Below are 55,417 nucleotides of genomic sequence, written 5' to 3'. Positions count from 1 at the left end.
GCTCCGAGGAGAGCAGCCCGGCCTCCTTGAGCTTCTTCAGGTGGTGCGAGACGGTCGGCTGGGAGACGCCGACATCGGAGATGTCGCAGACGCAGGCCTCTTGGCCCTCGTGCGAGGCGACGGCCGAGAAGAGCCGCAGCCGGACCGGGTCGCCGAGCGCCTTGAACATGGCGGCGCCGCGCTCGGCCTCTTCCGCGGTCAGCGGCCGCTCGTTCAGCGGCGGGCAGCAGGCCTCGGTCCCGTGCTCCCGCAGCGGCAGCATCTCCGCATTCGACATGGCCCTATGTTGACACATGTCGAACCAGCGCTGCCGAGGCGATGGCCGCGCCGAGATGTCCGGCGCGGGAGGCCGTCGTCGCACACCGACCGGACCGGCGGGGACGGAATTCACGCGACCGCGCGGAACCTCCGCACTTCCTTGATTAGACTTCTGTCTATGTTGACGGCTATCGAATCAATGGGCATGCTGGAGGGAGAGAGATCGACAAGCGTCCAACGGGTGAGGGGTATCACCGTGAACGTCACCGCAACCGACCAGCTGCCCGTCGTGGTCGTCGGAGCCGGGCCCATCGGCCTGGCCGCCGCCGCCCACCTCCTCGACAGAGGACTGACGCCGCTGGTCCTGGAGGCCGGCCCCCGCGCGGGCGCCGCCGTGCTGGAGTGGTCCCCTGTGCGGCTCTTCTCGGCCTGGGGAGAGGTCGTCGACCCGGTCGCCGAGAAGCTGCTGGCCCCGACCGGGTGGGTGAAGCCCGACGCGGCCGCGTACCCCACCGGCGGGGACTGGGCCGCGGACTACCTCCAGCCGCTCGCGGACGTCCTCGGCGACAGGGTCGTCCTCGGCGCCCGGGTCACCGGCGTCTCCCGCACCGGCCGGGACCGTACCGTGGACGCCGACCGCGAGCGCCGGCCCTTCACCGTCCACGTCCGGTACGGGGACGGGCGCGAGGAGCGCGTCGCGGCGCGGGCCGTGATCGACGCCTCCGGCACCTGGTCCACCCCGGGCCCCGCCGGCGGGGACGGTCTCCCCGCGCTCGGCGAGGGGGCGGCGGCCGAGCGGATCACCTACCGCCTCCCCGACCTCTCGGACCCCGCCGTCCGGTCGCGTTACGCGAACAGGCGCACCGCGGTCATCGGCTCCGGCGCCTCCGCCTTCACCGCCCTCGCCTCCCTCGCCGGCCTGGCCCGGGACGAACCGGCGACGAAAGCGTTCTGGCTCCTGCGCCGGGGCCTGTCCGGGGCAGCCTTCGGGGGCGGCGCCGCCGACCAGCTCCCGGCCCGCGGCGCCCTCGGCCTCGCCGCCAAGGCCGCGGTCGACGCCGGGCACGCGGACGCCGTCACCGGATTCTGTGCGGCCGCCGTCGAGCGCGACGGCGAGCGGCTGGTCCTGGTCGCCGACGACGGCCGACGGCTCGACCCCGTGGACGAGGTCATCGTCCTCACCGGCTTCCGTCCCGACCTGTCGTTCCTCGGCGAGCTGCGGCTGCGTCTCGACGAGCGGCTCCAGGCCCCCGTCGCGCTGGCGCCGCTCATCGACCCGAACCAGCACTCCTGCGGCACGGTCTACCCGCACGGCGCGGGAGAGCTCTCCCACCCCGAGCCGGACGTCTACCTGGTCGGCATGAAGTCCTACGGCCGAGCCCCGTCCTTCCTCGCCCTCACCGGATACGAACAGGTCCGTTCGGTCGTCGCCGCGATCGCCGGTGACCGGGAGGCCGCCGAGCGGGTCGAACTGGTTCTTCCCGAGACGGGGGTCTGCGGGGGCCCGGGCCTCTTCGACCAGCCCTCCGGGGCTCCGGCCGCCGGCACCGGCCGCGCGGCCGCACCCGCCGACGCCCTTCCCGCGCCCGGCTGCTGCTGAACCGGGCCTGGCCGCTGTCCCCAGCAGGAGGAACACGAGGCCCCGCCTCCGGCCCGCCCCGCGCGGCCCCGGTCCGGCGGCGTCCGCAGCCTTCTGCCCAGTGCTGTTCGGAGCGCGACCGGCCAAGAGCCGCGACGGTTACGCCGACTTCACCGTCGAGGAGCCGCCGCTGAGGCCCGAGGCCACGACCGACCACCACGCGCGCGGGGCCGCGACCGGAACGGGGGACCGGTCGCGGCCCCGCACCGCCTCTGGGCGCGCATCCGCCGCCTCGGCACACCTCAGGCCAGATCCGTGCGGCCGAACCACGAAGGGACTTCCGGGACTTCGGCGTCCCATGCCGGCCCCGGCCCGGGCGTCGGCCGCGGTGCGGGGCGCTCGGGGGCCGGCGGCGGAGGCTTCGGGGCCGCCTGCGGCTCCGGAGCGGACGGGTCCTCCCCGACCGGTCGCGGGGGCTTCGGGGCCGCCTGCGGTTCCGGAGCGGGCTCGGGCGCGGGGGCGGCGCTGTCGGCGAGCTGCTCGACCGCAGTGAACCGGCAGTGGAAGCTCTGCCAGGCCCCGTCCAGGACCAGCAGGAACCCGTCCCGCTCCCGGTAGAGCCGACGGCGCTTGGGACTGCTGGGGTGGATCGGCCGGAAGCCCTCGGCGATCTTCCGCAGAGCTGTCAGCGCCTCCTCGCGCGTGCCGGCCACATGGGTCAGCACTTCGGCCGACCACACCCGGCGCTGGCCCCCGTAGCCGAGATTCTGCTCCACGAGCAACCCCCACCTGGGCATGATCCCCCTTCTTCGCGCCGCCCCGCCGCGAGCGCCCCTGGCCGTCGTACCATTGTTCCCGATCACGTACGCGTCCCCACACACCGCCCCGTGCACCGCCGTCGAGCCGGAGGTCCCGCGGATGAACGACGCCTCTCCCGACCGCCCCGACCCCGGGCTCTTCGGCCCCCGGTCGGTCACCTGGCAGCTGCACGGCGACCCGATGATGTGGATCGCCGGCGTCCGGGCCCTCTACCTCCAGGCCCTCCACCCGCGCGCCGTGCGGGGCGTCCTGCAGAACTCCGACTTCCGACGCGACGCCTGGGGCCGGCTGATGCGCACGGCCTCCTTCGTCGGCACCATCACCTACGGCGCCAGCGACGCGGCCGAACAGGCCGGCGCCCGGGTCCGCAGGATTCACCGGGCCCTGAAAGCCACCGACCCGGGGACCGGGGAGACCTACGGCATCGACGAGCCGGAGCTGCTGCTCTGGGTGCACTGCGCCGAGGTCGACTCCTACCTCCAGGTCCAGCGACGCTCCGGTTACCCCCTCACCGACGCCCAGGCCGACCGGTACGTCGACGAACACCGCACCGGCGCCCGCCTCGTCGGCCTAGATCCGGCCCGGGTCCCGGCCACCACCGCCTCACTCGCCGCCTACTTCGAACGGGTACGCCCGCAGCTCGCCGCGGGGCCCGGGGCCGTCGCCGTCGACGACTTCCTCCGCGACCCCCCGGTGCACCCCCTGCTCCTCCCGGCGCGCGCCCTGCTGTGGCGGCGGGTGGCGGCGCTCGCCTACCAGTCCCTGCCCCCGTACGCCCATGAGCTGTACGGCAGGCCCGCCCCGCCGGCCGCCACCGTCGACCGGCGGTTGCGGTGCACCGGAACTCTCCTGCGCGCAGTCCCGGCCCGGCTGCGCTGGCAGCTGCCGCCCCGCCACATTCTGCGGGCGACGGCCCGGCTGGGGCCCGGCAGCCGACCCGCCGCGTACAGACTCCCCGGACAGGCAGCCATACTGGACGGGCCGGGGAGGGCGCAGCGGTAGCAGCGGGAGCGACGGGGGCGAGAAGCGGGAGATGGCGGACACCAGGCTGATCCAGAGCCGGTACCGGCTGCTCGAACAGATCGGGCGCGGCGGCATGGGCGAGGTGTGGCGGGCCCGCGACGAGTCGCTCGGCCGCCAGGTCGCCGTGAAGTGCCTCAAGCCCCTGGGCCCCCAGCACGACGGGGCGTTCACCCGCGTCCTGCGTGAACGCTTCCGCCGCGAGGCCCGGGTGGCCGCCTCCCTCCAGCACCGGGGCGTCACCGTCGTCCACGACTTCGGCGAGCACGAGGGCGTGCTGTACCTCGTCATGGAGCTGCTCGACGGGCACAACCTGAGCCAGCTCCTGGAGGAGAACGCCCAGCATCCGCTGCCCGTCGACCACGTCGTGGACATCGCGGAGCAGGTCGCCGACGCCCTCGGCTACACCCACCGGCAGGGCGTCGTCCACCGCGACCTCAAACCCGCCAACATCATGCGGCTGAGCGACGGGACGGTGAAGATCTGCGACTTCGGCATAGCGCGCCTCGGTCACGACATCTCCATGACCTCCCGCCTCACCACCACCGGCCTCGCCATGGGCACCCCGCACTACATGTCGCCCGAGCAGATCAGCGGCAAGGAGGTCGACCACCGCAGCGACCTCTACTCGCTGGGCTGCGTGCTCTACGAGATCGCCACCGGCGTACCGCCGTTCGACCAGGAGGACGCCTGGGCCGTACTCGTCGGACACCGCGACACCGAGCCGACGCCGCCGCGCTCCCACCGCGCCGAGCTGCCCGGCTTCTTCGACCGCGTCGTCCTCGACCTGCTCGCCAAGGCCCCGGAGGAGCGGCCCGCCGACGCGGGCGACCTGCGCCGCCGCATCGTCCTCGGCCGCACCGGCGAACAGCCCGTCCCCGGGCCGCCGGCGCTCCCGCACGCCGGGCCGGGCCTGCTCCCGGCCCGGCGGGAGGCCGCGCTGCCCCTGTGGACCCGCTCCATGACCGCCGGGCACCGGGCGACCGGCTCCGTACGGCACGCCGTGGAACAAGACGACCCCGCCGCCGGTCTGACGGGCCGGTGGACCACCGCGACCGCCACCTCCCCGGCCCCGCACTCCGACTCCTTCGTCTCCCTGCCGACCGGGCCGCCCGCACCCGATCTCCTCGCCGCGCTCGCCGGCCGTCACAGCGCCGGCATCGACCTCGGCCGCCTCGGCCGCTGGGAGGAGGCGGGCGAGGTGCACCGCGCGGTCGCCGCCCAGCGCGAGAGCGTCCTGGGCCCGGACCACCCCGACACCCTCGCCAGCCGCTACGAGGTCGGCTTCGCCCTCAGCCGTACGGGCCGGGCCGACGAGGCCCTGCGCGAGTTCGTCCGGGTCGCCGAAGGCCGCGAACGCGCCCTGGGCGCCGACCACCCGCAGACGCTCGCCGCACGTCAGGAGACCGCCTACACCCTGGGCCAGCTCGGCCGGCACGCCGAGGCCCACCAGGCGTACGAGAGTGTCCTCGCCGCCCGCCGACGCGCCATGGGCCCCGACCACCCCGAGACCCTGCGGTGCCGGCACAACCTGGCGTTCAACCTCAGCCGGCTCGGACGCACGGAGGAGTCCTGGCGAGTGGCCCACGAGGTCGCGGAGAGCCGGGCCCGGCTGCTCGGCCGCATGCATCCCGACACCCTCGCCACCCGCTACGAGGTGGCGTACACCCTGGGCCGGCTGGGCCGCTGGGCGGAGGCGTTGGAGACCTACCAGGATGTGGCGCGCGCCCGCGCCGTCGCCCTGGGGGCCGACCACCCCGACACCTTCGCCGCCCGCTACGAGGCCGGCATCAGCCTCGGCAGGCTCGGGCGCGACGCGGAGGCCCTGGAGCTGTACCGCTCGCTGGTCGCCGACCGCACCCGCAGCAGCGGGGCGTTCGACCCCGAGACGCTCCGCGCCCGCCACGGCCTCGGCGTCAACCTCGGGCGGACGGGCCGCTGGGAGGAGGCGCTGGCGGAGGCGCGCGAGGTGTGCGCGATCCGGGCGCGCACCCTGGGGCCCGACCACCCCGACACCGTGATCAGCTGCCGCGAGATCGCCGTCGGGCTCGGCTGGCTCGGCCGGTGGGGCGAGGCGCTCGTCGCCTACCGGCAGGTCGCCGCGGCGCGCAGCCGGGTGCTGGGCCCCGGCCATCCGCAGACCCTGGCCGCCCGCAACGACGAGGCGCACTGCCTGGAGCGGCTCGGCCGGTCCGACGAGGCCGCCGAGCTGCACCGTGCCGTCGCCGCCCACCGCGCGCACAACGCGGCCCTGCCGTCCTGACCCGTCCGGGACCTCTGGCCGGGGCGGTCGACGGTGTGCTACGAAGGCGCATGCCCGTACCCCAGTCGCCCTCCCGGGGCCGCTACGACGCCGTGATCGTGGGCGGCGGCCACAACGGCCTGGTCGCCGCCGCCTACCTCGCCCGCGCCGGACAGTCCGTCCTCGTCCTGGAACGTCTCGGCGCCACCGGGGGAGCGGCCGTCTCGACCCGCCCCTTCGCCGGAGTCGACGCCCGGCTCTCGCGCTACTCCTATCTGGTCTCCCTGTTGCCGGACAAGATCGTCCGCGACCTCGATCTCGCCTTCGCCGTACGCAAGCGGAACGTCTCCTCCTACACCCCGGCCGTGCGCGGCGGGTGCCCCACCGGGCTGCTCGTCGCGGGGCAGAGCACCCGGGAGTCCTTCGCCGCGCTCACCGGCGGCGAGCGGGAGTACGCGGCCTGGCAGCGCTTCTACGGCATGACCCGCAGGGTCGCGGAGCGGGTCTTCCCCACACTCACAGAGCCGCTCCCCGGACGGGACGCGCTGCGCGAGCGGATCGACGACGCCGACGCCTGGCGGAGGCTGTTCGAGGAGCCGCTCGGGGTGGCCGTCGAGGAGAGCTTCACCGACGACCTCGTGCGCGGTGTCGTCCTCACCGACGCCCTGATCGGCACGTTCGCCGACGCCCACGACCCCTCGCTGCTCCAGAACCGTTGCTTCCTCTACCACGTGATCGGCGGCGGGACGGGGGACTGGGACGTCCCCGTCGGCGGCATGGGCGCACTCACCGACGCGCTCGCCGCGGCCGCCCGCGCGGCGGGCGCCGAGATCCGCGTGCGGCACGAAGCCACCCGGATCGCGGCCGACGGCGGCGGCTGCGAGGTCACGGTCCGCACACCGGACGCCGAACACGTCGTCGGCGCCCGCCGGGTGCTGGTCAACGCCTCGCCCCAGGCCCTGGCGGCCCTGCTCGGCCAGACGCCGCCCGCACCCGCCGAAGGGGCGCAGCTCAAGGTGAACATGGTGCTCACCCGGTTGCCGAGGCTCCGCGACCGCTCGGTCGACCCGCGGCAGGCGTTCGCCGGGACGTTCCACATCGCCGAGGGATACGAGCAGCTCGCCGACGCCTACCGGGACGCGTCGGCCGGACGGCTGCCCGCCGTTCCGCCGTCCGAGATCTACTGCCACTCGCTGACCGACCCCTCGATCCTCGGCCCCGGGCTCGCCGCCCGCGGCTACCAGACCCTCACCCTGTTCGGCCTGCACACCCCGGCCCGGCTGTTCGCCGCCGACAACGACGCCGCCCGCGCCGCCCTGCTGAAGGCGACCCTCGCCGAGCTGGACGCCCACCTGGAGGAGCCGGTCGCCGACTGCCTGGCACGCGACGAGAACGGCGCTCCCTGCGTCGAGGCCCGGACCCCGCTCGACCTCGAACGCGACCTGCGGCTGCCGGGCGGCCACATCTTCCACCGCGACCTCTCCTTCCCGTACGCGCAGGAGGGCGCTGGGCGGTGGGGCGTGGAGACCGAGCACGAGGGCGTCCTGCTCTGTGGGGCGGGCGCGGTGCGCGGTGGCGGGGTCAGCGGGGTCCCCGGCCACAACGCGGCGATGGCCGCGCTGGGCCGGTGACGTGAGGGCGCCCGGCCCTGGCCGCCGGGCGCCCCGGGGGCTCCCGGCCCGCCGGGGCGGTTCAGTCGGCCGACCGGGCCCAGCCCGCCGCCTCGATCCGTGCGGCGTCGCGGGGCCGCTCCGCGTCGAAGACCGTACGGCCGCCGTCCCTGACCCGCAGCCCGTCCACGTAGGCGCCGCGTCCCACGTACCGCCGGTCGGTGGTGTAGCGCCACCGGAGCCGGAGGGAACGGCCGCGCCAGTACGAGAGGTCCGCCTCCAGCCGGTGCCAGACACGCCCCGACCACCCGGAGACCGAGCCCGCCGGATGAGGTAGCCCCGGGCCGCGGCCGGCGCCCGCGCGCACGGTGGTGAACGGCACGGGCTGCCAGTCCGGGGCCGCGGAGGACGCCTCTGAGGCCTCCAGGACGAGATGGTCGGCGGACGGTTCGATGTCCCACCACAGCGCGCAGTCCAGCCCGGCCCCCGCGGAGCGCAGACGCAGGGCGGGCAGGGTCAGGGTGGCGGTGGACGCGCTCGCCATCCCGGAGAACCAGGCCGCGCGTCCTCGCTCCGGCCGGACGGGGACCGCTCGGGCCAGCTGGTCGGCGGCCGCCACCCGGGGCGCACTGCCCGAGCGCCAACTGCGTACCGGATGCACGGAGTTGCCGAGCACGATCAGGAAGGTGTCCGTCGACGGGTCGAGGACCAGGCTGGTGCCGGTGAAACCGGTGTGGCCCGCGCTGCGGGGCGTGGCCATCGCGCCCATGTACCAGTGCTGGTAGAGCTCGAAGCCCAGGCCGTGCTCGTCCCCGGGGAAGGCGGTGTTGGCATCGGTGAAGAGCAGCTCGACGGCGTCCTGCGACAGGATGCGGGCATCGCCGTAGACCCCGCCGTTGAGCAGGGTCCGGGCGAGGACCGCCAGGTCCCAGGCGCAGGAGAACACCCCGGCGTGACCCGCCACCCCGCCCAGGCTGTAGGCGTTCTCGTCGTGCACCTCGCCCCAGACGAGTCCGCGCTCCAGCCCGGACCAGGGGAGCCGGGCGTCCTCGGTCGCCGCGATCTTCGGCTTCCAGGACGCGGGCGGGTTGTAGCGGGTGCGGCGCATGCCGAGCGGACCGGTGATCTCGTCGTGGAGCAGGACGTCAAGGGGGCGGCCGGTGACGTGCTCCAGCAGCAGTTGCAGCGAGATCAGGTTGAGGTCGGAGTAGCGGTAGGCGGTGCCCGGAGGGCTTACCGGGACCTCCTCCCAGAGCATGCGGAGCTTCCCCTCGCGGGTCGGCTCCGTGTAGAGCGCAATCCACGCCCGGAACCCCGAGGTGTGGGTCAGCAGCTGCCGCACCGTGACGTCCTGCTTGCCGCCGCCCGCGAACTGGGGGAGGTACGAGGCCACCGCCGCCTCCAGCCCCAGCGCTCCCCGCTCGATCTGCTGGACCGCCAGCAAGGAGGTGAACAGCTTGGAGACGGAGGCCAGGTCGAAGACGGTGTCCTCGGCCATGGCGATCTGCCGTTCCGCAGGGAACTCCACCCCGCTGTCCGTCGTCTCGTCGTACGCGGCGTAGCGCACCGACTTGCCGATGGCCCGGTGCAGCGCCACCGTGCCGCCGCGCCCCGCGAGCAGCACCGCGCCCGCGTACCACGGGTGGTCGGGGGAGTCGGCGAGGTAGCCTTCGGCCTCCCGTACGAGCTGGTCGAGCGGCCCCTGGAGCAGCCCGGCGCGCTCGGCGCTGCCGCGCCGCAGCATGGGCCGGCGGCCTTCTGATCCCATGTCCGCTCCCGTGTCGGCCGCGCCCGCCGCCCCCCGGGCGGCTGCCCCGGCCCGCGGAACCGGCGCCAGCGCGAGGGCGCCGCCCAGTGCCAGTATCCCGCCGCCCAGCGTCCGCCTGCCGATGCCGCTCCGGGCCAAGGGCGCGCTCCCTGCCGCGTCGGTGCTCCGCGACGGACCACCGCCCCCTGCCGCACCCTGGGCCGTGTGGGTGTGCCGACCGCTCGCCGCACGCCCGGCGCCCTGCGAACCATCCCCGGTCATCCGCGTCTCCTTCCCGCGCCGGGCGCCCGGCGACCGGACCGCGCCCGCCCGCCGAGGCCCGTGCGAAAGCACCTTCCGACATCTCGCCGAGCAGGGAGAACTCCTGCCGCCGCAGAGATTACTGTCAGCCCGCTCCTTCCGTACGCCCTCCGGCGCGTCAATAACCTGACGTCGCGTCAGAACCGTCCGCCCGCCTGCCCGGGCGCTGCGGAGCCCTGCCGCCCGGAACGACGGAACCGCGCCAGGAGCCGGACTCGGGGCGCGTCCCTCGGCCGCGCCCCGCCCCCGAAGGTGACGCGGCCACCGCCGGGGACGACGGCTCCGGCGGACCTTGACCCCGGCGTCCCGGCCACGCAGGATCGCGGCATGACAGGTGTACGCAGCAGCACAGTCGACGGCGTCCTGGCCCGCAGCGCACGGCGCACGCCCGAACGCACCGCCCTGCGGTACGCCGACCGTTCCTGGACCTACCGCTCACTGGACGCCGCCGTCTCCACGGCCGCCGCCGTCCTCACCGAAGAGCACGGCCTCGCCCCCGGCGACCGGGTGGCCGCCTACGCGCACAACTCCGACGTCTACCTGATCGCCTTCCTCGCCTGCGCGCGTGCCGGGCTCGTCCATGTGCCGGTCAATCAGAACCTCACCGGCGACGACCTGTCCTATCTGCTGGACCAGTCCGGCTCCGCCCTCGTCCTGACCGACCCGGACCTGGCCGGGCGGCTCCCCGGCGGACGCCCGGCGCGCCCCCTGCGCGACGCGGCCGGCTCCCTGCTGGCCGCTCTCGCAACCCGGCGTACGTTCACCGCCCGCCGCCCGCCCGGCTCCGCCGACCTGGTGCAACTGCTGTACACCTCCGGCACCACCGCCCTGCCCAAGGGTGCGATGATGACGCACGGGGCCCTGGTCCACGAGTACGTCAGCGCGATCACCGCGCTCGGCCTGGCCGCCGACGACCGGCCCGTGCACTCCCTGCCGCTCTACCACTCCGCCCAGATGCACGTGTTCCTGCTGCCCTACCTGGCGGTCGGCGCGGAGAACGTCATCCTGGACGCCCCGGACGCCGACCGGATCTTCGACCTCGTCGAAGCGGGCCTGGCCGACAGCCTGTTCGCGCCGCCCACCGTCTGGATCGGCCTCGCCAACCACCCCGACTTCGCCGCCCGTGACCTCACGGGCCTGCGCAAGGCGTTCTACGGGGCCTCGGTCATGCCCGTACCCGTCCTGGAGCGGCTGCGTGCACGCCTGCCCCGGCTGGCCTTCCACAACTGCTTCGGACAGAGCGAGATCGGCCCCCTGGCCACCGTCCTCGGGCCGGACGAGCACGAGGGCCGCATGGAGTCCTGCGGCCGGCCGGTCCTCTTCGTGGAGGCACGCGTCGTCGGCGAGGACGGCCAGGAGGTCCCCGACGGGACCCCGGGCGAGGTCGTCTACCGGTCACCGCAACTGTGCTCCGGATACTGGGACAAGCCCGAGGAGACGGCAGAGGCGTTCCGCGACGGCTGGTTCCACTCCGGAGACCTGGCAGTCCGGGACGGCGAGGGCTTTCTCACCGTCGTCGACCGGGTCAAGGACGTCATCAACTCCGGCGGCGTCCTCATCGCCTCCCGCCAGGTCGAGGACGCCCTCTACACCCACCCCGCCGTCGCCGAGGCCGCCGTCATCGGACTGCCGGACGAGCGCTGGGTCGAAGCCGTCACCGCCGTCGTCGTGCTGCGCGGCGAGGCCGACGAAACCGAGCTCATCGCCCACGCCCGGCAGCGACTGCCCGCCTTCAAGGCGCCCAAGCGCATCGTGTTCGCCCACGCACTCCCGCGCAACGCCAGCGGGAAGATCCTCAAGCGGCAGCTGCGGGACGAGCTGGCCTGAGCCGCTGCCCGGGGCGCGGCCGTGCACCGGGGGGTCACGGTGTGCCGGGCTCCCGCAGATCCACGATCCGCCGGATCTTGCCCACCGAGCGCTCCAGTGACTCCGGGTCCACGATCTCGACGCCGGCCGACACCCCGACCCCGTCCTTCACCGCCGCCGCGATCGCCCGGGCCGCCGCCTCCCGCTCGCCCGCCGTCGCACCCGCCCGTGCCTCCGCGCGCACCGTCAGCGCGTCCAGCCGCCCCTGCCGGGTCAGCCGCAGCTGGAAGTGCGGGGCGACGGCGGGGGTACGCAGCACGATCTCCTCGATCTGCGTGGGGAAGAGATTCACCCCGCGCAGGATCACCATGTCGTCGGTGCGCCCGGTCACCTTCTCCATCCGGCGAAAGGGCCGGGCCGTCCCCGGCAGCAGCCGCGTCAGGTCCCGGGTGCGGTAGCGGATCACCGGCATCGCCTCCTTCGTCAGCGAGGTGAACACCAGCTCGCCCTCCTCGCCGTCCGGCAGCACCTCACCGGTGAGCGGGTCCACGACCTCCGGATAGAAGTGGTCCTCCCAGATGTGCAGCCCGTCCTTCGTCTCCACGCACTCCTGCGCCACCCCGGGGCCCATCACCTCGGAGAGCCCGTAGATGTCGACCGCGTCGATGGCGAACCGGTCCTCGATCTCCCGGCGCATCGCCTCGGTCCACGGCTCCGCGCCGAAGATCCCGGTCTTCAGGGACGTCGAGCGCGGGTCGACGCCCTGCCGCTCGAACTCGTCCAGCAGCGTCAGCATGTAGGAGGGGGTGATCATGATGATCTCGGGCCGGAAGTCCTGGATGAGCCGCACCTGGCGCGACGTCATGCCGCCGGAGGCCGGAACGACCGTGCAGCCGAGCCGCTCCGCCCCGTAATGCGCTCCCAGCCCCCCGGTGAACAACCCGTACCCGTACGCCACGTGGACCGTGTGGCCGGGGCGGCCGCCCGCCGCCCGGATCGAGCGGGCCACCACGTCGGCCCAGGTGCGCAGATCCCGCTCGGTGTAGCCGACGACGGTCGGCCGGCCGGTCGTGCCGCTGGAGGCGTGGAGGCGCCGCACGTCGGTCCGCGGCACGGCGAACATCCCGAAGGGGTAGTTGCTCCGCAGGTCCGCCTTGGCCGTGAACGGGAAGCGTGCGAGATCGGCGAGCGTACGGCAGTCCTCGGGCCGTGCCCCCGCGCGGTCGAACGCCTTCCGGTAGAAGGGCACGTTGTCGTAGGCGTGGTGCAGCGTAGCCCTCAGCCGCTCCTGTTGCAGAGCCTTGAGCTCGCCCTGGCCGAGCCGTTCCGCCGCGTCCAGCATGGCCGTCATGAGACCCCTCTCCCTCTCCGGGACACCGGCGACCGATCATTCGGTCGATTTGCCTGGGGGCAGTAAGTCAGGAGCCCGGGGGCGCGGGCAAGAGGGGCGTACGTTTCGCGGCGGATCAGCCCGGGGCGAAGTCGGGTGCGGGCGAGCCCCCGTTCCTGGTCTGATGGCTGGTATGCCGACCTTCTCCGCGTACGACTCCACACCGCTCGCCTACCACGTGCTCGGGCACGGCGAGCCGCTGATCTGCCTGCCCGGCGGGCCGGTACGGGCGAGCTTCTACCTCGGTGACCTCGGGGGGCTCGCCGCCCACCGCCGGCTGGTCCTGCTCGACCTGCGCGGAAGCGGCGACTCCGCCGTGCCCCAGGACCCGGCGACCTACCGCTGCGACCGGCTCGTCGACGACGTGGAGGCGCTGCGCGAGCACCTCGGCCTGGACCGGATCGACCTGCTGGCGCACTCCGCCGGCGCGAACCTGGCCCAGCTCTACGCCACCCGGCATCCGGAGCGGCTGCGCTCCCTGAGCCTCATCACGCCCGGAGCCCGGGCCGCGGGCATCGAGGTGACCGAGCGTGATCTGCGCGAGGCCGCCGAGCTGCGGCGCGACGAGCCCTGGTACCCCGAGGCGCGCGCCGCGCAGGAGGCCCTGCTGGCCGGAGGGCCGTTCGCCGAGCTGTGGCCCGCCGTCAGGCCGCTCACGTACGGCCGCTGGGACGACGCCGCCCGCGCGCACGCCGCCGCTTCCGCGGAGCAGACGAACCAGCGGGCGCGCGACCGCCACGACGAGGACGGCGTGTACGACCCCGCCGCCACCGTCGCCGCCCTGCGCGAGCTGGCCGTGCCGGTGCTCGTCCTCGCCGGTGAGTACGACGGCCACCCGAGCCCCGACCGCGCCGCGGAGCTGGCCGCGCTCTTCCCGCACGCCGAGTTCGTGGTCCAGCGGGGGGCGGGGCACTTCCCGTGGCTGGACGACCCGGGCGCCTTCTCCCGTGCGGTGGAGGCATTCCTGGCCCCGGACGTCCGCAGCGTGCAGGCGGGCGGCGTCCGGCTCGCGTACCGGGAGTGGGGAGACCCCTCGGCCCCGCCCGTCGTCCTGCTGCACGGCCGGACCGGCTCCGGCGCCGGCTGGGCACGGATCGCGCGGGACCTGGCCGCCGACCACCGCGTGTACGCCCTCGACTTCCGGGGCCACGGACTGAGCGACTGGCCGGGCCGCTACTCCTTCGAGCTGTTCCGCGACGACCTCCACGCCTTCCTGGAGGCCCGCAATCTGGCCGGCGCGACCGTCGTCGGGCACTCCATGGGCGGGGTGGCCGCCTATCTCCTCGCCCAGCGCGAGCCGGGCCTCATCGGGCGGCTGGTCATCGAGGACGCCCCGCCCCCCGTCCCGCTCGATCCGCCCCGTCCGCCCGCCGTCCGCCCGCAGGACGAGCCGCCCTACGACTGGGCCGTCGTCCCGGACACCGACGCCCAGCTCAACGCCCCCGACCCGGCGGCCCGGGAACGGCTGACCCGGATCACGGCGCCCACCCTCGTGATCGGCGGCGGCCCGAGCAGCCACATCGACCAGGACCAGATCGCGGCCATGGCCGCGGCCATACCGGGCGCCGAGCTGGTGACCATCGACGGCGGCCATCTGCTCCACACCACCCGCCCGGACGCCTTCCTCGCCGCGCTTCGCGCGTTCGGCCTGCGGTGACCCCACTCGACGGGCGAGGGGGCGCCTCCGCACGGCGCAGCCCACAGCGGCGGGCCTCCTGCGGTGTGGCGGCGGTCTTCCGGCCGGCCCCTCGGGCGCGGTGCCGCCCGTCCGTCGCACCGGGGCCGTACGGCACGCTCCGCTCCACGGGCGCGGCCCTCCGGGAGCGGGGACGGAGCGCGGGCGCGGGCGAAGACCCGTTCGAGGGAGTCGCCCGGGCGCCGGCCCCCTCCCCTGGCGACGGGGCGCGATTCTTCGCCAAATGGCCGGCGGGGGCGGAGCCGCCGACAGGCTGAGGGGGACCGTGCCCGGGGCCGCCGGCCGCCCCCGGCGGCCCCGGCGGGCAGGCCTCGTGGCGGGCGGCGGCCGACGCCGGAAGCGGGTTCGCACCGGCCCGTTCAGGCCGGGCCGGGCTCCGCGACGTGAGCCGGGCCACGTACCATGGCGGCATGTCCTTCCTCCGCCGCCGTAGCGCCGCCACACCCGCGGGCCCGGACTTCGACGTCCTGGCCATGGACCCGGGGGACTGGCCCGGCAACCTCGGCGCCGGCCTGCTCCCCGCCCCCGACGGCAGCTGTCAGGGCGTCTTCCTCCGCTACGACCTGTACGGCGGCCGCGGCCCTGCCATGATCATCGGCAACCTCCCGGCCGGCTCCCCCGCCCGCGAGACCGAGGAGAGCCAGGTCCCCTTCGAAGTGGCGCAACTGCTGCTCGCCCTGGAGAACGACGAGCCGATCGAGGTCGTCAGCACCGAGGACGTACCCGTGATGCAGGGCGACAACCTGTTGATCGTCCACCGGGTGAAGCTCTCCGAGAGCCGCATCGCCTGCGTCCAGTTCGACCGCAGCGACGGCGTCCTCGTGACCATCGCCAGCTGGGACCGCCCGATCACCGACGACCTGTACACCCTGCTCAAGCCGCTGCCCGCGGAGCTGTTCCAGCAGGGCTGAAACGTCCCTGCGCACAGGCCGCCCGGATATGCCGGGCGGCCTTTTCCGTGCCCGGTCCCGGTCGGCCTTCGCGGTGTGCCGTGAGAGCGGCACGGGCGGCCGCGAAGGCCGCGGCCCGTGTCCGCGGAGGCGGCGGAGGGGCGCCGAGGGCAGTCGGACTCGCGTCGCGCCGGGGACTACGCCCTGCTGCCGGACAGTGCGGCCATCAGCCGTGGCACCTGCGCCGCCGAGGTGCCGAACCCGGTCGGACCGCTGAGGCGCCAGGGCGCGCTGTGCCCGCGCCGCAGGTCCTCCTCGCGGTAGCGGCGGCATCCCCGGTGCCAGATCAGGATTCCCGCGATCCAGTGCTTGAGCTCCCGCACATAGCCGGCCAGTACCTCCCGGGCCTCCGCGTCCAGTCCGAAATCGTCGTACATCACCGGGAGTTCGACCTCGGCGACATGCAGGAACTGACGCAGCCGCGAGTTCATCAGATCGTGCACGATCGCCACGCCCCTGGCGTAGTCGACGCCGAAGAAGTTCTGCACGACCAGGACGCCGTTGTGCACCTCGCCCTCGTACTCGATCTCCTTCTGGTAGGAGAACAGGTCGTTGAGCAGGCTGGCGTAGTCGGCCGCCGCGTTCTCCAGGGAACGCATCGGACCGCTGTGATAGACGGCGTCCGGGACCTTCCTCCCATGCCCGAGCCGGCACAGGCTCATCGTCAGGTCAGAACCGAACGTCGCCCGCCGCATCTCCACGTAGTCCACGGGATCGGGAACGCGGTTCTGCGCCTGGTTCGCCAGCTCCCACAGCCAGCTCGCGGTCATCGACTCGATCGCGGTCCGGAAGGCGCGCCGGCCGCTCAGCTCCATCGGCGCGGCCGTTCGCCGCCACAGGTCGCCCAGACTCCGCTCCAGAGCGTTCACCGGCTCCGGCGTCCCCTCGCCGTCCAGCGGCATGAACAGCGACAGCCGCTCGTTGGCCTGTCGAGCCCCGGCCAGATCCCGGGTTTGCCCGTGCACCACCGGGAACCAGTCGTCCCCGTACGTTCCCCAGGCCAGCCAGCCGGACGAGAGGTCCAGCTCGTCCGGGGTGGCGTCCGGGTGCAGCCCCGCCGCACACAGCGGCAGGTCGATCGCGATCAGCCGCGCCTCGTCCCAGATGTGGGAACCGGGCACGCCCGGCTGTGCCTCCAGGATGCCCATCCGTCGCGCCCAGTCGACGACCCGCACCCGGGCCCCCTCCAGGTGCGGGCTCAGCGTCGTGGAGAACGGCAGATCGAAGTCGGGCAGCAGTGACGGCCCCACGTGCTGGAACGGCACATGGCTGTGGCTGCGTGCCCGCGCGGTCTCCGAGCGGAGGGTGAACCTGATCGAGGCGGCGGACATGCCGAAGCCCGCCACCGCCTCCCCGGGCCCCCCGCCGTTCATGTAGCGGCTGGAGCGCATGTGCCATTCATGGCCGCCGGACTGCCAGTCCTGGAGCCCCTTGACGTACGCGAGCACCGCGGCGGTCTGCGCCGGGTCCAGGCTCTTCTCGGCGCAGAGCGGGCCGAGCTCGGTCAGGGCGGTGTTCTCGAACTGCTGGAGCCGCGAGGTCAGCAGGTCGTTGACGGCCTCTGCGGCTTCCTGGGTGGAGCAGCCGAGGAACTTCTCCAGGACCAGCACGCCGTTGCTGTTCTCCCCCTCGTCCTCCACCTCACGCTGATAGGAGAAGAGGTCGTTGCGCAGGTGCACGCCGTCGGAGAACGCGTCCCGCAGCACCCGCAGCGGGCGGGCGTCGGCGACCTGAGCGGGGATCTCGGCGTTCGCCGCGTACTCCACCAGCCCCGCCGACCAGGGCGCGCCGCCCACCTTGCGGCGCATCTCGATGTACTCGACGGGGTTCGCGATGCGCCCCTCGTTGATATTGGCCAGCTCCCACAGCGACTCGTTGAGGAGATTCCTCGTCGCCTCCGCGAACCTGGCCCGCCAGGCGTCCGACATCGCCGGAACGGTGCGTGCCCACAGATCGGCGAGCCCCGCTTCCACGGGGTTCTCCGGCTTCGGGGTGGCCGCACCCCGCTCCATCGGCATGAAGGCGGGCAGCCGGTCCAGATACCGCTTGCCGCCCTCGCGGTCGGGCGTGCGCTTGAACAGTTCGAGGAAGTGGTCGTCGAAGAAGAAGACCCAGACGTACCAGTCGGTTACCAGGGAGAGCGCCTCGGCCGAGCAGTCGGGGTGGGTGTAGGCGCACAGGAGGGCGTAGTCGTGAGCCTCCAGGTCCTTCTCCTCCCAGATGCCGGACCCTTCCAGCATCCCCATGCCTCGGGCCCAGGCGCGGGTGTGCGCGCGGGCCGCCTCCACATGAGGGTTGAGCCGGGCCGGATACGGAACATAGAAGTCCGGCAGTGAGAAGGGCTGTGCCATGTGCGTCAGGCCTTTCGGAAGCCTCCGCGCGGGCAAGCGCGCGGACGGGTGGTGTCCGCGCAGCACTACCCTTCGGCCATCCGGGGTACGCACAGTGGCGATTAGTCACATAATCGCTCTTTGGTGGAGGTGTTCGGTCGGAACCGCTCGGTGGTCGGGCGCGCCTCAGTAGGCGGAGTCGACGTTGTCGATCGAGCCGTAGCGGTCCGCGGCGTAGTTGGCGGCGGCGGTGATGTTGGCGACCGGGTCGGTGAGCTTCTTCGGCGTGCCGCTGACGTGATAGGCGTCGAAGGTGGGCTGGATCACCTGGAGGAGCCCCTTCGAGGGAATCCCGTTGCGGGCGTTGATGTCCCAGTCGTTGACGGCGTTCGGGTCGCCGCTGGACTCGCGCATGATGTTGCGGTGCAGCCCCTCGTAGGACCCGGGGATGTTCTTCTTCTCCATGATGTCGAGCGACTCGCGAATCCAGCCGTCGAGGTTGTTCGCGTACTTCTTGGGCGTGACGGCCTTGCGCTCGGTGGAGCGGTTGGCCGCCTCCTCCTCCGAGCGGTCCGCGGCGGCGGCCTCACGGGCGGCCTGCGCCTTCTTCGCGGCGGTTTCCTTCGCGGCGGCTTCCTTCGCCGCGGTCTCCTCCGCGGCCTTCCTGGTCGCCGCGTCCTTCGCCGTGGGAATCCCGGCAGCGGCGACCGGCTCGACGGCGATGGAGGACCGGGCCTCTGTGGGGCGTACGTCGCCCTGGGCGCCGGTGGCGGTTATGGCGGAGACGGAACCGGCCGCGACGAGCACGGCGGTGGCGATCTTGTGCGTACGGGTGATGCGCGGGGAAAAGATGCGGGGCATGCGTGAGCTCTTCCTGACGGGGACGGGCTGCGCGGCCTTCGCGCCGCGGCGGCAGGGACCGAGGGGGCGACCGCGGCCGCCGGTGGGCGCTCGTCGCTGGCTCGTACTCGGTGCTTGCCGGACACCATGGTTAGCGGCCCCCGGATCAGGAAGCAATGACCGCCTTTACTACTCTTGGTCGTGGGATGCCAATTTATGAGCCGTTTGGGCGGATTGTTACGCCGTATGGGAGGCCTCGCGACCACTACCGCAGGTCGTAGGTGACGTGGGTCTCGTGGCGGGCCTCACCCGCCGGGACCTCCACGGTGGCGCTGGGTAAGCATCCGGTTACCCGAGGGAAGGGGCCAGAAAGGCTCGAAGCGGCCGCCGTACGCCCCACGGGCGCGGAGTGGACAGGCCGGGCTCCAGGCCGCGGGCGCGCCGGATCGTCCGGCCGATAGGTCGGCGCCCTCTGCCTCTGACCGGTCGCGGCCCGGGCGCGTCCGGCCGCGGGCTCAGGGAGTGTGAGGGCCGCCTCTACCGGTCTGCGGCCAGGGTCACGGCCCTCGTGCCCGGAGGACTGGCTGAGCCTCAACGGCGGCAGGCGCACGGCCCACAGAGCGGCGCTGCGGCATCCGCACCGCACGCAGAACAGCGCGCCGCGGGACCGGTGTGTCGGCACCGGTCCCGCAGCGCGCTCTCCTTCACAGTGGCTGTCGCACCGTGGTCTTCGGCGGGCGGCCGCTCGTCCGCCCGCGTGTACGGGCCCGCCCGGCCGCTTTCCGTACGGACGCGCCGCGCGCGGCGTCAGCGCGTGCCGACCGCCGCCCGCACGGCCCGGCGCGCCATCGCGCAGTCGTCGTGCAGCCTGCGCAGCAGCAGCCGCTGCTCCTCACTGGAGGGGAGCGCGCCGGGCCGCTCCTGCCCCGCGCCCGCCGCGGGAGCCTCGCGCATGGTGCGCTGCACCGCCGTCTCGTAGGTCCGGATCTCGCGGGTCAGCACAAGCATCAGGTTCACCAGGAACGCGTCCCGCGCGGCCGGGCCCCTGGCCTGCGCCAGCTGGCTGATCTGCCGGCGCGCCACCGGGGCGTCGCCGAGCACGGCCCACAGGGTCGCCAGGTCGTACCCCGGCAGATACCAGCCCGCGTGCTCCCAGTCGACCAGCACCGGGCCGGTCGGTGACAGCAGGATGTTGGAGAGCAGCGCGTCGCCGTGGCAGAACTGGCCCATGCCCTGTCTGCCGCCGGCGTGCGCCAGCCCGCGCAGCAGCTTCTGGAGATCGCCGAGGTCACGGTCGGTGAACAGACCCAGCTCGTGGTAGCGGGCGATCCGCGAGGCGTAGTCGAGCGGCGCCTCGAACAGTCCGGGCTGCGGCCGCCAGGCGTTCACCCGGCTGATCGCGCTCAGCGCCGCCCGGATGTCGGCCCGCGGCGGCGCTTCCGCGGGATGCCGGGTGAGGGCGGCCACCCGGCCGGGCATGCGCTCGATCACCAGGACGCAGTTCTCCGGGTCCGCCGCGATCAGCCGGGGCGCCCGAACCGGGGGGCGGTGCCGGACGAACGCGCGGTACGCCGCTATTTCGTGCCGGAACCGTTCCGCCCACGCGGGGGAGTGGTCCAGTAAGCACTTCGCCACGGCGGTGACCCGCCCGGCCGTTCCGACGATCAGGACCGACCGGCCGCTGCGGCGCAGGACCTGGACCGGGTTGAACTCGGGGCAGATGCGCTGCACGGAGGCGATGGCCATCCGTACCTGCGCGCCCTGCGGCCCGGAGAGGTCGATCCGTCCGCTGAGCGGTCCGGCACCCGGCCCCGCGGCCCGCCGGGGCCGGCCCAGGCCCTGCCCCGGTGCGCCGGAGTGAGGGGCGAGATAGGGCCCGCCGCCCGCTCCCGTCGGGCGGAGCGGACGGGGCGGGGCGGACACGGAGGACGATGCTGTGTACATGGGCGGGACAGATCCCTTCGCGCGCCGACAAGGTACGTGCGCCAACCCGGCCGACGGCCGTTCGGCACCCTGGGGAGTGCCTAGGGCTGCCGGGCGGGGTGGCGCTTTCCTACCTGACACCGCAGCGCGGGTGGCAGACCATCTGGCGGACCCTGGCGAACCCTGGCGAATAGTCACAGCGCATCTGACAGGGGGTTAGTGTCAAGTCAGCCGAGAACCTGGGGGCTTGACGTGACCGGAGAACCCAACACCCGCCTTTCTGACCTGTTCGGCCTGGCCGGCTGGTCCAAGGGCGAACTCGCGAGAATGGTGAACCGGCAGGCGGCGGCCATGGGCCACCCGCAGCTGGCCACCGACACCTCGCGGGTCAGGCGCTGGATCGACATGGGGGAGTCCCCCCGTGATCCGGTGCCCGGAGTGCTGGCAGCCCTGTTCACCGAGCGGCTCGGCCGTGTCGTGACCATCGAGGACCTCGGGTTCGGCCGACGCGGGCGTGTGGGAAAGCGGCGTGACTCCGGGACGGACCACCATCCCGATCAACTGCCGTGGGCGCCCGAGCGGACGGCGGCGGTCCTCACCGAATTCACGGGAATGGACCTCATGCTCAACCGACGCGGCTTGGTGGGTGCGGGCGCCGCACTCACCGCCGGATCGACCATCGCCGGCCCCATGCACGACTGGCTGCGCAACGCCCCCGCTCCGGCGGCCGACGCGCCACGTGCCAACGACCCCCTGCACGCCGACCCCGCGGGTCTCGACCGGTACGAGGCGGCGCCGGTCGGCTCGGAGGAGATCGAGGCCCTGGAGCACTCGGTCGAGGTGTTCCGAGCCTGGGACGCCTCCCGCGGCGGCGGACTCCAGCGCAAAGCGGTCGTGGGCCAGCTCAACGAGGTGGGCGGCATGCTCGCCTACCGCCACCCCGAGCATCTCCAGCGCAGGCTGTGGGGCGTCGCGGCCAACCTCGCCGTCCTGGCGGGCTGGATGTCCCACGACGTCGGCCTCGAACCCACCGCCCAGAAGTACTTCGTCATCGCCGCCCACGCGGCCCGCGAGGGCGGCGACCGCCCCCGCGCCGGCGAGGCGCTCTCCCGGGCGGCACGCCAGATGGTGCACCTCGGCCGGCCCGACGACGCCCTTGACCTGATGAAGCTCGCCAAGTCCGGCTCGGGTGAGGAGACCCTGCCCCGAACGCAGGCGATGTTGCGGACCATCGAGGCGTGGGCGCAGGCGTCGATGGGCCGGGGCCAGGCCATGCGGCGCACGCTCGGCGAGGCCGAGGAGCTGTTCGTCTCGGACAAGGGGGACGTGCCGGCGCCCAGTTGGATGCAGATGTTCGACGAGGCCGACCTGCACGGAATGCAGGCGCTCGCCTTCCGTACCCTGGCCGAGCACGACCAGGGGGCCGCGGCCACCGCCCAGCGTCATGCCAAGCAGGCGCTGGAGTTGCGGGTCGACGATCGACAGCGATCGAGGATCTTCGACTACATCTCCCTGGCCTCCGCCTGCTTCATCGCCGACGACCCCGAACAGGCCGACCGCTACGCCCGGCTGGCGCTGGTGTCGATGGGGGAGACCTCTTCCCACCGCACCTGGGACCGGCTCCGCGAGATGTACCGGCTCACGGGGCAGTTCGCCGGGCACACGACGATCCAGGATCTGCGCGAGCAGATCGAGCTCTCGATGCCGCCGAGCCAGAGGAAGGCCAAGGGCACACAGATCTGACCCCGGCGGCATCGCGGTGCCGTCCCCGAGAGGGAACGGGAACGTCGCGCCCGCCGTGTCGCCGCGCCACTCCGGCAGGCGGCGGACCGTCCCTGCCGTACCGCGCTCCTTCGCGCCCCGTCGTCACGAGCCCAAGCGGGCGACCAGCACACACGCGTCGTCCAGACGTTCGGTTCCGCCGGACTCCTCGACGACGCTCCGCAGGCACTCCTGTGCCGTACGGGCCTGTGCGAACCGGGGAGCGAGGGCGAGCAGCGCCTCCGGGCCCGCATGCCGGTCGCTGCGCCGTGTCAGGCCCTCGGTGTGCAGAACGAGCACATCGCCGGGGAGCAGGTGAAGTTCGTCCTGTTCGAAGGCGACCTTGGAGGCGCCGCCGAGCAGCACCCCGTCGGGCGGGGGCAGGGCCCGCCCCGTACCGCCGCGGAACAGCAGCGGAGCGGGGTGGCCGGCCTGGGCCCAGGACAGGACGGAGCTGGCGGGGTCGAAACGGCAGCACAGGGCGCTGCCCAGGGCCGGCTGTACCGACGATGCGAGCAATTGGTTGAGGTGTCCCATCAGTGCGCCCGGTTCGACGCCGGCGATCGCCATACCGCGTAGGGCGCCCAGCATCATCGCCATCGCCGAGGTGGCGCGGATGCCGTGTCCGGTGAGGTCGCCGACGGTCAGCAGTGTGCGCCCGTCGGGCAGCTCCATCGCGTCGTACCAGTCACCGCCGATGAGACCGCCCGACTCGGAAGGGAGGTAGTGCGCGGCGATGTCCAGTGCGCCGGGTCCCTGGCCCGGGAGGCTCGGCGCTCCGCGCCACGGTGGAAGGACGGTCTCCTGGAGCTCGACCGCCATCCGGTGCTCGGTCCGCTCGATGTGCTCCTCGCACGGCGCGGACTCGTGGCTGTGACTGAGGGCCCGCTCGCCGCGCCGCAGCTCGCTGACGTCCCGCAGGACCGCCCACATGGAAGCGGTGCAGCCCTCGGCGTCGAGTACCGGCTCGCCCGACATGTGCAGGGTGCGGGTGTCGCCGTCGGGCCGGACGATGCGGAACTCCACGTCTATCGGCCGACCGTCGACGAGGCAGCCCGTGACCGTGGCGGTCAGCAGCGGCTGGTCCTCGGGCAGCAGCACGGACGGCATCTCGTCCAGCGAGAGGGGCGCGGAGTCCGTCGGCCGACCGAAGATCCCGTACAGCTCGTCGGACCAGCTGACCTCGTCGGTGAGGAGGTTCCACTCGGCGCTGCCCACCCGGCCGGCCAGGGGGCCGGCCGGCGGGCCGTCCGGCGCCGCCGTGGCGTTCTGCCGCGCGGTGCCCCCGGTGCGCGGCGTCGGCGGGCCCGCCTTCAGCTGGCCCAGATGCTCGCCGAAGTTGTCCAGGTGGCGGACGGCCAGATCGCACAGCGCGCGCTGCCAGCGGAGCTGCGGATCGTCGTCGTCGCACACGACGGCGTCCCGACGCACGGCGTCCACGTCCACCCTCAGCCGGCGCGCCCGGTGGATCAGGGCGTCGACGGCGTCGTGCGCGGGGGGCTGTGGTGCGGGGCGGTCCGCGAACAGGGGGGACGGCATCTCGTACTCCGATACAGGCGCGGCGCAGCCGGTTTCGAGGGGTGGACCGGTACCGACTGTGACACAGGGCGGGGCGGCCCGTAAGGGATTCGGCAACACTCGACGAGGTGTTGCTTCTGGCATATGCCAGCGGCTGGACGGCGGGACGATCGCCCGAACAGGCTTGCGTATGAGGTGAGTTGACGCGCCTCTGGGGAGTGGATGGCGGATCGGTGAGAGGCGGAGTGAGTGGTTCTCGCTCTGCGGGGCCGGGCGGGAATGCCGAGGGGGCGCGTCGCGTTACGTCACCAGAACGAAAACGAACCCCATTCCCAACAGGGGGATGGGGGCGCTGAAGGCATCGGGAGGCGCTCATGGCACGCAGTGAACTCAGGCCCGTCGTCACCCTCCGGTCCACCGCCGGCACGGGCCGGAGTTATGTGACGCGCAAGAACCGCCGCAACAGCCCCGACCGGCTGGAGCTGCGCAAATTCGACTCCGCCGTCGGACGGCACGTGCTGTTCCGCGAAACCCGCTGAGGCGCGCGGAACGGAGTCTGCCCCTACAGGCCGCCGCCGCCCGCGGTGAGGAAGGAATGCATGATGAACACCCGAATCCACCCCGTCTCCCGCCAGGTGGTCTTCCGTGACCGTGCGGCCGGCGTCGCCTTCCTGATGCGCTCGACCGCCGACTCCGACGAGCGCGTGGAGTGGCAGGACGGCACCGCCTACCCCGTGATCGACGTGGAGACCTCGTCGGCGAGTCACCCGTTCTACACCGGTGGCCGTCAGGTGCTCGACACGGCGGGCCGCGTCGACCGGTTCCATCGGCGCTACGGCGCCGGCGTGCCCCGCAGCTGACGGAGGCGGGCCCGGCCGGGGGATGGCCGAGCCTTCCGTGCCGTGCGTCACATTCACGGGGCCAGATGGCCGGAAGTAGCCGAAAGTGGTTTACCGTTCATCTATACGTGGGTGTGAGAGGGACAGGGCCCCGGGCTTCTACGGCCCCTGGGGAAGACGGCACAAGCCCCATGGAGCCTTTCGCCGAGAGGCGACCGTCCTTCACGCCCACTCATGAGCCGCCCCGGCTGGATTCCCCCGATCCGGCCGGGGCTTCCTTCTGTCCGGCCCCGGCCGTCCGCATCCCCTCGCGGTGCCGGCGGCCGGACCCGAGAAACTCTCGGCGCCACGCACCGGAGGCGTGCGCACCGGTCGTGCGGCAGGGCACGGCGGGCTCGCGAGGACGAGGTCACATCGTCTCGTGGAGATCCTTCGCGTAGTGCAGGATCGCCCGCCGGTACTGCTGGACGCCCGGATCGTCGCTGGTGGTCGCCGCGAGGTCCAGAAGCAGCCGCATCGCCTCATGGTGCTCACCGATGTTGTACAGGGCCATCGAGAGGAACGTCCGCAGCGCGCCGTCGTCCGGGAACTCCTCGACGCCCCGGCGCAGCGTCTCCACCGCCTGCCCGTACCGGCCCAGGACCCGGTACGTGCTGCCCAGCCCCAGCAGCGCCCCCCGCCGCTCCTCGGCGCTGAGCAGCGTCCCCGCCAGACAGCGCTCGTAGTACGGCACCGCCTCCGACCCCAGCCCCAGCTGGTCGTGGACCCACGCGGTGCGGTACGCCACCATCGCGTCGTCGGGGTGCGCGGCGGTCAGGGCGAGGAGCCGCTCGCGCGCCTCCTCCGGCCGTCCCTCCGTGCGCAACCGTTCGGCCTCGTCCAGCAGGTCGCTCTTCTCTCGTGCACTCATGGGCTCATCCTCCCAGGTGGCCGCGGGCGGCCGGACGGAGACCGGCTCCCGCGGCCCGGGCGGCCGGAGCGGCCCTGCCGAGGGACCACGTCGTGCGCAAGGGGTCAGGCGTCCGTTCGGGCCGAGCCGTTTGCGGGCGCCCGGGGCCGGACGCACCGTGAAAGGAGCCCCGCGCGCGGATGCCGCACGGGCCCCGCCGAGGAGGAACGGCATGGCAGAGGGGCGCTGGAGCCCGGGCCGCCGGGAGGCGGACGCGGACGAGTTCCGGCCTGTGCTGGACATCGTCGAGCCGCTGCGCAGCGACGGGTGACCGTGCTGCTCTCGCGGGGCGCCCCGTCTCGTCCACGACGGCCTCCTGGTCCGACGGCGCCGACGCCCTCCCCGCCTCGTCGGGCGACCCTGGCGTCGCGGCGGGGCGGGTCTGACGCCAGGGGTGCTCAGCCGTGGCAGCGACGGTCGGCGCCTGCCCGCGGCCCCGGCGAGACCTCACAGCCGGTATCGCCTGCGGCACGCTGCCCGACCAGGGCGCCGCGCGACCCCGGCGGGCTGTCACCCCGGCGACCCGCCGGTGTGATCACCCTGGGGCGCGGCCCCCTCGCCCGCGGCGTCGGCGTACCGGCGCGCCAGGTGAGCGACGGCGTCCCTGAACTCCTGAGGACCCACCACCTCGAAGTCCGCGTCGAACCTGCCCACGGCGGCGGCCAGGCCGGCCCACGACCAGGAGCTCAGCACGAGGCGGCACCGGTCCGGCCCGGCCTCTTCCACGACCCCTTCCGCGAGGTAGCGGGACACCTCGGCGGCGGGCAGGTGGAGGATCACCTCTCCGCGACAGGGCTGGGTGTCGAAGCCCTGGAACCTGGCGGCGACGAAGGCCGCCACGTCTTCGCCCGGTACCTCGCGCGGGGTGAAGCGCGGTCCCGTGGGCGTACGCGGGGTGATCCGGTCGACGCGGAAGGTGCGCCAGTCCGCACGGTCGAGGTCCCAGCCGACGAGATACCAGCGCCCGCCCCAGGTGACGAGGTGGTGAGGTTCCACCCGGCGTGTCCCGGCCGCGGCGTCGTCGGCGGGCGGGGCGTACGCGGCGGAGTGGTCGAAGCGCAGCACCTCGCTGGCCTGGACGGCCGCGCTCAGCGCCATGAGGACCCGGGGGTCGGCCTGCGGCCCGGGCCGGCCGGACGTGCGCTCGACGGCCGTGACGCGCAGGGCGTCGACGCGGTGGCGCAGCCGGGCGGGCATGACCTGTCGGACGGTGGTCAGCGCGCGGGCCGCGGCCTCTCCGATGCCGGCCCCGGTGGCGGCGGCGGTGCGCAGCGCGACCGCGAGGGCGACGGCCTGGTCGTCGTCGAACAGCAGCGGCGGCAGCCGGGCCCCCGGATCGAGCCGGTACCCGCCCTCGGGTCCTTTGACGGCGGCGATCGGATAGCCCAGCTCACGCAGTCGGTCGACGTCGCGGCGCACCGTGCGCGGGCTGACCTCCAGCCGCTCGGCCAGGGCCGCCCCCGGCCAGTCCCGGCGGGTCTGGAGCAGGGAGAGCAGGGCCAGCAGCCGCGCTGAGGTTTTCGGCATGACGCCAGTATGACCGTCAGAAGAGGCCACACCCTGTCCGCTTCCTCGGTCATAGTGTACCTACCGAACGACGGAACCACCGGAAGGACCCGATCACCGTGACCTCCACGACCCCCGCCTCCCCGTACCTGGACGGCGAGCGGACCGACTTCCTCGCCGAACTGGCGGCCGCGCGCACCGCCCTGACGGCCACCGTGCGCGGGCTCGCCGACGAGCAGGCCGGGGAGCGCCCCACCGTCAGCGAGCTGTGCCTGGGCGGGCTGATCAAGCACGTCACCGCCGTGGAGGACGGCTGGCTGCGCTTCATGGCCGAAGGGCCGTCCGTGATGTCCTTCGACCTGCCCGACGGCGTCACGTGGGACGACTTGGCCGCCGGCACGGCCCGTGAGTTCCCGCAGTGGGCGATCGACCGCCAGGAGGAGTTCCGGATGCAGCCCGGCGAGACTCTGGCCGGAATCCTTCACGCCTACGAACAGGTCGCCGCCCGCACGGAGAGGACCGTCGCCGCCCTTCCCGACCTCTCGGCGACCCAGCCGCTGCCCGAAGCTCCCTGGAACGAACCCGGGGCCCGGTGGAGTGCGCGGCGGGTGCTGATCCACGTCATCAGCGAGACGTGCCAGCACGCCGGGCACGCGGACATCCTGCGCGAGACGCTCGACGGACAGAAGGCGACCTGACCGCCCGGGCCCCGCGGGAGAGCGCGCGAAACCGGCAGATGGCAACAGGGAAGGACCACGTCACCGTGGAGGAGTACGAGCCCGCGGCGGGCGGCCGGAGCGCCCCGCCACCGTGGACCGGCGGCCCGGGCGCCCGGCCGGACCGGACGGCGGCGGGGACACGCCGGGGGGCGCGGCCGCGGGCCGCCGCCCGCGCTCCCCGCACCCCCGGGCCGTCCGGCCCCCGGTCCGCGGGCGAGCACGGCGGGGCGACCCGATGACCGTCCTCGACGACCGGGCGCTCAACCGGGCCACGCTCGCACGGCAGTTGCTGCTCGACCGCGCCCACATGCCGGTCCTCGACGCGGTGGCGCACCTCTGCGGTCTCCAGGCGCAGGAGCCGCAGGAGCCTTTCGTCGGGCTCTGGTCGAGGCTCGCCTGCTTTGACCCCGCACGTCTTTCGGACCTGCTGACGCGGCGGAGCGTGGTGCGCACCCACCTGATGCGCCGCACGGTCCACCTCCTCGCCGCCGCCGACGTCCTGGCCTGGCGGGCCCGACATGACGCGATGCTCCGCCAACGCGTGCTCGGGGTCTACCGGGCCGAGCTGGCCGGTGTCGACCTCGGCGAACTCGCCGAACAGGGGCGTACGTTGATGGCCGACGGCAAGCCGCGCAGCGCGGCGGAGATCGTGCGGGCGCTCGCCCCGGGCCACCCGGGAGTTCAGCCGCGGCCGTTGGCCGAGATGGTGGTCGCCGCCCTCGTCCCGATGGCGCAGGCGCCGCCGCGCGGGCTGTGGCGCACGAAAGGCGGGGTGCGCAACGTCGCGCTCTCCTCCTGGCTGGGCCGCCCGGTCGACCCGCCGCCCGCCCAGGGCGCCGACCCGGTCGGCCGGACGCTGGTCCGGCGCTATCTGGCCGCCTACGGCCCGGCGGCCACGGCCGACCTGCGGGCCTGGTCCGGACTGGCGGGCCTGCCCGCCGCGGTGAGCGCTCTCCGCGACGAGCTGGTCGGGTTCCGCGACGAGCGCGGCCGGGAGCTGCTGGACCTCCCCGACGCCCCGCGTCCGGACCCCGGCACCCCCGCCCCCGTGCGGTTCCTGCCGGCCTTCGACAACGCGATCCTCGGCTACCGTGACCGCAGCCGGATCATCGACGCCGCCCACCTCGGCCTCTCGGTCGCCGGTGAGCGTGCCGTGCTGGTCGACGGCCGGGTCGCCGCCACATGGAGCGTCGCGGAAGGGGTTGTCGCAGTGAGCCCGCTGCGCGCGTTCTCCCGGGCAGAGCGCACGGCCGTGGCCGACGAGGGGCGGCGTGTGGCGTCGTTCCTCTCCGACGGCGAAAGCGACCGCGCCCGGGTGGCGGCCGCACCACGCTGAGCGGTGTCGCCGCCGGGGGCCGGTTCCCGGGCCCGACTCCGCGCGCGGCAACCGGCCGGACCGCGGGGAACGGCAGTGGGCTGCGCCGTCCTCACCCATGAACGGCCGCGAGCGGCGCGGGTGTGCGCCGGTGGCCTCGTCTGCGCCCGCCCGTGGGCGGGCGCAGACGGAGCGGCCGAGAGCAAGGTGCACGCCACTCGGCAGATTCCTGCGCCAGCGTCGGCGTCGGGCCGGCCGGCGCCGCGCCCGGCTGGTTCGCCGCGCCCCTGCCGCCCTGGCGCCTCCGGGCACGGCATCGTGCCGCGTGGCCGGAAAGCGGCACGGTGCGGGCGCTTCGCGTAGTCGAGCGGCTACCCTACGTCAGCTGTCCTGACTGATCACGAGCGTCCGAGGGGACTCCTGAATGAACCGCATGCGCACCGTACTCGCCGCGCTCGGCATCACCGCCGGGCTGATCACGGCCCCCACCGCGAGTGCCGCGCCCCAGCCCGCGAGGCCGGCGCCCGCCGCCGAACGCCACGATCCCTGCACGGGCGAGTTCCGGGGCGATGTCCGCCTCGGCCCGAAATGGCTGCCGAACAAGCGGCTCGCCCCGGTCGGCCCACTGCTGAGGGAATACCGGCGCACCGGGGACCTCTCGCCGAAGGACTTCCTCAAGAAGTACTGGGAGGGGCCCGCGGACACCGGCAGCTGGAAGTATCCGCCGAACGACGGATTCGCCGAGGTGAACGGCGAGATCGACAAGGAGCCGGTCAAGCTCCGCACCGGCCAGCGCCTGGACCGCTTCGGCTCGGAGTACGGCGGCTATCTGGCCCCGGCCGGCGACGCCTACGCCGAGCGGGCCCTGCCGCCCCAGAACCTCAACACCCGCGAGGCCTCCACTCCGTGCGACTACCGGGTGTACAAGGTGGCCAAGCCCTTCTGGGTCTGGCAGGGCAGCATCGCCCCGTGGTTCGAGCAGCCCGGAGGCGGCCGGCAGATCAAGCTCGACGCCGTGTTCCTGGACCCGGGCGAGGGGCAGCGACTCAACGTGAAGTGGCTGCTGGACCACGCCTACCTCACCCCTGCCGGCGCGTAACCCCTCATGGACCGCCGGGCGTTGCACGCCGCACTCATCGAGGCCCGCATCCCCGGCGGTTATTACCGGATCGAGGGAGTCCACGAACCCGCCCCCACCCCGCCGGACTTCCTGGCCCTGAGCCGGGCTGCCGACGGCGGATGGGAGACCGGGGCGTTCGAGCGCGGCGCCTACGAAGTCATCGCCCGTCACCCGGACGAGGCCGCCGCCTGCGCACACCTGCTGAGCCTGCTCGTCTGAGGCGCCTCCACGCCGGTTTTGCCGGAACCGCAAGAAGCCTTGTGCGGGGGGCACTCCGGCCGAATGATCGTGACCGGGCGGCGGGGCCGCCGGTCCGGCCGCCCCGTCGACGCACCGCGACCGTCCCGCCCGCACGGGGCGCACGAGGAGGAACCATGCCGGAGCACGCCCCTTCCCTGTCCACGCCCGGGACGGCCCGCTCGGCCCGCCCCTCTACGCTTCTGCCCGGCGCCGTGCACCGGCTGCTCGACACCCCCGGCGGCCGCATCCACTGCGTCGAGCAGGGCTCGGGCCCCCTCGTGCTGCTCATCCACGGCTTCCCCGAGTCCTGGTACTCCTGGCGCCACCAGATCCCCGCACTGGCCGCCGCCGGATACCGGGCCGTCGCCATCGACGCGCGCGGCTACGGGCGCTCCTTCACCCCCGCCGCCACCGACGCCTACCGCATGCTCGCCCACGTCGCCGACAACACCGCCGTCGTCCGCGCCCTCGGCGAGGAGACCGCCACGGTCGTCGGCCACGACTGGGGCTCGCCCATCGCCGCCCACAGCGCCCTGCTCCGCCCCGACGTGTTCACCGCGCTCGCCCTGCTGAGCGTCCCCTACTCCCCGCCCGGAGGGCCCCGCCCCACCGAAGCCTTCTCGCAAATGGGCGGGGACGAGGAGTTCTACGTCAGCTACTTCCAGACGCCCGGACGCGCCGAGGCGGAGATCGAGCCCGACGTACGCGGCTGGCTCGCCGGTCTCTACGCGGGCCTCTCCGGCGACACCCTCGCCCCCGCCGACCAGGGCAGCCTCTTCTTCGTCCCCCGGGGCGCGCGGATGGCCGACCGGTTCCCCACGGGCCGGCTGCCCGGCTGGCTCGACGCATCGGACCTCGACTTCTACAGCGCGGAGTTCGAACGCACCGGCCTGACCGGCCCGCTCAACCGCTACCGCAACGTCGACCGCGACTGGGAGGACCTCGCGGCCTGGCACGGAGCGCCCGTCACCCAGCCCTCCCTCTTCATCGGAGGCGCGCTGGACTCCACCACTACCTGGATGTCCGCCGCCATCGACGCCTACCCGAAGACCCTCCCCGAACTGTCCGATTCCCACCTCCTCGACGGCTGCGGCCACTGGGTCCAGCAGGAACGCCCCGACGAGGTCAACGCCCTGCTGACCGACTGGCTGCACGGCCTGCGCTGAGGCGCGGTCCGCGCCGGGACGACCGCGGCGAAGACGCCCGCACGCGCGGTGTGTCGCAACCGGCTCCGACGAGCCCGGACGGCGAGGGTGAACGGATGAACAGTGCAGACATGCTGGCCGAGGCGTTCGACCGCGTCAGGGAAGCGGTTCACGCGGCGGCCGAAGGCCTTTCGCCCGACCACCTCCACGCGCGTCTCGACGAGGGGGCGAACCCGGTCGCCTGGCTCGTCTGGCACCTCACCCGCGTCCAGGACGACCACATCGCCGACGCGGCCGGCGCCGAACAGGTCTGGCTCACCGAGGGGTGGGCGGACCGTTTCGCGCTGCCGTTCGACGCGGCGGAGACCGGCTACGGGCACAGCGGCGAAGAGGTCGCCGCCGTCCGCGTGGACTCCGCCGCGCCCCTCCTCGGCTACTACGACGCCGTGCACGAGCGGACCGTGGACTTCGTCCGCCGACTGGACGGCGACGCCCTCGACCGGGTCGTGGACGAGGCCTGGTCGCCGCCGGTGACCCTGGGCGTCCGGCTCGTCAGCGTCCTCGCCGAGGGCCTTCAGCACGCGGGCCAGGCCGCTTTCGTCCGCGGCGTGCTGGAGCGCGGCTGAGGACGGTGGCCGCGGTCCGGCCTTTCGCCCATTCGTGCACACCTCGACCCGCGGTGTCATACTCGGAAGCAGTCCGCTAGACAGGCTTGTCATTGTCCGAAAGGCGACACGTCATGAGCTGGGCATCGTGGACGACCAGCGGTGTCTTCGCGGGGACCGGCGGAGTACGCACCGTAGAAGCAGGAATCCTCACCGGTGATCTCACGGTGCACACGACCTGGAGCGACGGGCAGGCGGCGGTGGCCGTGCAGTACAGCGGCTCCTCCGACTGGTGCACCCTGGAGGGCAGTCCCGCTCCGTGCCCCTCGGAGGAGGAGAGCCGCTCCTTCCACCAGAGCGTGGTCGAGGCCGTGCGGGTCGGCCGGGGCGCCACGGTGCCGTCGGCCGGACCCGGGCGGACCGCCGCACCGCCCGCGCCCGCCTCGTAACACCCGCCGCCGCCTCCCGCACCCCGGGGCACGGTCCGCGCGGCACGGGCAGAGAAGCGGATCGATGCGGCGGCTCCACCGATCGGCGGAGTGGTGGGAGCGGTGCGCTGACGCAACGGGCTTGCCGAAACGGCAAGGAAGCTGGCCGACTCGCGGCCCCGGACCGCACAGTGCCCCCATGAGCCATAACCACACGGATCAACAGGACGCCGGCCACCGCCACGACGAAGGCGACACGGCCCGCTTCTTCACCCAGGACTTCTGGGAGGACCGCTACCGGGAGGGCAACGCCTGGAGCGGAAACCCCAACCCCGTGCTCGTCCAGCACGCGACCCCGCTGAGGCCCGGCACCGCCCTGGACGTGGGCAGCGGCGAGGGCGCCGACGCGATCTGGCTGGCCGCCCGCGGCTGGCGGGTCACCGGCGCCGACTGGTCCTCCTCCGGCCTGGAGTCCTCGGCGCGTACGGCCGCCGACGCAGGGGCAGAGATCGCGGGCCGGATCACCTGGCGCCAGGCCGACGTCCGCACCTGGGACCCGGCTCCAGAACGCTTCGACCTGGTCTCCGCACAGTTCATGCACCTGCCCAGAACCGAGCTCCACGCCCTGCACCGCACGCTCGCCGCCGCCGTCCGCCCCGGTGGCACCCTCCTCGTGGTCAGCCATCACCCGGCCGACCGCGAGTCCTCCGTCGGGCGCCCCGGCAGCGCGGACCTGTTCGCCACCGGCGAGGAGATGGCCGTCGTCCTCGACCCCGCCGAGTGGGCGGTCATCGAGGTCTCCGCACCCGAACGTGTCGGCGTCGACCCGGAGGGGCGTGAGACCGTCGTCAGGGACGCGGTTCTCCGCGCCGTACGCACCGGCTGACGGCGCACGGGCCCGCCCGAAGGGGCGCTAAGCGGTGAAGTGCCGTACGAAGCGGCGCTGCCAGGGCGTCTCCACCGCCTTCGGGCAGTAGCCGCGGCGGACGAATTCCACGGCGTCCCCGGCCGGTACTCCGTCCAGGACGGCGAGGCAGGCGAGGGCCGTTCCGGTCCGGCCCACCCCGCCGTAGCAGGCGATCTCGACCCGCTCCTCCGCGGCCCGGTGCCACGTCTCAACGAGGAGTTCCCGGGCCGCCCAAGGGTCGGTCGGGAGGCGGAAGTCCGGCCACCGCAGCCATCGGGACTCCCAGGCCACCGGGGGCGGTGGGCGCTTCAGCAGATAGAGCCCGAAGCCGGGTTCGGGGCCCGCGGGCAACGGCCGCCGCAGGCCCCGGCCCCGGACCAGCCGTCCGGAGGGGAGGGTCAGGACGGCCGCAGCGTTCCCGTACCCGGCAGGGGTCACGCGTTCACCCTGGGCTCCCGAGTGCCAGGTGTGCACGGCGCGTTCAGGCGGTCACGGGGACCGGGGACTCGGCGGGTCCGGCCTCCGCCGCCTGTGCCGCCCGGCCCCTCGTCCGGCGCACGCCCTTCAGCAGGACGACCAGAGCCGTCGCGACCAGGGTTCCGGCGGCGATCGCCAGTAGATAGAGGAACGGCTCGCCGATCAGCGGGACGACGAAGACGCCGCCGTGCGGAGCGCGCAGCGTACAGCCGAAGGCCATCGACAACGCGCCGGTGACCGCGCCGCCCGCCATGACCGACGGGATGACCCGCAGGGGGTCGGCGGCGGCGAACGGGATGGCCCCCTCGGTGATGAACGAGGCGCCCAGCACCCAGGCCGCCCGGCCGTTCTCCCGCTCGGCCTTCGTGAACAGCCTGCCGCGTACGGCGGTGGCGAGTGCCATCGCCAGCGGGGGGACCATCCCGGCCGCCATGACCGCCGCCATCACCTTGAGGCTGCCCGGCGTCGGATCGGCGAGACCGCCGACGGCGAAGGCGTACGCCACCTTGTTGAGCGGTCCTCCCATGTCGAAGCACAGCATCCATCCGAGGACGACGCCGAGAATGACCGCGTTGGAGCCCGACAGTCCGTTCAACCAGTCCGTGAGCGCGTTCTGCAGCGAGGCGATGGGCTTGCCGACCACGATGAACATCAGGAACCCGACGACCGCCGAGGCGATCACCGGGATCACCAGGACCGGCATGATGCCGCGCAACGTCGCGTGGACCGGGACCCGCTGGACGGCCATCACCACCGCACCGGCCAGCAGACCGGCGACCAGACCGCCGAGGAACCCGGCGTCCACGCTCAGCGCGATGGCGCCGCCGACGAAACCGGGGACCAACGCGGGCCGGTCCGCCATGCCGTACGCGATGTAGCCGGCCAGCACCGGCACCAGGAACGCGAACGCCGCCGAGCCGGTCTGGTTGAGCAGCGCGGCCCAGCTGTCCGCCTCTCCCCAGGCGAAGCGGTCGGCCACCGAGGCGGCGTTCGCTGTCTCGTAGCCGCCGATGGCGAACGACAGGGCGATCAGCAGACCGCCCGCCGCGACGAACGGCACCATGTAGCTGACACCGGACATCAGGTACGTCCGCAGGCGGACGCCGAAGTGCGCGTGGTCCGCGCCGAGTCCCGGCTCGGCCTTTCCGGGGCCGTCGGCGCCCTCGATCTCCGCGGCGCCCGCGACCTCGCCGCGTTCGGCCTTGCGGCGGGCCTCGGCGATCAGTTCGGCGGGCCGGTTGACGCCCGCTTTCACCCCGACGTCCACCAGCGGCTTGCCACAGAACCGGGCCTTCTCCCGGACCTCCACGTCATGTGCCCAGATCACGGCGTCGGCTGCCGCGATGACCGCCGGGTCCAGCTTCTGGAAACCGCCCGAACCCTGGGTCTCCACCGTCACCTCGACCCCGTCGGCGCTGCCGGCCGCCACCAGGGACTCCGCGGCCATGTAGGTGTGGGCGATGCCGGTGGGGCAGGAGGTGACGGCCACGATACGGAAGGGAGCGTCGCCGACGGACTCCTCCCGCGCCCCGCGGGGGGCGGCGGGCGGCTCCTGCCGGGCATCCTCCCCCGGCGGGGCCTCCTCGCCCCGGATCAAGGCGGCGACGGCGTGCGGGTCCGTCCCGTCGCGCAGGGCGGCGGTGAACTGCGGGTCCATCAGCCGCCGGGCCAGGCCCGACAGGATGGTGAGGTGGTCCTCGTCCGCTCCGGTCGGCGCCGCGATCAGGAAGATCAGGTCCGCGGGGCCGTCGGCCGCCCCGAAGTCGACGCCTCGCGCGCTGCGGCCGAAAGCCAGCGTCGGAGCGTTCACGTGCTCGCTGCGGCAGTGGGGGATGCCGATGCCGCCGTCGAGACCGGTGGGCATCTGCGCCTCGCGGTCGGCGACGTCGGCCAGGAACCCGTCGAGATCGGTGACGCGGCGCGCGACCGCCATCCGTTCGGCGAGCGACCTCGCGGCGGCGTCCTTCGTCGTAGCGGACAGATCGAGGTCGACCAGGTCCGCGGTGATCAGTTCACTCATCGCGGTGCTCCTTGCTCGGAGGCCGCTCTGCGGCGGCTCGGGGGACGGGGAGGACGGCTCCGCACGGTCGGGGCCCGTACGGGAGGGGCAGGAGCGGTCGGCGGGGGCCGGGCTCACGGAGCGGGCTCGGTCAGCGCGCGGTCCAGGGGGACGTGGGAGGTCGTCACGACCGACGTGGGGTCGAGGTCGGCCGGGGCGGGCATGAGGCTTCCGGCCAGTCGCACCGCCGCCGCGCCGTGCGCGACGGCCGAAGCGAGCGCACCGGGTCCTCGCCCGCCGGCCGTCAGGAATCCGGCGAGCGAGGCGTCCCCGGCCCCGACGTTGCTGCGCACGGCGTCCACGCGGGCGGTGGCGAAGTACGCGCCCGACGCCTCGACCAGCAGTTGGCCGTCGGCTCCCAGGCTGGCCAGCACGGATCGGGCGCCGCGCTCCCGCAGTTCCTCCGCGGCCTTGAGCACGTCGCCCACCGTGCCCAGGGGACGGCCGACGGCTTCGGCGAGCTCCAGGGCGTTGGGCTTGATCACGTCGGGCCCCCCGGCCAGCGCGGCGGTCAGCGCGTCACCGGAGGTGTCCAGCGCGATCCGCGCACCGGCCCGGTGGCTCCGCGCGACCAGCTCCGCATACCACTCGGGCGCCAGCCCGCGCGGCAGACTTCCGCAGCAGGCGATCCAGTCGGCTGTGGACGAGCGGCTCCGCACCGCGTCGAAGACGCCCTCCGCCTCGTCCGCGCTCAGCTCGGGTCCGGCTGCGTTGATCTTGGTGAGGGTGCCGTCCGGCTCCACGAGGGTGACGTTGACGCGGGTGCTCCCGGTGATCGGCACCCCGGCGGCCTCGATGCCCAGCTCGCCGAGCAGCCGGGCCAGCAGCGCGCCCTCCGGTCCGCCCATCGGGGCGACGGCGACCGTCCGGTGACCGGCCGCCGCGACGGCGCGCGCGACGTTGACGCCCTTGCCGCCCGGATCGACGCGGTCCGCGGTGGCGCGCAGCACGGCGCCGCGGACCACGCCGGGCAGCTCGTAGGTGCGGTCCAGGCTCGGGTTGGGAGTGACGGTGAGGATCATGCGCGTACCACTTCCGTGCCTCGGTTCTCGATGGAGCGGGCGTCGTCGGGGCCGAGGCCCGTGTCGGTGATGAGCAGGTCGACATCGGCCAGATCGGCGAAGCGCGCGAAGTGGTCCTGCCCGAACTTGCCGGAGTCGGCGAGCAGGACCACCCGGCGGGCGGCTCTGACCACGGCACGCTTGACGGCGGCCTCGGCCAGATCGGGAGTGGTCAGACCGCTGTCGGGGGAGAAGCCGTTGGCGGCGAGGAAGACCACGTCGGCGTTGATCTCGGCGTACGAACCGAGCGCCCAGGCGTCGACCGCCGCCCGGGTGCGGTGCCGGACCCTGCCGCCGACCAGATGCAGCGCGATGCCCGGGTGGTCGGCGAGGCGGGCGGCCACCGGCAGCGCGTGCGTCACCACGGTCAGCGATGCGTCGAGGGGGATCGCGGCGGCGAGCCGGGCGGTCGTGGTCCCGGCGTCGACGATCACGGTGCCGTCGGGTGGCACCTCGGCGAGCGCGACCCGGGCGATGCGGTCTTTCTCGTCCGCGGCGACGCCGTCGCGTTCGGCGAGACCGGGCTCGAAGCCGAGCCGCCCGACCGGGATCGCGCCGCCGTGCACCCGGCGCAGCAGCCCCGCCCGGTCCAGAGCCTTGAGATCGCGCCGGACGGTCTCTGCGGTGACCTGGAATCCTGCGGCCAGGGACAGCACGTCGACCCGCCCGGTCTCCTGGGCCAGGCGGAGGATCTCCTGCTGACGCTCCGGTGCGTACATGTGGTTGTGTATCCGTTTCATGCCCGAGCTTGTGGTTTCGCGTCGAGATTACGGCCAGGGCATGCGGAAGTAAACACATGCGGGCGAGAGATGGGCATGGACGGACCGGGGGAAGTGATCGAAAGCCCACACCGCCCCTGGCGGGGTGGGCTGAAGGCGGCTCCGCGGCGGAGCGCAGCGGGGCGCGGCACGGCGGGGCGCGACCCTGCGGCGCGCGCCCCGCCGAAGAACCGCTCAGAGGGCTCCCGGGCCCTCCTCGGGCAGAGGGCGGACGAGAAGCGGCGCTCCCAGGACCTGGTGTCCGCCGCTGGCGAGCATGCGTACTTCGCCCCGGTCGCTGATCTCGGCCCGCACGATCCCCGTCTCGTCCTCGTACACCGGAGACCCGCCCGCGCCCGTACGGTCCGTCTCCCGGACGGTCACCACGTCGTCCGCGGCGCCGGACATCTGGAAGACGAGTTCGTAACGCTCGGTGTGAGCCATGTGATCCATGACGGCCTCCCGGCCCGGTCGTGGCAGGATGCGCCCCTGCGTCCCATTGTTTCGCACCCGGACGCGGGGCGCTCGGGGAACGACGGCCAACGGGCGGAGCCGTCCGGTCGATCGGGTGAGCCGCCCCGCAGGACAACATGACCGGCCGCCCGGGGGGCTAGTCATGCGTGCATGAGACTTCAGCCTCGACGAAAGAACAGCGCGTCTCCCCGTTCCCGCAACCTCACCATGGTCGGCGCCCTCGGCGCGGCGGCCGCGGCGGCCGTCCTGATGACGGGGTGCGGCCAGAGCGCGGACAGCACGTCGTCCGCGGCCACCTCCGAGGCCGCGAAGGTCGTTCCGCAGCAGACGACCCCCTCGGCCACCGCAGAGCTGACCGAGGACCAGCAGCAGCGCAAGGAGGTGCTCGACGCCACGAAGGTGAGCTACACCGACGCCGCCACGACCGCCGTCGGCGAGGTGGCCAACGGCAAGCTGGTCGACCTGGACCTGGAGGGCGTCGACGACGACGACCGCGACCAGAGCCCCAGCCCGACCGGCAGCGGGAGCCCGACGGGTACGGCGAGCCCCACCGGGACGGCGAGCCCCACCGGTGCGGCGAGCCCCACCGGAACCGGCACGTCCAGCCCGAGCGCGAGCCCCGGGGAGCAGAGCCCCGTCTGGCTGGCGGAGGTCGCAGAGAAGGACGGCACGGTCCACACCGTGCGCATCGACGCGGTCAGCGGCAAGGTGATCGAGGCCCGCGTCGACGCGGACCAGGACGCCGACGACAAGAAGCAGACGGCCGAGCTTCTCTCCCGGGCCACCCAGACGCCGCAGCAGGCGGCCAAGGTCGCCACCGAGAAGAAGAAGGGCACGGTCACCTCCATCAGCCTCGACGACAACGACGGCGACGGAGTCATCTGGTCGGTCGACGTGGTCGGGTCCGACTACAAGAAGACGACCTTCGACGTGGACGCAAAGACCGACACCATCGTCCGCGAGGAGACCGACAAGAACTGACCCCGGCCGGTCGCCGGGGCCGGCGGCGCCGGTGCGTCCAGTACGAGGGCGTAGCGCCGTCCGGGACGTTCCCCGAACATCACGTCCGCCACCGGCTCGAACCCGGAGCGGGCCAGCACTGCCCGAGAGCCCGTGTTGTCCAGCGTCGTCTCCGCGCGCAGTATCCTCAGCCCGTACTCCCGGGCCGCCAGCGCGCAGACCCGCTGGACCGCCCAGGTGGCCAGCCCGCGCCCCGCGGCCTGCTCGGCGATCCGGTAACCGAGCTCCGCGGAACCGTCCTGCACCCCGACGAGGTTGACCCTCCCCAGCACGGACCCGTCAGTGTCCTCGATGACATGGAAATGGTGCATTCCTGCGGCCTGCTCGGCGAGCAGGACGCGGTGGCGCTCGGCGAAGCCGGTGAAGTAGTCGTCGCCCCGGTCGGGCACGAAGGCGGAGAAGTACGCGCGGTTCTCCCGCTCGAACCGGAGCAGAGCCGGGGCGTGGCCGGGAGAGAGCCGGCTGAGGGGCGTCATGCCCGGATGGTAGCGCCGCGACCGGCACCGCCCGCCCCGGAGACGGCACGGGCGCCCCGCCCCGGAGCACCGGCCGGAGGAGCGGGTCCGGCGAACCGGCTCGGCTACGAGGGGAGCCGGCCTTCCAGCACGCGGGCCAGGCCGCGCTCCGCGTCGTCGGCCGAGGCGCGCCGGTAGGCCAGCTCGTACGCCGAATCGCCCGCCGCCTGCCGGGCCCGGCGCTCCCACTGCTCGCGGATCGCCCCCAGCTCCGGAGTCCCCCGGTGAGGGTGGCCCACCATGCGCCAGTACGTGTGTCCCGTGCCGGACGTCCGGGCCGCCGCCACCCCGTCCCCCTGCGCGGCGATCGCCCCCGCGAGCAGATCGAGACCGAGTGCGATGCCGAGGCTGTCGTGCAGCTCGTGCTTGCTCGCGAGCATCGCCCGCGCGTGGCTCTCGGCATGGCGGGGCCGGCCCTGGAGCAGATGGATGAGGGCGAGCTGGTGGTCGGCGTAGGCCCGCGCCCAGCGCTCCCCGAAGCGCAGACTGAGCTGCTGGAGCCGGGCGGCTTCCTCGAAGGCCTCGTCGAGCCGGCCGAGCGCCGACAGCGCGAACAGGCGTATCACCCGGCAGCGCAGCTGCGAGGGCGCGTCGGCGGGGTCGCCCGGGTGCCGGCGCAGTGCCTGGTCGCTGATGGCGTGCGCGGTGTGCGGCTCACCCATCATGAGATGCGTGAAGCTCATGGAGTGGGCCGCCAGCAGGGCCGCCTCACTGTCCCCGTCGTTGAGTGCCGCCTGCCGGCACTCCTCGCCGGTGAGGCGGGCCGCGTCGTGCTCGCCCTGGAGGGCCAGCGTGATCCCCAGCGCCCAGAGCGCCCGGGTGCGGTGGGGGCCGGCGGAGAGCGGCAGGGCCAGCACCCGTTCCAGGTAGGAACGGGCCTCGTGGAGATGGCCGCAGCAGCTCCAGAAGAGGCCGGCGCATCCCGCCGTCTCCATCGCCATCTCCGGGTCCTCTGCCAGCAAGTGGTCCAGGGCCGCGCACAGGTCCGCGTGGGCGCCGGCGATCCGGAAGTACCACGCGACCTGCGCGGGCCCCAGCCATCCCACGTACGCCTGGACCGAGACATGGGCGAAGTGCCGGGCGTGACGGTCCGCCAGGAGCGCGTCCTCCGCCAGCTCCGCGAGCCACATGGCCCCGTACTCGCGCAGCGTGTCGAGCATCCGGTAGCCCTCTTCGGTGCGCCGGAGCACCGACTGGTCGGCCAGGCGCTCCAGGGCGGGGGCGACCGCCTCCGCGGCGAGCGGTCCGCCCGCGCACACCGCCTCCGCGTCGGGTGTCATGATCACGCCACGGAAGACCGAGAGCCGCGCCCACAACAACCGTTCCAGCGGTGTGCAGAGCTCGTGGCTCCAGCCGATCGTGGTGCGCAGCGCCCGGTGGCGGAGCGGCCGGACCGTGTCGTCGGCGAGGACGTCCATCCGGGAGGCCAGCCGGCCGCTGACCTCCTGTGCGCTGCTCTCGCGGAGCTGGACGCAGGCCAGTTCCACGGCGAGCGGTATGCCGTCCAGACGGCGGCAGATCTCCGCCACCGCAGCGGCGCTGTCCGGGGCGTCGAGGGCGAGCCCCGGCGCGACGGCCGCGGCGCGGTCGTGGAAGAGCCGGACGGCGTCGTCGCCGTCGTCGCCGACGGAGAGCGGGGAGACCTCTACGCGGTACTCGTCCGGAGCGCCCAGGAGCTCCCTGCTGGTGGCCAGGACCGTCAGGCCCGGTGCGGCGGCCAGGAGTTCGGCGACGAGCCGCCCGCACGGGCCGACGACGCGTTCGCAGCAGTCGAGAACGAGGAGCAGCCGCCGCTCGGACAGCCACTCGCGGAGGGCGGCCACCGGTCGGCGGGGGCTGTGATCGAGCAGCCCGACGGCGTCGCAGACCGTCGTGGTGAGCAGTTGGTCATCGTGCAGATGCGACAGATCGGCCCACCACACGCCGTCCGCGTAGCGCCCCTCAAGTCGCTCGGCGGCACGCAGGGCCAGCCGGCTTTTGCCGACCCCTCCGCTGCCGGTGAGGGTGACCAGCCGGTGATCTCGAAGTGTCCGTTCGATGCTGACCAGTTCGCTGTCGCGGCCGACGAAGCTGGTCGTCACGACGGGGAGGTTGCCCATCACGGAGGCCATCCTGCACCGCTCGCCCCCGCAGCCTTCGTCCATAGCGAAAAACAGTCAGAAACGGCCGACAATGCACCCTCCGTGGACCACTGATGGCCTGCATCGAAAGCCGGCGTCACCGGCCCCGCCCGGCCGGCGCCGGGGCGAGACCGGCGGGCGAGGGAAGGGGCCCCGGCCCGAGAATGTCGTCCTGCCCCTGCGCTACGTTGCTGGCATGACGCAATTCGTACTCGTGACAGGCGCCTGGCTCGGCGCGTGGGCGTGGAGCGACGTCGTGCCCCACCTTCGCGCGGCCGGCCACGAAGTCCATCCGCTGGTCCTTTCCCGGGGCGCCGACGAACAGGGCGTCGCGGTCGGTCGGCAGACCCAGGCGCAGGACATCGTCGACGAGGTCGAGCGCCTGGACCTCCGCGAGGCGGTGCTGGTCGGGCACAGTCGCGCGGGCATCCCGGTGGGCCGGGCGGCCGAGCGAATCGGCGACCGGCTCGCCCGGGTCGTGTTCGTCGACTCCGACCTCCCGGCCGACGGCGCGTCCTTCGTCTCCGGCCGGTCGGACGGCCGCGCGGCCGTGGAGGGCGTCATCGCCGCGCACGGGGGTCTCTGGCCGCCGCTGACCGCCGCCGACCGCGCGGGCCAGGGCCTCGGCGAGGGACAGGTCGCCCGGATCGCAGAGGGCTCGACACCGCCCCCGGGCGCGACCCTCACGGAGCCCGCCACCCTGACGCGCCCACTGGGCATGCTTCCCGCGACCTACGTCAGGTGCCTGCTCGAAACGCCCGAGCCCAGCCCCGACGTGGCTCAGCCGCTGACCGGCGAGCGATGGCGCACGGCCACGATCGGCACCGGGCACGGGCCGGTGTTCTCCAGGCCCCGCGAGCTCGCCCGGGTCCTCCTGGACGCCGCAGGAACGGAGGGATGACCATGGCCGCCACACCGGAACGGGAGCGCCGTGACCCCGCAGGGGGGCCAGAGGAGCACCCGGAGATCACCTACATCGGGTGCGCGCGCTGCGGCACCCTGATCGCGGGCCTCGACGGCCGGTACGCCTGCTCGGGCTGCGGCTGGGTCAACGAGTGGACCGAGGGCCACCGGCCCCTGCCCACGGCCCGTGTCACCTGACCCCGCCGACCGCCCGCCCCCGCCCCTTCGGACGGCGACGCACCAGGTGCGGCGCTCGTCCCGGCGCTGGACCGGAATCGCGACCGCCGCCGCCCACCACGTACACTCGCCCCCGCCTTTGCCGACCGGCAGGGGCTCTTCACACCGGACCGACGGGGAAAATTCCGTATGAGTTTCACAGACAGCACCGAAGCACCGATCTACGCCGGCCTCGTGGAGGAGCAGGGTGACGTACCGGCCGAAGTCCGCCGCGTGGCCGAGGAAGTCCTCCGCGAAGCCGACCGCGCGATCGACTTCGGCACGGTGGGGGCGGCCTCCGCCCGCTAGCACCGCACGCACCGCGTGGTGCCGCGGCGGCAGGCGACCGAGATCCGGTCCGCGGCCGCCGATGAGGCGTGAGTCCCTCACGGCACAAGGAAACATCCTGCGACTTTTACCACATTGCCGCGTTCGTGACGCGGCGGTCCGCCCGGCAGAGGCGGGCCGAAGACGCGCTGCGAGCGGAAGCGGGCGAGGCCGCGGCAGGCCGAGCGCTCGGCCCCCGGCGCCGCAGCGCCCCCGCCGCCCGCCGCGCACATCTTCCGGGCCCCGCGCCGGTGGGGGGGCGGGCCCGTGTGTACGGACCACCGCCGCCCCGCTCCGCCGTGCGGCCCGCGGAGCGGGGCCGGACCGACCGTCCTGGTTCGAGCTCCCTGCCCGGCGTCCGGAGGCCGTCCTCGGGCCACGCCCACCTCGGCGGCCGCAGCCGGGTGCCTGACCGGGGCCCCCGCGCGCCACGGTGGCCGCCACCGCCCGCGACGGCGCCACGGACCGCCCTGCCCGGCGGCCCGCCCGCGCGGCAGCGAACGAGCCGGCGCCGAGCCCCGGCCCGGTACGTCTGAGTACGCGCACTCAGGCACACCGGGACGGACGGCGGCGAGGGTGAGGCCGACGACCGGGGTGAAGCCGCAGGGCAGGCCCCACGGCGGAACGTGCCCGCCGGAGGCCGTCGTGCCCACCGGACCCCAGGAGAACAGTGCTCAGTCGCATCGCAGCCGTCGTCGTCCCTTCCCTCGGTCGTCTCACGGTCACGTCCGACCACGCCACGCCCCCGGCCACCGGCAGCATCATCGTCGCCAACCACACCTCCCTCGCCGATCCGGGCGTCGTTCTCGCCGCGCTGCTGCGCCTCGACGTCCGCCCCGTCGTCCTGGCCACCGCGGGGCTCTGGCGCGTCCCGCTCCTCGGCCGACTGCTGGAGCGCGGCGGCCACGTGCCGGTGCACCGCAACACCCACCGGGCGGCCGACGCCCTCGACGCGGCGGCCGCCGCGCTCGGCGACGGCCGACATGTCCTCATGTACGGGGAAGGCAGACTGCCCTGCCGCAGGGATGCCGCGGAGGCGCCGCCGGAGGGATTCCGCAGTGGCCTCGCCCGCCTGGCTCACGCGTCCGGCGCGCCGGTCGTGCCGCTCGGCCAGGCCGGGGCCCGCCGGGTGACGTCCGGCCCCTGCGCCAAGCAGATCTCCGGGCTCCTCACCGCTCCGGCCCGCCGCCCCCGGCTCCACGTCCACATCGGAGCGCCGGTGCACCTTCCGCCGGGCGTGGAGGCGGCCACCGCCGCGGCCCGCGCGGCCGTCACCGCCGCTTGGCGCACCGCGGCCCGGCGTCTGGGCGAACCTGCGGCGGTGCCCTCCGCCCGCTGACCGGCACGGCGCGCGGCCCCGCGCCGGACGGGACTCGGGGTCGCGCCGGGCCCCGGGCACGGGATCACGCGAACCTGGACCGGCGGCCGGCGCGAGCGGACCGGTCGCGACCCCGAGCCCCGTACGGCCGCCCCCCCGGCTCACCGCCCCGCCTTGAGAGCGCTACGCCGGGCCCGCCCCGCCTTCCGGGCACGCCCCCCCCGCGCCGCTCCGCGCCCCGGCACCCGTACGTCCCGCGGAAGCGCGTGTCGTCCCGGCTCCGCGTCGCCCCGGCTCCGCGCGGGGCCCGGGCCCGCGCCCCGAGGCGACCGCGGCTACCCAGCCGTCGCCCCCGCCTCGCGGGCCACCTGCTCCAGGCGCTCGCGGTAGGCGGTCCACCAGGAGCGATCGCCCTCGGGCATGTTGTCGTTGCCGGCGCGGAGCCCGACCGCCCCGTCGATCAGCTCCCGCACGATGTCCGCGTGCCCGGCGTGGCGCTGGAGGTCGGCGATCACATGGACGAGGATCTGGTGGAGAGTCACCGTCCCCCGCTCGCCGGGCCACCACGGGACCTTCCCGACCGCGTCGAGGGGCAGCGCGGCGATCGTGCGGTCCGCGTGCTTCGCCACCCGCTGGTACAGGGCGACGACGTCCTCACGGGACTCCTCGGGGGCGGCCCACATGTCCGCGTTCGGCTCGGCGTCGTCCGTGAACGCGGACGGAGTCTCGTCGAACGGCCGCTGGAAGGTCTCGCCGAAGTAGCCCAGCTCCACCCCGGCGGCGTGTTTGACCAACCCCAGGAGGTTGGTACCGGTCGAGGTCAGGGGGCGGCGTACGTCGTACTCCGAGAGGCCGTCGAGCTTCCACAGCAGAGCGTCGCGAGAGGCTTGCAGATAGCGCTGGAGATCGGCCTTGGGATGCGTGTCGGTCATCTGCGCAGTGTGTCACCGGGCACTGACAGCGCCCCCCGGCCCGCCCCCGGGAGAGCGGCCGGGGCCCCGGCCCGGGTGGCGGCCGGGACGTCGGCGGCGTAGGTATGGAGGAGCGCCGCCTCCAGGGCGGGGCGATGCCGCGGACCGCACCGGTGCGTCAACGGCCGGCGCCCGCAGACCACCCGCCGGCCCGGCTCCGGCGGCCGGCGGCTCACGACCGGGGCGAGGAGACGAAACCCGATGACGGCGCCAGAGTTGAGCATCCCGGTGCACGGGGTCCCGTGCTGGGTCAGCCTCATGACCCGGGACCTGCGCGCCGCAGAGGACTTCTACGCCACCGTCCTCGGCTGGAGCTTCCGCTCCGGCTCCCTGGGGGAGGGCTTCTCCGTCGCCCATGTCGACGGCCTGCCGGTCGCCGGGCTCGGACGGATCGCCGCCGGCCTCCCCACGTCGGTGGCCTGGACTCCGTATTTCGCCGTCGACGACGCGGACGGCGCCGCCGCCCGGGTCCGGGAGCGGGGCGCCACCATCGCCGTCGGCCCGATCCGGCTGGGCCCCGGCCGTGGGGCCGTCGGAGCGGACCGCGAAGGGGCCGGGTTCGGCTTCTGGGAGGGCAGGACTCCGCCGTGGTCGCTGGGCCGCGACAACACTCCCGCCTCCCTCGAACTGCGGACGAGCCACCCCTTCGACTCGGCGATCTTCTACGCCGAAGTGTTCGGCTGGGCATCCGGGGAGCCGGGCGGCTGCGAAGTCGGTTACGCCTACGGGCAGGACGCCGTCGTCGTACGCCAGGGAGGGCACACCGTGGCCACCCTGCGCGGCGGCGGTGACGGGGCGTCCCCCGACCCCCGGCTGCGTCCGCGGTGGCACGTCCGCTTCGAGGTCGACGACCTGGAAGGGGTCGTCGACGCGGCGCGCCGGGCGGGCGGCACGGTCTCGCCACCGGTGGAGACCCCGGCCGACGGCGCCGAGTCGGTGATCAGCGACCCCGACGGAGGCATCTTCACGGTCTGCGTCCGGCGGGGGCCCGGCGGCCTGGACTGAGGGGCGGCTCCGCGGCACAGGCGGCGTCAGCAGGTGCGGAACACATGCCCCGGGCGGCCCGCCGGCCGGACACCGAGGTCCCGGCGCACCACCGAGAGCTTCGGCCCCACGGACGAACAGGCCCGGTCGAAGTCTTCGTCCCTGTATTCGACGACGAAGACCCTGTCGCTGTACGCGGACGCGTAGTCGGCGCACTCGTCGTGACGGCCGCACTCCTCGGCGACCGCGAAGTCGAACCCGATCTCCCGACGCCGCTGGAGCAGGTCGGTGGTGTTCTTCTGGCCGATCGCGAGCCCCGCGGCGTGCGCGCGCCTGGCCAGGAGCTTGGCGTACGCGGCGTTGTGGGACCGGGTCAGGAGGCCGTCGGAGCGCTCATGGGAGTCCAGGTTGTCCGGCTCCACCGCCTGGAAGCCGGCCCTCGCGCAGTCGTCGATCCAGCCTCCGACGATCGCCGCCAGCCGGGCGCGGTCGGCGGGCGTCGAGGTGTCGAGCAGCGCTTCGCCCCAGGCCTCGTCGTTGACCAGGTCCCCGTCGTCGTCGCGCAGCAGCAGGTCGGCGTGGTGCTTCTGCCACCAGCCCAGTGCGTCCGGCTGGGTTTGGAAGGCGTTGACGTAGCAGACGTTGTACAGGCCGGCGGCGGGCCTCTCCCCCCGGTCGCGGGCGACGGCCTCCACGCCGGCGGGCGGCGGGTACGCCCCACCGATCTGGTAGTCGAAAACCGCGTCGGCGGCAGGCGGTACGACCCGTGGCGCGGGCGGCCGCGCCGGGGAGACGGGGGTGAGGACGTAGGACAGGAGCAGCCCCGCGCCCGACACGGCCGCGACCCCGCCGACCAGGGCGGCGAGCGTTCCCCGGCGGCGGAAGAGGGAAGGGACGGCCTGCTGGGGCATGCGTACTCCTGGGTGTGAAGGTCGGGACCGCTCCCCATCATGGCCGGTCGATCATGAACCCGTCGTACGCGCCCGGCCGTCCCCGGAGCTCGCGCGCATCCCCCGCCCCGCACGGGACGTCAGCCGGACAGCACGCCGTCGAGCGCTTCGGCGGCCTCGGCCGCCACTGCCGTGGCCACGGCGGCCAGGGCCGGCGAGTCGAGCTTCCACTGCTGCCAGTAGAGGGGGACGTCGACGACGCGGTCGCGGGCGAGGCGCACCAGTCGCCCGCCCCGCAGCAGCGGCTCCGCCTGGACGTCGGGCACCATGCCCCAGCCCATGCCGGCCGCGACGGCGTCCACGAACCCCTCGGGCGTCGGGACGAAGTGGCGCAGGGCGCTTGCCCCCGGGGCGCGGCCCAGCCCGCGGGCGAAGGCGTCCTGGAGGTCGTCCCGCCGGTCGAAGCAGACCACGGGCGCGTCGGTGACCAGCCCGTGCAGCGAGGCGTCCGAAGCCCGGTCGAGCCACCGACGGGCGAAGCCGCGGGTCGCCACCGGCACATAGCGCATCCGGCCCAGACCGCGCACCGTGCATCCCGCCACGGCCTCGGGCGACGAGGTCACCGCGGCCATCACCAGTCCCTCGCGCAGGAGCGCGGCGGTGTGGTCCTGGTCCTCCCGGCGCAACTCGTAGCTAAGGCCCAGCTCCTCGGGCACCCGTCGCAGGGCGGGCAGGAACCAGGTCGCCAACGAGTCGGAGTTCACCGCGATCGACACACGCGTCGGCTCGCCGGGCCCGGACAGTCCGAGCGCGGCCTGCGCGTCGAGCTCCAGCCTGGCCAGCTGACGCGCGAAGCGCACCACCACCTCACCGGACTCGGTGGGCCGTACCGGCTTCGTGCGTAGCAGCAGCACCCGGCCGGTGCGCTGCTCCAGTGCCTTCACGCGCTGACTGACCGCGGACGGCGTCACCCGCAGGGCGTGGGCCGCCGCGTCGAACGTGCCCTCGTCGACCACGGCCAGCAGTGTGCGTACATGATCGAGGGGAAGTTCGGACATCATGAAAGCTAATGATACGTAAGAATCATTAGCTGTACACGTGAGTGTCATCTCCGTAGCGTCGGGACCATGACGAACGCCCTCACCGCCGCGGCCGCCGGTTTCGGAACCGGTCTCTCCCTGATCGTCGCCATCGGCGCGCAGAACGCCCTCGTGCTTCGTCAGGGGGTCCGCCGCGACGGAGTGCTCGCGGTGGTGGCCATCTGTGCCCTGTCCGACGCCGTCCTCATCGGGCTGGGCGTCGCAGGGGTCGGGGCCGTCGTCGTCGCCTGGCCCTCCGCCCTGACCGTGGTCGGACTGCTCGGCGGCGTGTTCCTGATCGGTTACGGGCTCCTCGCCGCGCGCCGCGTGCTCCGCCCGTCGGCCCTGCGCGCCGAAGACGCCCCGGCCGCCTCACGGCGGGGCGTCGTGCTCACGTGCTTGGCGATGACCTGGCTCAACCCGCACGTGTACCTCGACACCGTCTTCCTGCTCGGCTCCGTCGCGGCCGACCAGGGGGCACTGCGCTGGACCTTCGGGCTCGGCGCGATCATGGCCAGCGTCTGCTGGTTCGCGGCGCTCGGGTACGGGGCCCGACTGCTGAGCGGGGTCCTCGCCCGCCCGTCCTCCTGGCGTGTGCTGGACGGCCTCGTCGCCGTGATGATGATCGGACTCGGTGCGAAACTGGCGCTGGGCGCGTGAAGGGACCGGTCCCCAGGCGTACGACGGCGGGAGACCCGGCGTTCGAGGGCGGGCGCTTGTGCGCTGGCAGCCGTGTGTTTCCGGCCCGCCTGTGCGGTGCCCGGCGCTACCCGGTGCGCCGTGGGACCGAGCGCCGCTCGTGTCGCGGGAGCGCGGGACGCGTGAGGGGACGGGGCGCCTGCCCATGGCCGAAAAGTGCCACTTGATTTCGGAGTCGGCGTTTCTCCGGACCGCTCGGCGGCAAGGCTGAGCAGGCGGTGTGAGGCGTCCGGCGGCTGTCGACTGCGCGTCGGGCGGCGACCGTGACCGGCGGGGGCGCGCTGGGGAGAGTCCTTCTTCGGGGCGGTGTCCTCGTGGCCCGGGCGCGGAACTCCGGCAGGGCCGGACGCGGTGACCGTGCGGCCCGGTCGGCGGCGCCGGGCCGCACGGACCTCATGGTGCCGCCGCACGCTTCGCGCCGCGTCGTGCGGGGACTTGGGCCCCGGCAGGCGGCGGACTGACGGGCTGTGTGCCTGGTCACGGGTCGTCGGCCGGGTCGAGGAGGCTGAGCCGCTCCGCGCGCTCCGGCGTCAGGTCGAGAGCGGTGAGAATCGACGGTGTGGCGATGCTGGGCAGTATGTGCTGCTGGAGCGTGATGTGGCGGCGCTGGAGATCCCGGTAGTTGGTGAGGGTCTGGGAGACCGCCTGGGTGCCCGCGAAAGCGGCGACGTAGAGATCGGCCGTCTCGGTGGGGTTGACGTGGGGGAGCAGTTCGCCGTTGTGTTTGGCCTGGGTCAGACGGTCGTAGGTCGCTTCCTGCCAGCGGAGGAAGGGGCCGCTGCGGTCGAGGCCCTGAGCTTGTTGGTCCATGGAGAGGCGAACGCCCGCGCGGGCGAGGAGGCTGGTCTGGAGGCGATGGCTGAAAAGCATCCCCACGTCGATGAGTTCCTGCAGCTTGAGCGTCCGGCCCGGGACCGCCCGGGGCGGCTCCTGGGCGTCGAGCACGCCGAGAGCGAGATCCTCCTTGGACGGGAAATGAAAATAGAGGGCGCCTTTGGTGACGCCGGCGCTTTTCAGTATTTCCGTGATGGTGGCGGCTTGGTAACCGTATTTCTCGAAGGCGTGGGCCGCCGCCATCAAGATGGTGCGGCGGGTGCGGATCGCCCGGTCCTGCTTGGCCATCCTGTCTCCTTTTACTGGCGAGGGCCGGTGTTGGGGCCGGGTCGGTGTTGGGGGAGACCACCCTGCCTGGGATAGAAAAAAAACCGCGTAGTCTGTATCTTATCAGCGCAGGTGCATCGCAGGAACGGCTCGCCATCACATGACCCCTGGGGGGAGTTATGCCCGAAGCAGCAGTCTTGATCGAACCGGTGCCGGCTATGGAATCCGAGGCCGAAGTGGTGCATCCCGTGGGGATCGACATGGTGCACCGGACCCGGCCGGAGGACGCCTTTCCGCGGAACTGGGTCCGACTGGGCCATGACCGGTTCTCGGTGGCGGCGGTCCTTCCGCACGATCACCCGTTCTTCGCCCCGGTGGGCGGGGACCGGCACGACCCCCTGCTCGTCGCCGAGGCCATGAGGCAGGCGGCCATGCTGGCCTTCCACGCCGGATACGGTGTTCCGCTCGGCCATCACTTCCTGATGGCGGACCTGGACTACGTCTGCCACCCGGAGCACCTGGGCGTCGGGGGTGCGCCCGCCGAGGTGGACGTGGAGGTGTTCTGCTCCGACCTGAAGTGGCGGAGCGGGCTGCCGGTGCAGGGCCGGGTGGGCTGGGCGGTGTACCGCGACGGGCGGCTGGCCGCCACGGGGACGGGGGCGACCCGGTTCACCAGTCCCCAGGTCTACCGGCGGATGCGGGGCGAGGTCCCCGCGGAGGGGATATCCATACCCCGGTCCGCGCCGGTGCCCACCGCCCGGGCCGGCCGGACCAGAGCGCAGGACGTGGTGCTGTCGCCGACCGCCCGGGGCGGAGTCTGGGAGCTGCGCGTGGACACCCGGCACCCCACCCTGTTCCAGCGCCCCAACGACCATGTGCCGGGCATGCTGTTGCTGGAGGCGGCCCGGCAGGCCGCGTGCCTGGTCGCGGGGTCCGGCGGCATCCTCCCGATGGAGGCGAGCACACGGTTCCACCGGTACGCGGAGTTCGGCAGTCCCTGCTCGATCGGGGCGGTGGTCCTGCCGCACGCGACCGGGGATACGGTGGCGGTCCAGGTGACGGGCCATCAGGACGGTGAGCCGGTGTTCTCCACGGTCATGTCCGGCCCGCGCGCCGAGGCCTGACGCGCGGCCGGAGAGTCGTACGCACGAAGAGGACCGGGGTCCGCTGCCGGAAGTCCGGCGGCAGGGGAGGGCGGCCGGGCCCGCCGGCGCCGCCCGCGGTGGACAACAGGTGTGAGGGGTCTCAGTGATTCTCGTGACGGGTGCGACCGGAGCGGTCGGCCGTGAGGTCGCCGCGCTGCTGGCGGCGGCCGGGCCGGTGCGGATTCTCGCGCGCCGGCCGGAGCGACTGACCGTGCGGGGCCCGGGGGTCGAGGTCGTGGAGGGAGCGTACGGGGACCGCCCTGCCCTCGACCGGGCGTTGCGGGGCGTCGCCTCGGTGTTCCTGGTGACGAACAGCCCCACAGAGCCCGACGACGAGAGGGTCGCCGCGGCGGCGCGCGCGGCGGACGTCCGTCACCTGGTCAAGCTCTCGATGATGGCGGTGGAGGAACCCGGCGCAGAGGACTTCATCACCCGGCGACAGCGGGAGAACGAACAGGCCGTGAGGGAGTCGGGCGTCCCGTGGACGTTCCTCCGCCCGCGGACGTTCATGTCCAACACGCTCTCCTGGGCGAAGGGCGTCCGTTCGGCGGGAGTGGTGCGCGCTCTGTACGGCGACGCGCCCGTCGCCTGCGTCGACCCGCGTGACGTCGCGTCGGTCGCCGTCGCCGTCCTCACCGGCACCGGCCACGAGGGCAGGTCGTATGCCGTCTCAGGGCCACAGGCGATCACCGCGCGCGAGCAGACGGCCCAGCTCGCCGGTGTGCTGGGGCGATCGTTGCGCTTCGAGGAGCTGGGGGTGGACGCGGCGCGTTCGGCTCTGCTCGCGAAGTACCCGCGGCCGGTTGCCGAGGCCTTCCTCGAGAGCGCTGAGCGGCAGCGGGCGGGAGCGAAGGCGGCGGTCCTGCCCACGGTCGGGGAGCTCACGGGCCGCCCGGCCCGGCCCTACCGCGTCTGGGCCGCCGACCACGCCGACGCCTTCGCGTCGGACGGGGCCCTCCCGCTCCCCGCGGCCGCCCCGGGCCGGCTCCCCCCGCCGTCCCCGTCCGGGTGACGCGGCGTCCCGCTCCCGCCCGGGCCGTGCAAGTCGGGGGGTGAGAGTGCGACGGCTCGGCCCCCCGCACCGCCACGCCGCGTGAGCGCGCGCGGGCGGCGGGCGGCCGGGTTCTGCGGGGCGTGCGCGGCCGTGGCCCCCCGGGAGCGGTCGGGGCGTCGAGGGCGGACATCGTCGTTCCCTGGAAAAGAAACCGAGAAGTTGGTTTGATGGGGTCGATGTCTTCATGACGCGATCCACCGCTCCGGCGGACGCCCTCCGCCGGACCGCGTCCTCCTCCCGGCCGACCCTCCGGCCGCTTTTCCCCGAGCGGAGGCTCCGGTGACCAAGCAGGAGCGCGCCACCCGTACCCGTCAGACCTTGATCCGCTCCGCCGCCGCCGTGTTCGAGCGGCACGGGTACGCGGAGGCGCGGCTGGTGCTGATCAGCGCCGGCGCGGGCGTCAGCACGGGCGCGCTGCACTTCCACTTCGAGAACAAGGCCGCGGTCGCGGAAGCGGTGGTGGCGCAGGCCTCGCACGGACTGCGCGACATGGCCGGTGCGATCCGGTGCCGGGCGGACACGGCCCTGCAGGCCCTCGTAGACATCTCGCACGCCCTCGCGGAGCGGCTGCGCGAGGACCCGGTCACGCGGGCCGGGTTCCGGCTCAGCGCCGACGGGGAGCCGGTCGTCGCACCGGACCTGCGCGGGGACTGGCACCGGTGCGTACGGGAGCTGATGGAGGAAGCGGCCACCGCGGGGGCGCTGGTCGAGGGAGTGCCCCGCGAGGAGGCGGTGGCGGTGACCGTCGCGGCGACCGCCGGGTTCGAGGTGCTCGGTCGGCACGACCCCGCGTGGCTCTCCCCGTACGCGCTCACGGACTTCTGGCGCCTGCTGCTGCCCCGGCTCGCCGCCGCGGACGCTCTCGCCCTCATCGACCCGTCCGGCACGGGAGCGGCGGGACTGGCGTCTGCGTGCGCCGCCCGCGGGGCGGCTGTGGGGGCGGGAGCGTCGTCGAGGCCGGCCTCCGGGGCCTGACCGGGCGCGCGGGCCGGTTCCCGTGCGGCGGTGTGCGCCGGGCGGCTCAGGCGCTGGGCGTGGAGGGGGTGCAGGCCTGCCGTACGCCTTCCAGGACGGCCGGGAGCAACCCGGGGAAGCGGGCTTCCAGATCGTCCGCGCGCAGTCGGCTCATCCGGGAGGTCCCCTCGTAGTGCTGGCGGATGACCCCTGCCTCGCGCAGCACCTTGAAGTGGTGGGTGGTGGTGGACTTGCTCACCGGGAGATCGAAGGCGATGCACGCCATGTCGTCGTGACCGTCGGCCAGTTCGCGCACGATGCGCAGCCGGACGGGGTCGGCCAGGGCGTGCAGGACGGTCTCCAGGCGGAGCCCCTCCAGAGGCGGGTGGGCGAGCTGGCGCCCGGACGCGGCTTTGCGCTCGGTGGTGGGCATGGGGCGGCTCCTCGTGGTCTCGCTGCTCCAAAGTACGAGTTTCCTCGTAGTTTGACAATGTCCGTACTACGATGAGTATCGTACTTACATCGCTGTCGCTGCCGGGCGGCAACGCCCCTGCCCCGAGGAGATGTCCCGTGAGTGCCCTGTTCACGCCTTTGACCCTGCGGTCCCTGGAGATACCCAACCGTGTGTGGATGTCTCCGATGTGCATGTACTCCGCCGCCTGCGATGGCCCGGAGGCGGGCGTTCCGACGGACTTCCACCTCACCCATCTCGCGGGCAGGGCCGCCGGAGGAGCCGGGCTGGTGATGGCCGAGGCCACCGGCGTGCGCCCGGACGGCCGGATCAGCCCCTGGGACCTGGGTCTGTGGAACGACCGTCAGCAGGAGGCCTTCGCCCGGATCACCGCGGCGATCACCTCGCATGGGTCCGTCCCCGCGATCCAGCTCGCCCACGCCGGGCGCAAGGCCTCCACCGACCGGCCCTGGCTCGGGGACCGCCACGTGCCGCAGAGCGAGGGCGGCTGGACGGCCGTCGCCCCCAGCGCCGTGGCCTTCGCGGGCCTGCCCGTCCCGCACGAGCTGACCGAGGACGAGATCCAGCAACTGGTGCGTGACTTCGCCATGGCGGCAGAGCGCGCCCTGGCCGCCGGCTTCCAGGTCGTCGAGATCCACGGAGCGCACGGCTACCTGATCAACTCCTTCCTCTCCCCGGCCGCCAACCACCGCACCGACGCCTACGGCGGGAGCTGGGAGAACCGCCTGCGCTTCCCGCTCCAAGTGGTCGACGCCGTCCGCGCCGTATGGCCGGACGACCTGCCCGTCCTCTTCCGCACCTCGGCCACCGACTGGCTGTCGGAGAACCCGGAGGACCCGCGCGAGGGCTGGGACGGCGACGACACCGTACGCCTGGCGAAGGAGCTGACCGCCCATGGCGTCGACCTGCTGGACGTCTCCACCGGCGGTCTCGTCCGCGACGCCGTGATCTCGGCGGGCCCCGGCTACCAGGTCCCCTTCGCCGAGCGGGTACGTCGGACGACCGGCACACCCACCTCCGCGGTGGGCCTGATCCTGGAACCCGCCCAGGCCGAGGAGATCGTGGCCGCGGGACGGGCCGACGCTGTCATGATCGGCCGTGGCATGCTGCGCGACCCGCACTGGGCTCATCACGCCGCCGACGCGCTCGCGACGGACCCCCGCTGGCCCGAGCCGTACGGCTACGCCCTGGCGCGCCGCGCCGCCAAGGCCTGAGCGGGAGGCCCGGACGCCCGGCG

General features: G+C 73.8%; 50 protein-coding genes and 2 pseudogenes (1 of these 52 only partly in view). 30 read left to right on the top strand and 22 right to left on the bottom strand.

Annotated elements, in window-relative coordinates; translation table 11 throughout:
• On the bottom strand, nt 1-277 hold the 5' portion of the coding sequence (locus tag V9U70_RS15290) for an ArsR/SmtB family transcription factor (protein ID WP_336675628.1). It extends 86 nt beyond the left edge of the window; the window shows 277 of its 363 coding nt (coding positions 1-277); it begins with the start codon at nt 275-277; its stop codon lies off the left edge, out of view.
• Between the two features lie 237 nt (nt 278-514).
• Between V9U70_RS15290 and V9U70_RS15285 the strand changes: the two genes are divergently transcribed.
• Nucleotides 515-1,858, top strand: coding sequence for an NAD(P)-binding protein (locus tag V9U70_RS15285; protein ID WP_336675627.1), 1,344 nt, complete (start codon nt 515-517; stop codon nt 1,856-1,858).
• A gap of 281 nt (nt 1,859-2,139) precedes the next feature.
• Here V9U70_RS15285 and V9U70_RS15280 read toward each other — a convergent pair whose 3' ends face one another.
• Nucleotides 2,140-2,634, bottom strand: a complete 495-nt coding sequence (locus tag V9U70_RS15280; protein ID WP_336675625.1) for a hypothetical protein — start codon at nt 2,632-2,634, stop codon at nt 2,140-2,142.
• 121 nt (nt 2,635-2,755) lie between these two features.
• Here V9U70_RS15280 and V9U70_RS15275 point away from each other — a divergent pair, with 121 nt between their 5' ends.
• From V9U70_RS15275 to V9U70_RS15265, 3 genes are read left to right on the top strand one after another with little or no spacing between them, the layout of a single operon-like run.
• Complete coding sequence (locus tag V9U70_RS15275; RefSeq protein WP_336675622.1) at nt 2,756-3,658, top strand: oxygenase MpaB family protein; 903 nt, start codon at nt 2,756-2,758, stop codon at nt 3,656-3,658.
• 31 nt (nt 3,659-3,689) lie between these two features.
• Entirely contained in the window at nt 3,690-5,939 is a 2,250-nt protein-coding gene (locus V9U70_RS15270; RefSeq protein WP_336675621.1) for a serine/threonine-protein kinase, read from the top strand.
• A 50-nt stretch (nt 5,940-5,989) separates the two neighbouring features.
• Nucleotides 5,990-7,549 carry a phytoene desaturase family protein gene (locus V9U70_RS15265; RefSeq protein WP_336675620.1) on the top strand — a complete coding sequence of 520 codons (1,560 nt, stop codon included), beginning with the start codon at nt 5,990-5,992 and terminating at the stop codon, nt 7,547-7,549.
• A 61-nt stretch (nt 7,550-7,610) separates the two neighbouring features.
• On the opposite strand, the gene V9U70_RS15260 is transcribed toward V9U70_RS15265, so the two are convergent.
• Nucleotides 7,611-9,557, bottom strand: a complete 1,947-nt coding sequence (locus V9U70_RS15260) for a serine hydrolase domain-containing protein (protein ID WP_336675619.1) — start codon at nt 9,555-9,557, stop codon at nt 7,611-7,613.
• 366 nt (nt 9,558-9,923) lie between these two features.
• Between V9U70_RS15260 and V9U70_RS15255 the strand changes: the two genes are divergently transcribed.
• Entirely contained in the window at nt 9,924-11,423 is a 1,500-nt protein-coding gene (locus V9U70_RS15255; protein WP_336675618.1) for a fatty acyl-CoA synthetase, read from the top strand.
• A gap of 34 nt (nt 11,424-11,457) precedes the next feature.
• On the opposite strand, the gene paaK is transcribed toward V9U70_RS15255, so the two are convergent.
• Nucleotides 11,458-12,753, bottom strand: coding sequence for a phenylacetate--CoA ligase PaaK (gene paaK / locus V9U70_RS15250; RefSeq protein WP_336675617.1), 1,296 nt, complete (start codon nt 12,751-12,753; stop codon nt 11,458-11,460).
• A gap of 172 nt (nt 12,754-12,925) precedes the next feature.
• On the opposite strand from paaK, the gene V9U70_RS15245 reads away from it, so the two are divergent.
• Complete coding sequence (locus V9U70_RS15245; protein ID WP_336675615.1) at nt 12,926-14,449, top strand: alpha/beta fold hydrolase; 1,524 nt, start codon at nt 12,926-12,928, stop codon at nt 14,447-14,449.
• A gap of 449 nt (nt 14,450-14,898) precedes the next feature.
• The gene (locus tag V9U70_RS15240) at nt 14,899-15,399 is read left to right on the top strand and encodes a hypothetical protein (protein WP_336675614.1); all 501 of its coding nucleotides are present in this window, start codon (nt 14,899-14,901) and stop codon (nt 15,397-15,399) included.
• A gap of 176 nt (nt 15,400-15,575) precedes the next feature.
• Here V9U70_RS15240 and V9U70_RS15235 read toward each other — a convergent pair whose 3' ends face one another.
• The 3 genes from V9U70_RS15235 to V9U70_RS15225 form a co-directional block, all read right to left on the bottom strand.
• Nucleotides 15,576-17,789 carry a terpene synthase family protein gene (locus V9U70_RS15235; RefSeq protein ID WP_336675612.1) on the bottom strand — a complete coding sequence of 738 codons (2,214 nt, stop codon included), beginning with the start codon at nt 17,787-17,789 and terminating at the stop codon, nt 15,576-15,578.
• A 165-nt stretch (nt 17,790-17,954) separates the two neighbouring features.
• Nucleotides 17,955-18,629, bottom strand: coding sequence for a transglycosylase SLT domain-containing protein (locus tag V9U70_RS15230; protein WP_336675610.1), 675 nt, complete (start codon nt 18,627-18,629; stop codon nt 17,955-17,957).
• A gap of 786 nt (nt 18,630-19,415) precedes the next feature.
• A complete protein-coding gene (locus V9U70_RS15225; protein WP_336675608.1) occupies nt 19,416-20,552 on the bottom strand; it encodes an aminoglycoside phosphotransferase family protein in 1,137 nt (378 codons plus the stop codon).
• 231 nt (nt 20,553-20,783) lie between these two features.
• Here V9U70_RS15225 and V9U70_RS15220 point away from each other — a divergent pair, with 231 nt between their 5' ends.
• Nucleotides 20,784-22,274, top strand: coding sequence for a DNA-binding protein NsdB (locus tag V9U70_RS15220; protein WP_336675607.1), 1,491 nt, complete (start codon nt 20,784-20,786; stop codon nt 22,272-22,274).
• A gap of 123 nt (nt 22,275-22,397) precedes the next feature.
• Here the strand turns inward: V9U70_RS15220 and V9U70_RS15215 are convergent, their stop codons facing one another.
• The gene (locus V9U70_RS15215; protein WP_336675605.1) at nt 22,398-23,831 is read right to left on the bottom strand and encodes a PP2C family protein-serine/threonine phosphatase; all 1,434 of its coding nucleotides are present in this window, start codon (nt 23,829-23,831) and stop codon (nt 22,398-22,400) included.
• A 353-nt stretch (nt 23,832-24,184) separates the two neighbouring features.
• Here V9U70_RS15215 and rpmG point away from each other — a divergent pair, with 353 nt between their 5' ends.
• A complete protein-coding gene (rpmG, locus tag V9U70_RS15210) occupies nt 24,185-24,349 on the top strand; it encodes a 50S ribosomal protein L33 (protein ID WP_336675604.1) in 165 nt (54 codons plus the stop codon).
• 63 nt (nt 24,350-24,412) lie between these two features.
• On the top strand, nt 24,413-24,670 hold the full coding sequence (locus V9U70_RS15205; RefSeq protein ID WP_336675831.1) for a type B 50S ribosomal protein L31: 258 nt from the start codon (nt 24,413-24,415) through the stop codon (nt 24,668-24,670).
• 388 nt (nt 24,671-25,058) lie between these two features.
• Here V9U70_RS15205 and V9U70_RS15200 read toward each other — a convergent pair whose 3' ends face one another.
• A complete protein-coding gene (locus tag V9U70_RS15200; RefSeq protein WP_336675602.1) occupies nt 25,059-25,559 on the bottom strand; it encodes a tetratricopeptide repeat protein in 501 nt (166 codons plus the stop codon).
• Nucleotides 25,560-25,770: 211 nt separating this feature from the next.
• Here V9U70_RS15200 and V9U70_RS15195 point away from each other — a divergent pair.
• A pseudogene (locus tag V9U70_RS15195) lies at nt 25,771-25,880 on the top strand (DUF4389 domain-containing protein); the annotation flags it as partial.
• A 228-nt stretch (nt 25,881-26,108) separates the two neighbouring features.
• Here the strand turns inward: V9U70_RS15195 and V9U70_RS15190 are convergent.
• Complete coding sequence (locus tag V9U70_RS15190) at nt 26,109-27,125, bottom strand: helix-turn-helix transcriptional regulator (protein ID WP_336675600.1); 1,017 nt, start codon at nt 27,123-27,125, stop codon at nt 26,109-26,111.
• Between the two features lie 92 nt (nt 27,126-27,217).
• Between V9U70_RS15190 and V9U70_RS15185 the strand changes: the two genes are divergently transcribed.
• The 8 genes from V9U70_RS15185 to V9U70_RS15150 all read left to right on the top strand — a co-directional run bounded on the left by V9U70_RS15185 (nt 27,218) and on the right by V9U70_RS15150 (nt 33,562).
• Nucleotides 27,218-27,802, top strand: a complete 585-nt coding sequence (locus V9U70_RS15185) for a DinB family protein (RefSeq protein WP_336675829.1) — start codon at nt 27,218-27,220, stop codon at nt 27,800-27,802.
• A gap of 256 nt (nt 27,803-28,058) precedes the next feature.
• Complete coding sequence (locus V9U70_RS15180) at nt 28,059-29,159, top strand: winged helix DNA-binding domain-containing protein (protein ID WP_336675598.1); 1,101 nt, start codon at nt 28,059-28,061, stop codon at nt 29,157-29,159.
• 403 nt (nt 29,160-29,562) lie between these two features.
• On the top strand, nt 29,563-30,237 hold the full coding sequence (locus V9U70_RS15175; protein ID WP_336675597.1) for a TNT domain-containing protein: 675 nt from the start codon (nt 29,563-29,565) through the stop codon (nt 30,235-30,237).
• Nucleotides 30,238-30,243: 6 nt separating this feature from the next.
• On the top strand, nt 30,244-30,477 hold the full coding sequence (locus V9U70_RS15170; RefSeq protein WP_336675595.1) for a hypothetical protein: 234 nt from the start codon (nt 30,244-30,246) through the stop codon (nt 30,475-30,477).
• A 155-nt stretch (nt 30,478-30,632) separates the two neighbouring features.
• Nucleotides 30,633-31,664 carry an alpha/beta fold hydrolase gene (locus V9U70_RS15165; protein ID WP_336675593.1) on the top strand — a complete coding sequence of 344 codons (1,032 nt, stop codon included), beginning with the start codon at nt 30,633-30,635 and terminating at the stop codon, nt 31,662-31,664.
• Between the two features lie 95 nt (nt 31,665-31,759).
• Nucleotides 31,760-32,269, top strand: a complete 510-nt coding sequence (locus tag V9U70_RS15160) for a mycothiol transferase (protein WP_336675592.1) — start codon at nt 31,760-31,762, stop codon at nt 32,267-32,269.
• 113 nt (nt 32,270-32,382) lie between these two features.
• Nucleotides 32,383-32,697, top strand: coding sequence for a hypothetical protein (locus V9U70_RS15155; RefSeq protein ID WP_336675591.1), 315 nt, complete (start codon nt 32,383-32,385; stop codon nt 32,695-32,697).
• 178 nt (nt 32,698-32,875) lie between these two features.
• On the top strand, nt 32,876-33,562 hold the full coding sequence (locus V9U70_RS15150; protein WP_336675589.1) for a class I SAM-dependent methyltransferase: 687 nt from the start codon (nt 32,876-32,878) through the stop codon (nt 33,560-33,562).
• 27 nt (nt 33,563-33,589) lie between these two features.
• Here the strand turns inward: V9U70_RS15150 and V9U70_RS15145 are convergent, their stop codons facing one another.
• The 5 genes from V9U70_RS15145 to V9U70_RS15125 all read right to left on the bottom strand — a co-directional run bounded on the left by V9U70_RS15145 (nt 33,590) and on the right by V9U70_RS15125 (nt 38,382).
• Nucleotides 33,590-34,021, bottom strand: a complete 432-nt coding sequence (locus V9U70_RS15145) for a protein-tyrosine phosphatase family protein (RefSeq protein WP_336675588.1) — start codon at nt 34,019-34,021, stop codon at nt 33,590-33,592.
• 43 nt (nt 34,022-34,064) lie between these two features.
• Nucleotides 34,065-36,080, bottom strand: coding sequence for a PTS fructose transporter subunit IIABC (locus tag V9U70_RS15140; protein WP_336675587.1), 2,016 nt, complete (start codon nt 36,078-36,080; stop codon nt 34,065-34,067).
• 113 nt (nt 36,081-36,193) lie between these two features.
• Nucleotides 36,194-37,141 carry a 1-phosphofructokinase gene (gene pfkB / locus V9U70_RS15135; protein ID WP_336675585.1) on the bottom strand — a complete coding sequence of 316 codons (948 nt, stop codon included), beginning with the start codon at nt 37,139-37,141 and terminating at the stop codon, nt 36,194-36,196.
• Nucleotides 37,138-37,899 carry a DeoR/GlpR family DNA-binding transcription regulator gene (locus tag V9U70_RS15130; protein ID WP_336675828.1) on the bottom strand — a complete coding sequence of 254 codons (762 nt, stop codon included), beginning with the start codon at nt 37,897-37,899 and terminating at the stop codon, nt 37,138-37,140. Before V9U70_RS15130 ends, pfkB begins: the two co-directional genes overlap by 4 nt.
• A gap of 234 nt (nt 37,900-38,133) precedes the next feature.
• Entirely contained in the window at nt 38,134-38,382 is a 249-nt protein-coding gene (locus tag V9U70_RS15125; RefSeq protein WP_336675826.1) for a DUF6296 family protein, read from the bottom strand.
• Nucleotides 38,383-38,562: 180 nt separating this feature from the next.
• Between V9U70_RS15125 and V9U70_RS15120 the strand changes: the two genes are divergently transcribed.
• Entirely contained in the window at nt 38,563-39,393 is an 831-nt protein-coding gene (locus tag V9U70_RS15120) for a PepSY domain-containing protein (RefSeq protein ID WP_336675583.1), read from the top strand.
• Nucleotides 39,394-39,410: 17 nt separating this feature from the next.
• On the opposite strand, the pseudogene V9U70_RS15115 reads toward V9U70_RS15120, so the two are convergent.
• Together V9U70_RS15115 and V9U70_RS15110 are read right to left on the bottom strand one after the other, a co-directional pair.
• Nucleotides 39,411-39,908: pseudogene (locus tag V9U70_RS15115) on the bottom strand (GNAT family N-acetyltransferase); the annotation flags it as partial.
• Between the two features lie 104 nt (nt 39,909-40,012).
• Nucleotides 40,013-42,046 (bottom strand): ATP-binding protein, encoded by a 2,034-nt coding sequence (locus tag V9U70_RS15110; protein WP_336675824.1) that lies wholly within the window; start codon nt 42,044-42,046, stop codon nt 40,013-40,015.
• Between the two features lie 217 nt (nt 42,047-42,263).
• Between V9U70_RS15110 and V9U70_RS15105 the strand changes: the two genes are divergently transcribed.
• The 4 genes from V9U70_RS15105 to V9U70_RS15090 all read left to right on the top strand — a co-directional run bounded on the left by V9U70_RS15105 (nt 42,264) and on the right by V9U70_RS15090 (nt 44,852).
• On the top strand, nt 42,264-42,968 hold the full coding sequence (locus V9U70_RS15105; RefSeq protein ID WP_336675581.1) for an alpha/beta fold hydrolase: 705 nt from the start codon (nt 42,264-42,266) through the stop codon (nt 42,966-42,968).
• A gap of 2 nt (nt 42,969-42,970) precedes the next feature.
• Entirely contained in the window at nt 42,971-43,168 is a 198-nt protein-coding gene (locus V9U70_RS15100; protein WP_336675579.1) for a hypothetical protein, read from the top strand.
• A gap of 168 nt (nt 43,169-43,336) precedes the next feature.
• On the top strand, nt 43,337-43,495 hold the full coding sequence (locus tag V9U70_RS15095; protein WP_336675577.1) for a hypothetical protein: 159 nt from the start codon (nt 43,337-43,339) through the stop codon (nt 43,493-43,495).
• A 688-nt stretch (nt 43,496-44,183) separates the two neighbouring features.
• Entirely contained in the window at nt 44,184-44,852 is a 669-nt protein-coding gene (locus V9U70_RS15090) for a lysophospholipid acyltransferase family protein (RefSeq protein ID WP_336675576.1), read from the top strand.
• A 314-nt stretch (nt 44,853-45,166) separates the two neighbouring features.
• Here V9U70_RS15090 and V9U70_RS15085 read toward each other — a convergent pair whose 3' ends face one another.
• A complete protein-coding gene (locus V9U70_RS15085) occupies nt 45,167-45,763 on the bottom strand; it encodes a DinB family protein (RefSeq protein WP_336675574.1) in 597 nt (198 codons plus the stop codon).
• Nucleotides 45,764-46,003: 240 nt separating this feature from the next.
• Here V9U70_RS15085 and V9U70_RS15080 point away from each other — a divergent pair, with 240 nt between their 5' ends.
• Entirely contained in the window at nt 46,004-46,807 is an 804-nt protein-coding gene (locus V9U70_RS15080; RefSeq protein ID WP_336675573.1) for a VOC family protein, read from the top strand.
• A 26-nt stretch (nt 46,808-46,833) separates the two neighbouring features.
• Here the strand turns inward: V9U70_RS15080 and V9U70_RS15075 are convergent, their stop codons facing one another.
• Complete coding sequence (locus tag V9U70_RS15075; protein ID WP_336675572.1) at nt 46,834-47,697, bottom strand: endo alpha-1,4 polygalactosaminidase; 864 nt, start codon at nt 47,695-47,697, stop codon at nt 46,834-46,836.
• Nucleotides 47,698-47,816: 119 nt separating this feature from the next.
• Nucleotides 47,817-48,737, bottom strand: coding sequence for a LysR family transcriptional regulator ArgP (locus tag V9U70_RS15070; RefSeq protein WP_336675569.1), 921 nt, complete (start codon nt 48,735-48,737; stop codon nt 47,817-47,819).
• 66 nt (nt 48,738-48,803) lie between these two features.
• On the opposite strand from V9U70_RS15070, the gene V9U70_RS15065 reads away from it, so the two are divergent.
• On the top strand, nt 48,804-49,415 hold the full coding sequence (locus V9U70_RS15065) for a LysE/ArgO family amino acid transporter (protein WP_336675568.1): 612 nt from the start codon (nt 48,804-48,806) through the stop codon (nt 49,413-49,415).
• Nucleotides 49,416-49,931: 516 nt separating this feature from the next.
• On the opposite strand, the gene V9U70_RS15060 is transcribed toward V9U70_RS15065, so the two are convergent.
• A complete protein-coding gene (locus V9U70_RS15060; protein WP_336675567.1) occupies nt 49,932-50,576 on the bottom strand; it encodes a ScbR family autoregulator-binding transcription factor in 645 nt (214 codons plus the stop codon).
• A gap of 197 nt (nt 50,577-50,773) precedes the next feature.
• Here V9U70_RS15060 and afsA point away from each other — a divergent pair, with 197 nt between their 5' ends.
• The 3 genes from afsA to V9U70_RS15045 all read left to right on the top strand — a co-directional run bounded on the left by afsA (nt 50,774) and on the right by V9U70_RS15045 (nt 53,729).
• The gene (gene afsA / locus V9U70_RS15055) at nt 50,774-51,679 is read left to right on the top strand and encodes a 2-oxo-3-(phosphooxy)propyl 3-oxoalkanoate synthase (protein WP_473828696.1); all 906 of its coding nucleotides are present in this window, start codon (nt 50,774-50,776) and stop codon (nt 51,677-51,679) included.
• Between the two features lie 124 nt (nt 51,680-51,803).
• Nucleotides 51,804-52,712 (top strand): NAD(P)H-binding protein, encoded by a 909-nt coding sequence (locus V9U70_RS15050; protein ID WP_336675565.1) that lies wholly within the window; start codon nt 51,804-51,806, stop codon nt 52,710-52,712.
• 321 nt (nt 52,713-53,033) lie between these two features.
• Nucleotides 53,034-53,729 (top strand): ScbR family autoregulator-binding transcription factor, encoded by a 696-nt coding sequence (locus tag V9U70_RS15045; RefSeq protein ID WP_336675563.1) that lies wholly within the window; start codon nt 53,034-53,036, stop codon nt 53,727-53,729.
• A 46-nt stretch (nt 53,730-53,775) separates the two neighbouring features.
• Here V9U70_RS15045 and V9U70_RS15040 read toward each other — a convergent pair whose 3' ends face one another.
• Complete coding sequence (locus V9U70_RS15040) at nt 53,776-54,141, bottom strand: ArsR/SmtB family transcription factor (protein ID WP_336675561.1); 366 nt, start codon at nt 54,139-54,141, stop codon at nt 53,776-53,778.
• A gap of 137 nt (nt 54,142-54,278) precedes the next feature.
• On the opposite strand from V9U70_RS15040, the gene V9U70_RS15035 reads away from it, so the two are divergent.
• A complete protein-coding gene (locus V9U70_RS15035) occupies nt 54,279-55,394 on the top strand; it encodes an NADH:flavin oxidoreductase/NADH oxidase (protein ID WP_336675560.1) in 1,116 nt (371 codons plus the stop codon).
• Nucleotides 55,395-55,417: the final 23 nt, after the last annotated feature.

Origin of the sequence: Streptomyces pratensis (genome assembly GCF_037137275.1) — a bacterium.
GTDB lineage: Bacteria > Actinomycetota > Actinomycetes > Streptomycetales > Streptomycetaceae > Streptomyces > Streptomyces pratensis_B.
Note: the sequence above shows the minus strand (reverse complement) of the source record. Positions and strands in the feature narration are given on the sequence as shown.

What these genes read in the sequence shown, in the direction of transcription:
- V9U70_RS15060 (WP_336675567.1), bottom strand. Translation starts at nt 50,576, where the DNA reads ATGGCCAAGCAGGACCGGGCGATCCGCACCCGCCGCACCATCTTGATG.
- V9U70_RS15230 (WP_336675610.1), bottom strand. Translation starts at nt 18,629, where the DNA reads ATGCCCCGCATCTTTTCCCCGCGCATCACCCGTACGCACAAGATCGCC.
- V9U70_RS15085 (WP_336675574.1), bottom strand. Translation starts at nt 45,763, where the DNA reads ATGACCGACACGCATCCCAAGGCCGATCTCCAGCGCTATCTGCAAGCC.
- V9U70_RS15165 (WP_336675593.1), top strand. Translation starts at nt 30,633, where the DNA reads ATGCCGGAGCACGCCCCTTCCCTGTCCACGCCCGGGACGGCCCGCTCG.
- V9U70_RS15215 (WP_336675605.1), bottom strand. Translation starts at nt 23,831, where the DNA reads ATGCCGTCCCCCCTGTTCGCGGACCGCCCCGCACCACAGCCCCCCGCG.
- V9U70_RS15270 (WP_336675621.1), top strand. Translation starts at nt 3,690, where the DNA reads ATGGCGGACACCAGGCTGATCCAGAGCCGGTACCGGCTGCTCGAACAG.
- afsA (WP_473828696.1), top strand. Translation starts at nt 50,774, where the DNA reads ATGGAATCCGAGGCCGAAGTGGTGCATCCCGTGGGGATCGACATGGTG.
- V9U70_RS15260 (WP_336675619.1), bottom strand. Translation starts at nt 9,557, where the DNA reads ATGACCGGGGATGGTTCGCAGGGCGCCGGGCGTGCGGCGAGCGGTCGG.
- V9U70_RS15140 (WP_336675587.1), bottom strand. Translation starts at nt 36,080, where the DNA reads ATGAGTGAACTGATCACCGCGGACCTGGTCGACCTCGATCTGTCCGCT.
- V9U70_RS15065 (WP_336675568.1), top strand. Translation starts at nt 48,804, where the DNA reads ATGACGAACGCCCTCACCGCCGCGGCCGCCGGTTTCGGAACCGGTCTC.
- V9U70_RS15275 (WP_336675622.1), top strand. Translation starts at nt 2,756, where the DNA reads ATGAACGACGCCTCTCCCGACCGCCCCGACCCCGGGCTCTTCGGCCCC.
- V9U70_RS15235 (WP_336675612.1), bottom strand. Translation starts at nt 17,789, where the DNA reads ATGGCACAGCCCTTCTCACTGCCGGACTTCTATGTTCCGTATCCGGCC.
- V9U70_RS15110 (WP_336675824.1), bottom strand. Translation starts at nt 42,046, where the DNA reads ATGGGCAACCTCCCCGTCGTGACGACCAGCTTCGTCGGCCGCGACAGC.
- V9U70_RS15280 (WP_336675625.1), bottom strand. Translation starts at nt 2,634, where the DNA reads ATGCCCAGGTGGGGGTTGCTCGTGGAGCAGAATCTCGGCTACGGGGGC.
- V9U70_RS15075 (WP_336675572.1), bottom strand. Translation starts at nt 47,697, where the DNA reads ATGCCCCAGCAGGCCGTCCCTTCCCTCTTCCGCCGCCGGGGAACGCTC.
- paaK (WP_336675617.1), bottom strand. Translation starts at nt 12,753, where the DNA reads ATGACGGCCATGCTGGACGCGGCGGAACGGCTCGGCCAGGGCGAGCTC.
- V9U70_RS15070 (WP_336675569.1), bottom strand. Translation starts at nt 48,737, where the DNA reads ATGATGTCCGAACTTCCCCTCGATCATGTACGCACACTGCTGGCCGTG.
- V9U70_RS15245 (WP_336675615.1), top strand. Translation starts at nt 12,926, where the DNA reads ATGCCGACCTTCTCCGCGTACGACTCCACACCGCTCGCCTACCACGTG.
- V9U70_RS15080 (WP_336675573.1), top strand. Translation starts at nt 46,004, where the DNA reads ATGACGGCGCCAGAGTTGAGCATCCCGGTGCACGGGGTCCCGTGCTGG.
- V9U70_RS15190 (WP_336675600.1), bottom strand. Translation starts at nt 27,125, where the DNA reads ATGCCGAAAACCTCAGCGCGGCTGCTGGCCCTGCTCTCCCTGCTCCAG.
- V9U70_RS15200 (WP_336675602.1), bottom strand. Translation starts at nt 25,559, where the DNA reads ATGAGTGCACGAGAGAAGAGCGACCTGCTGGACGAGGCCGAACGGTTG.
- V9U70_RS15180 (WP_336675598.1), top strand. Translation starts at nt 28,059, where the DNA reads ATGACCGTCCTCGACGACCGGGCGCTCAACCGGGCCACGCTCGCACGG.
- V9U70_RS15175 (WP_336675597.1), top strand. Translation starts at nt 29,563, where the DNA reads ATGAACCGCATGCGCACCGTACTCGCCGCGCTCGGCATCACCGCCGGG.
- V9U70_RS15265 (WP_336675620.1), top strand. Translation starts at nt 5,990, where the DNA reads ATGCCCGTACCCCAGTCGCCCTCCCGGGGCCGCTACGACGCCGTGATC.
- V9U70_RS15160 (WP_336675592.1), top strand. Translation starts at nt 31,760, where the DNA reads ATGAACAGTGCAGACATGCTGGCCGAGGCGTTCGACCGCGTCAGGGAA.
- pfkB (WP_336675585.1), bottom strand. Translation starts at nt 37,141, where the DNA reads ATGATCCTCACCGTCACTCCCAACCCGAGCCTGGACCGCACCTACGAG.
- V9U70_RS15150 (WP_336675589.1), top strand. Translation starts at nt 32,876, where the DNA reads ATGAGCCATAACCACACGGATCAACAGGACGCCGGCCACCGCCACGAC.
- V9U70_RS15255 (WP_336675618.1), top strand. Translation starts at nt 9,924, where the DNA reads ATGACAGGTGTACGCAGCAGCACAGTCGACGGCGTCCTGGCCCGCAGC.
- V9U70_RS15155 (WP_336675591.1), top strand. Translation starts at nt 32,383, where the DNA reads ATGAGCTGGGCATCGTGGACGACCAGCGGTGTCTTCGCGGGGACCGGC.
- rpmG (WP_336675604.1), top strand. Translation starts at nt 24,185, where the DNA reads ATGGCACGCAGTGAACTCAGGCCCGTCGTCACCCTCCGGTCCACCGCC.
- V9U70_RS15205 (WP_336675831.1), top strand. Translation starts at nt 24,413, where the DNA reads ATGAACACCCGAATCCACCCCGTCTCCCGCCAGGTGGTCTTCCGTGAC.
- V9U70_RS15240 (WP_336675614.1), top strand. Translation starts at nt 14,899, where the DNA reads ATGTCCTTCCTCCGCCGCCGTAGCGCCGCCACACCCGCGGGCCCGGAC.
- V9U70_RS15130 (WP_336675828.1), bottom strand. Translation starts at nt 37,899, where the DNA reads ATGTACGCACCGGAGCGTCAGCAGGAGATCCTCCGCCTGGCCCAGGAG.
- V9U70_RS15120 (WP_336675583.1), top strand. Translation starts at nt 38,563, where the DNA reads ATGAGACTTCAGCCTCGACGAAAGAACAGCGCGTCTCCCCGTTCCCGC.
- V9U70_RS15095 (WP_336675577.1), top strand. Translation starts at nt 43,337, where the DNA reads ATGAGTTTCACAGACAGCACCGAAGCACCGATCTACGCCGGCCTCGTG.
- V9U70_RS15125 (WP_336675826.1), bottom strand. Translation starts at nt 38,382, where the DNA reads ATGGCTCACACCGAGCGTTACGAACTCGTCTTCCAGATGTCCGGCGCC.
- V9U70_RS15040 (WP_336675561.1), bottom strand. Translation starts at nt 54,141, where the DNA reads ATGCCCACCACCGAGCGCAAAGCCGCGTCCGGGCGCCAGCTCGCCCAC.
- V9U70_RS15170 (WP_336675595.1), top strand. Translation starts at nt 30,244, where the DNA reads ATGGACCGCCGGGCGTTGCACGCCGCACTCATCGAGGCCCGCATCCCC.
- V9U70_RS15225 (WP_336675608.1), bottom strand. Translation starts at nt 20,552, where the DNA reads ATGTACACAGCATCGTCCTCCGTGTCCGCCCCGCCCCGTCCGCTCCGC.
- V9U70_RS15105 (WP_336675581.1), top strand. Translation starts at nt 42,264, where the DNA reads ATGACGCAATTCGTACTCGTGACAGGCGCCTGGCTCGGCGCGTGGGCG.
- V9U70_RS15100 (WP_336675579.1), top strand. Translation starts at nt 42,971, where the DNA reads ATGGCCGCCACACCGGAACGGGAGCGCCGTGACCCCGCAGGGGGGCCA.